Below are 56,129 nucleotides of genomic sequence, written 5' to 3' on the forward strand. Positions count from 1 at the left end.
CCGCGCGGCCCGCCTCGTGCATCGCGCGGATCACGCCCAGGGCCATCTGGTCGTTGGCGGCGAAGACGGCGCTCACCTCGGGGCGCCCGGCCAGGTAGGCGCCGATCAGGTGGCCCGACCCCGCGGTCCAGTCGCCGAAGAGCACCCGGGGGACCTCCCGCCCGGCCCGCTCCAGGGTCCGCCGCCAGGAGGCGTGGCGGTGCCGGGCGGAGTTGGAGTCCTGCGGCCCGGCCACGTGCCAGACGGTCGGGTGGCCGAGGTCGAGCAGGTGCTCGGTGGCCAGGCGCGCGCCGGCCGCCTGGTCGGAGTCGACCACGGGATAGCTGTGGCCGCCGTAGCCGTCGGAGAGCACGACGGGAACACCGGGCGGCAGGCGCAGCGTCCGCATGTCGAGCACCTCGGACTCGATGATCACCACTCCGTCGACCGCCTGGGTGCTGAGCCTGGTGAAGGCGTCCCGGAACTCCTGGTGGGTCGGGGCGGTGATGCCGACGAGGTTGATGGAGAAGCCGGCCGCGCGGGCCGCGGTGGCGATGCCGTCCAGGGTGCGCACGTTCCCGTACCGGCTGAGCGTGAAGCTGATCACCCCGATGGTGCCGAACCTGCCGGTGGCCAGCGCGCGGGCCGCGCTGTTGGGCTGGTACCCCAGCGCCCGCATCGCGCTCAGCACCCGTTCCCGGGTGGCGTCCTCGACGTTGGTGCGGTTGTTGGCCACCCGGGAGACCGTCTGGGGCGACACGCCGGCCAGCCGGGCCACGTCCGCCATGGACGGAGCGCCGTGGCCGCGTCCCCTGCCGGCCCGTGATCCGTCGTCGACCGCCGTCACCCGATCTCCCCTCTCCCCGCAGAAATGGTGCCACGTCGCCGCGGTTCCCGGTCCCCTCGTGGCAGCGCTAACACCCTAGCGCCCCGCAGTTCAGAGGCGGAGAGCGCGCGTTACGGAAATGTTTCCTGCTCACGTCGGCAATCTATTGACGTCGTCGAGGGCGCGCTGTGATGCTCATGCCGTGCGGCCATGGCAGCGCTAACATGGACAAGGAGGGCAGACGTCATATGACAGACACGCCCGTCGGCGCGAGGGTGGCACGACCCCCCACATCCCCGACCTCCGTGGCCTCCCCGCCTCCCCCGGGCTCCCCGGGCTCCCCGGGGTCCCCGGGGAGCCCGCCGTCCAGGAAGCGCCCGCGCACCGGCTCGGCACGGCGGCCCTGGGTGGGCTGGGCCTTCGCCGCCCCGTTCTGCGTCGTCTTCCTGTTCGCGATCGTGACGCCCCTGGCCTACGCGCTCTACCTGAGCCTCTTCCAGGACCGGCTGGTCGGCGGCAACGTCTTCGTCGGCCTGGCGAACTACGCCGCCGCCTTCCAGGACCGGCTGTTCCACACCGGTCTGCTGCGGGTGGGGCTCTTCCTGGCGGTGCAGGTCCCGGTCATGCTCGCGCTCGCCCTGCTGGTGGCGCTCGTACTGGACAGCGGGTGGCTCCGCTTCGCCGGCGCCTACCGTCTCGGTGTCTTCGTGCCGTACGCGGTCCCGAGCGTGGTCGCCGCCTTGATGTGGGGCTACCTCTACGGCGACGAGTTCGGCCTGCTGGGCGGCCAGGCGCTGTCCGGCTCGTGGATCCTGGCCTCGATCGGCAACATCGTCACCTGGGAGTGGACCGGCTACAACGTGCTGATCCTCTACGCCGCGCTGCGGGCGGTCCCCGGCGAGCTGTACGAGGCGGCGGCGATCGACGGCGCCGGTGAGATCCGCAAGGCCGTCAGCATCAAGCTGCCCGCGCTGCGCCCGGCCCTGCTGCTCGCCGCGATCTTCTCCATCATCGGCAGCTTCCAGCTCTTCAACGAGCCCAACGTGCTGACCACGCTGGCCCCGGCGGAGATCACCACGTACTACACGCCCAACATGTACGCCTACAACCTCGCCTTCAACGGCCAGCAGTACAACTACTCCGCCGCGGTCGCCGTGGTGCTCGGCGGCGTGACCATCGTCGTGGCCTACGCCGTGCAGCTGGTCACCGCCCGAAGGGAGCGCCTGTCGTGAAGCGCGCCGTGCTCACGGTCCCGATGCTGGCCATGCTGCTGTACTGCCTGCTCCCGCTGGTCTGGCTGTTCTTCAGCGCGACCAAGACCAACGCCGGGCTGTTCGACAGCTTCGGCCTGTGGTTCGCCGACGACTTCGCCCTCCTCGACAACGTCCGCCAGGTCTTCACCTACCAGGACGGCGTCTACGGCCGCTGGTTCCTCAACACCGTGCTCTACGCGGTCGCCGGGGCGGGCGGCGCCACCGTGATCGCGGCCCTGGGCGGCTACGCCCTGGCCAAGTACGACTTCCCCGGCTCGCGGGTGCTGTTCGCGGTCGTGCTGGGCGCGATCACGGTGCCCACCACCGCGCTCGCCGTGCCGACGTTCCTGCTGTTCACCCGGCTCGGCCTGGTGAACACGCCGTGGGCGGTGCTGATCCCGGCGCTGGCCAGCCCGTTCGGTCTCTACCTGATGCGCGTCTACGCCGCCGACGCGGTGCCGACCTCGATGATGGAGGCGGCCCGCCTGGACGGGGCCGGGGAGCTGCGCATCTTCCTGTCCATCTCGCTGCGCCTGCTGCGGCCGGGCCTGGTGACCGTGCTGCTGTTCACCCTCGTCGCCACCTGGAACAACTACTTCCTGCCGCTGATCGTGCTGAGCGACCCGGCCTGGTATCCGCTGACCGTCGGGCTGAACCAGTGGAACAGCCAGGCGGGCAGCGCCGCGGGCGGCCAGGCCGTCTACAACCTGGTGCTCACCGGGTCGCTCGTCGCGATCGTCCCGCTCGTCGTGTCCTTCCTCCTCCTCCAGCGTTACTGGCAGTCCGGCCTGTCGGCCGGTGCCGTCAAGTAGCACCCCCCACCACCGTCCCCGGAGGTTTCTCATCATGCGTCCTGCCACGCGGGCGGCCTCGGCCGCCGCGCTCTGCCTCTCCCTGCTCACGCTGGCCGCCTGCGGCGGCTCGCCCGTTCCCCCCTCCGGCGCGCCGGCCGCCGGGGCGAGCGCCGGGGCCGCCGACATCGACAAGGCCCTGCAGACCGACACCACGCTGACGTTCTGGTCGTGGGTGCCCAACATCGACAAGACGGTGGCGCTGTTCCAGCAGAAGTACCCCAAGGTCAAGATCAACCTGGTCAACGCCGGGCAGTCCGCCGCCCACTACACCAAGCTCCAGTCCGCGGTGAAGGCCGGCAGCGGGGCGCCGGACGTGGCGCAGCTGGAGTACTTCGCGCTGCCGCAGTTCGCGCTCTCCAAGGCCGTGGTCGACCTCAACGCCTACGGCGCGGCCGAGCTCAAGGAGAAGTTCAGCCCCTCGGCCTGGGACCAGGTCAACGTCAACGGCGGCGTCTACGCGGTCCCGCAGGACACCGGCCCGATGACGATGTTCTACCGCACGGACGTCTTCGAGCGGCTGAAGCTGGAGCCGCCCAAGACCTGGGACGAGTTCGTCACGGTCGCCGAGAAGATCAAGAAGGACGACCCCGGGAACTTCATCACCAGCCTCGACCCCGGTGACGCGGGCGGCGTCGACAGCCTGATCTGGCAGGCGGGCGGGCGGCCGTTCGCCATCGAGAACGCCACCACCACCCGGATCGACTTCCTGGACGAGGGCGGCAGGCGCTGGGCCGAGATGTGGTCGAGGCTGACCAGGGACAAGCTCGTCGACCCGGTGGCGGGCTGGAACGACTCCTGGTGGAAGGACATGGCGAGCGGCAAGTACGCGATGTGGATGGCGGGGGCCTGGGCGCCCGGCGCCATCGAGAGCACGATCCCGCAGAGCAAGGGCAAGTGGCGCGCCGCGCCCATGCCCGCCTGGGACGCCTCCGCACCGTCCAACGCCGAGAACGGCGGCTCGGGCGTGTCCGTGCTCGCGCAGAGCAAGAACCCGCTCGCGGCCGTGGGCTTCGCCCGCTGGCTGAACACCGACCCCGAGGCGATCAGGTCGCTGAACACCGCCTCCGGCCTGTTCCCCGCGACCAGGGAACTGCTGGAGAGCCCGGAGTTCCTCGACGCGAAGATCCCGGTGCTGGGCGACCAGCAGGCCAACAGGGTGTTCGCCGAGGGAGCCGCCCAGGTGGGCAAGGGCTGGCAGTACCTGCCGTTCCAGGTCTACGCCAACAGCGTCTTCAAGGACACCGTGGGCCAGGCGATCGCCTCCGGCACCGACCTGGGCGCGGCCCTGACCGCCTGGCAGCAGCAGATCGCCGGCTACGCCCGGCAGCAGGGCTTCACGGTCTCCGGCTCCTGACCCCCACTCCCGCCCCCGCTCATCACCGGAAATATCACCAGAAGGATGAACATGCCGCAGCGCTGGATCCGCTGGCCCCGGCCCACCGGCCTGGCCTACGGCGCCGACTACAACCCCGAGCAGTGGCCCGAGGAGGTCTGGCACGAGGACGTCCGGCTGATGCGCGAGGCCGGGGTCAACCTGGTCAGCGTGGGGATCTTCTCCTGGGCCCGGCTCCAGCCGGCACCGGACCGCTGGGACTTCGGCTGGCTGGACCGGGTCCTAGACCTGCTCCACGAGGGCGGTGTCGCCGTCGACCTGGCGACCGCCACCGCCTCTCCCCCGCCGTGGCTGACCCACGCCCACCCGGAGATCCTCCCGGTGGACCACGAGGGCCGGCGCCTGCACCACGGCGGGCGCCAGGCCTGGTGTCCCAGCTCCCCGGTCTACCGCGAGCACGCGCTGCGGCTGACCGAGGAGATGGCCGTCCGCTACGGGGGCCACCCCGCCCTGGCCCTGTGGCACGTCTCCAACGAGCTGGGCTGCCACAACGCCCGCTGCCACTGCGACGTCTCCGCGGCGGCGTTCCGGGTCTGGCTGCGCGAGCGGCACAAGACCCTGGACGGTCTCAACGCCGCCTGGAGCACCGACTTCTGGAGTCAGGTCTACTCCGACTGGGAGGAGATCCTGCCCCCGCGGCTGGCCGCGTCGTACGTCAACCCGACCCAGCAGCTCGACTTCGCCCGGTTCTGCTCGGACGCGCTGCGCGACCAGCTCCGCGCCGAGCGCGACGTGCTGCGCCGCGTCACCCCGGACGTCCCGGTGACCACCAACTTCATGATCATGGGTGAGAGCAGGAACATGGACTACGCCTCGTGGGCGGGCGAGGTGGACCTGGTCTCCAACGACCACTACCCCGACGGGGCCAGGGCGCGGCCCGAGATCGAGCTCGCCTTCTCGGCCGACCTGACCCGGGGCGTGGCGGGCGGCGCGCCGTGGCTGCTGATGGAGCACGCGACCGGCGCGGTGAACTGGCAGCCGGTGAACGTCGCCAGGCCGGCCGGGGCGATGCGGCTGGGCAGCCTGGCGCACGTGGCGCGCGGCGCGGACGGCACCTGCTTCTTCCAGTGGCGGGCCTCCCGCGCGGGCGCGGAGAAGTACCACTCGGGCATGGTCCCGCACGCCGGCACCCGGTCCAAGATCTGGCGCGAGGTGGTGGGGCTCGGCCGCGACCTGGGCGCGCTCGCCGAGATCGCCGGTTCCCGGGTGGTCAGCGAGGTGGCCATGGTCTTCGACTGGGAGGCGTGGTGGGCGGCCGAGCTGGACTCCCACCCCAGCGACCGGATCCGCTACCGCGAACTCGCCCTGGGCTGGTACGAGGCCCTGTGGCGGGCGGGCGTGTCCGTCGACGTGGTCCCGCCCGGCACCGTCCTGGACGGCTACCGCCTGGTGCTGGCCCCGACCCTGCACCTGACCACCGACGAGACCAACCGCCGCCTGGCCGACCACGTCGAGGCGGGCGGCCACCTGCTCACGACGTACTTCTCCGGGATCGTCGACGAGAACGACCACGTCCGGCTCGGCGGCTACCCCGGCGCCTTCCGCGACCTGCTGGGCGTGCGAGTGGAGGAGTTCTTCCCGCTGCTGCCCGGCGCCACGGCCACCGTGCACACCGAGGTCGCCGGGCCCGCGTGGACGGCCACCGAGTGGACCGAGCTCCTGGAGACCTCGACCGCCACGGCCGTGGCCCGATACGCCGACGGCCCGCTCGCCGGCGTCCCGGCGGTCACGGTCAACTCCCACGGCGCGGGCCGGGCCTGGTACGTCGCCACCCGGCTCGACCCGGGGGCCGTCGCCGCGCTGCTCGCCCGCGTCCTGGCCGAGGCCGGTGCGGGCCCGGTGGCCGAGGCCACCCCCGGCCTGGAGGTGGTACGGCGCCGCGGCCCCGAGTCCGACTTCCTGTTCGCCCTCAACCACTCCGCCGCCCCGGCGTGGCTGCGCGCGGGCGGCACCGACCTGCTCACCGGCACCGAGCACGCTCCCGGCGGCCGGATCGAGGTGCCCGCGACCGACCTGGTGGTGCTGCGCGTCCCCCGCCCGTGACGCGGTCCGCGCGGGAGGGCCCCCGGGCCGCGTTCCGGTGCGACGCGACCGTCACCCCGGCGGGCGGCGCGCCGGCCGGGGTACCGCGGTCCACCCGGGACGCCGCGCGGGGCCGCGCGGGGCCGGGGGTCAGGCGGTGACGTCCTTGCCGGTGAAGCGGGCCCAGGCGACGGAGCCGAACACGACGGCGTAGACGGCGAAGACCAGCAGTCCCCGCCCGAGGTCGCCGGTGGCCACCGGGTCGCGCAGCACCGCGTCGAAGCCGTCCCACCAGTCGGTGAGCAGGTACGGCCGGATCACGGCGAGCTGCGGGAGGCTCCCCAGCACCTGGGCCACGATGACGATGACCACGGTCCCGGCGATGGCCCCGATGGAGACCTCGGTCAGGGTCGACAGCGCCAGCGCCACGGCGGCCAGGGCCGCCATGCCCGCGGCGACGTACAGCACGACGACGCCGATCCGCAGCAGGCCGTCCAGGAAGGGGATCGTCCCTCCCGACAGCAGCGTGACCGGCCCCACCGGGAACAGCACCAGGCCGCTGAGCAGGGCGGCCAGCGCCACCACGCCGACCGCGGCCAGGCAGAAGACGGCCACGCCGGTGTACTTGACGGCCAGCAGCCTGCTCCGGCCCGCGGGCGCGGTGAGCAGGTAGCGCAGCGTGCCGATGCCCGCCTCCCCGGCGATCGCGTCGCCGGCGACGATCGCGACGACGACCGGCAGGAGCAGCTGCACCAGCAGGAAGAGCGAGGCGAAGGCGAGGAACATCCCGTTCCCGGTGACCTGCCCGAAGATCCCCGGCCCCTCGCCCTCCCCGGGGCCGCCGAACGTCCGCAGCGCCACCCCGAACAGCACCGGGATCACGGCGAGCACCGCGAGCATGGCGAGGTTCCTCGGCCGCCGGAAGATCAGGCCGAGCTCGGAGCCGAGCAGCCGCAGCCACGCCCGGGGGGCGCCCACCGCCCTGACGACGCCCGTGCCCGCGTCAACCGTCGACATCGAATCCCTCCCCGGTCAGGCCCACGAACACGTCCTCCAGGCTCGGCCGCTGGACGACCAGGCCGCGTACGGCGACGCCGTCGGCGACCAGGGCGGCGCACACCCGTTCGGGCGCGGCGGTCCCCAGCACCGCGCCGACCTCCTCGTCCCCGGAGTGGACCTCCGTCAGCCCGAGCCCGGCCAGCACGGCCGCGGCCCGGACGGTGTCGGGGGTCCGCACCCGGATCCGCATCGTCTCCCCGCCCAGCAGCTCGGTGATGGTCCCCTGGACGATCAGCCGTCCCGCCCGCATGATCGCGGCGTGGGAGCAGACCTGCTCCACCTCGGCCAGCAGGTGGGAGGAGACGAACACGGTCGTCCCCTCGGCGGCGATCTCCCTGACCAGGGCCCGTACCTCCCGGGTGCCCTGCGGGTCCAGGCCGTTGGTCGGCTCGTCGAGGACGAGCAGCTCCCTCGGCCCGAGCAGCGCGGCGGCGATGGCCAGCCGCTGGCGCATGCCGAGCGAGTACGCCCGGTAGCGCTTCCCGGCCGCGGAGGCCAGGCCCACCCGCTCCAGCGCGAGCCCGATCCTGGCCGAGACGGTACGCGGGTCGGCCGAGGGGTCGGCGGCGTCGTAGCGGCGCAGGTTGGCCTCGCCCGACAGGTAGGGGTAGAAGGCCGGCCCCTCGACCAGCGCCCCCACCCTGGGCAGCACGCCGTTCATCCCCCCGGGCATCGGCGTGCCCAGCAGCCGCCAGCTTCCGGCCGTCGGCGTCACCAGGCCGAGCAGCATGCGGATGGTGGTGGTCTTGCCCGAGCCGTTGGGGCCCAGGAAACCGAAGACCGATCCGGTGGGCACCGCGAGGTCGAGGGAGTCCACCGCGACCTGGCCGCTCCTGAACCGCTTGGTCAGCCCGGCGGTGACGATGGAGAACCCCTCGCCGTCGTCCGGGCCCCGCACGGCGTCCCCGAGGCCCCCGGCGTCCTTGGCGTCCTCGGCGTTCCCGGTGGCCCTCGCGCCCTGCGCGTCCGTCACGGCGGTCACGGCGCCCCCGTTCCCGTGTCCGTGTCCGTCCGGATGCCGGTGCGAACGCCCTTTCCCGGGCCCGTCCGCGCCCCCGTGCGCGGCCGCGGCCTCGCCGGGTCGTCGTCCCGGGCCCGGCCGGTCCCGGCGTTCTGCGTGATCGGCACTTCTCCCCCATCGCTCGTCGTGCCCGTCGGTCGTCCCGGCGAGGCCGGGCCCCCGGTCCCGGGGAGGGGCACCGGCCGGTGCCCCTCCCCGGCCCGGACTCACTTCTGCCCGGCCGCCTCGGCGAGCTTCTCCGGTGTGACGGCGCCGACCAGCAGGCGGCCGTCGTCGGTCAGCAGCGCGGAGGCCAGCTTGGTCCGGACGACCTGGCCGCTGCCCCACGGCCCGCTGATCGGCGTGGCCGACCTGCGCAGGGCGTCGGCGATCGCGGTCGCGTCCTGCCCGGGGGCGTCGTGCCCCAGGACGTCCTGCCCGCCGGCGTCCTTGGCCGGGGCGTCCTGTCCCGGCTTCACCACGGCCCTGAGGTCCTCGGGCACGGGCAGCACCGCGACCGTGGTCCAGCCGCCGCCGACGACCTTGACCTTCTTGCCGAGCCTCTCGTGGTCCTCGAACCCGTCCCTGCCGGCCCTGCCCTTCTCGGTGAGCTCGCCGAGGGAGGTCTCGTCGACCTTGGCCCCGACGGGCGGGGTGAAGGTGAAGTTCTCGGCGGCCGGCGGCGAGAACGTGACGGAGGTGAACCCCACCTCGAAGGCGGGCTCGGCCGCGCTCTTGGCGTACACCTGGACCCGCAGCGGGACCATCGTCTCCCCGTCCAGGGCCAGTTTGACCTCCCTGATCAGGGAGGAGGGGTCCTTGGGCGCGAACGCGAGCTGGTAGGCGGCGCGGTCGGCCACCTTCTCGGTGCTGCTCACGCCGATCACGGTGTCCCGGCCGACCTGCTGCAGCAGCGTCCGGGCGAGCTGCTGGGGCGTGGTCGCCGGCAGCGCCTCCTGGGCCCGCCGGGAGGGCCCGTGCTCACCGGCCTTCTCGGCGCCGTCGGCCGTGACGCGGGTGGCCTTGTTCACGTCGCTCTGCCAGAGCCAGACCTGGTCGCCGTTGACGATCAGGTCGGTCTCGCTCATCCGGCCCGGCATGGCGAGGCGGACCTTGTCGGCGCCGCCGTACCAGACCTTCAGCTCGTGCGAGCCCGCGAGCAGCGCGGCGGGCGAGGTGCCGCTCATGCCCGTCACGTCGGGAAGTCCCGGCAGCCCGAGCGAGGCGGTCTGCATGACCGTGCCCGACATGGGCTTCGGCTCGGCCGTACCGGCCTGCACGGCGCTCGCGAGCAGCTGCTCGGCGGTGCGCTCGGGCAACACGGGATCCCCCTGGACGGCGGCGATGACCGGGCCCGCCCCGATGGCCCCGGCCACCGCCGCGATCGCGACGACCGGCACGCCCCATCTCATCGCGCGGCCCCGTCTTCCTTGCTCGGACATCTCATTCCTCCACGGTATGCCGTCGATCCCCATCGGTAGCAGCTTGCGTGAACGTCGCTGTGCTGACGCTGAGACAGACTGAGAGGGCTCACAGGATTCTCAGCCGCCTCTCAGCGCGGATGGCCGAGGATGGGCCGTTCCGGGTGACGGCCGCATGATGGCGGGGTGACGTCCCGGTGACGGACGTCCGGGTGACGGAGGGAGAGGGATGCGCATTCTCGTCGTGGAGGACGAACGGCGGATGGCGGCGGCCCTGCAGCGCGGGCTGCAGGCCGAGGGGTTCGCGGTCGACCTCGCGCACGACGGCGAGGACGGGCTGCACCAGGCCAGGCACGGCGAGTACGACGTGGTCGTGCTGGACATCATGCTGCCGAAGATCTCCGGCTACAACGTCTGCAAGCAGCTGCGGGCGGAGGAGAACTGGGTGCCGGTGCTGATGCTCTCGGCCAAGGACGGCGAGTACGACATGGCCGACGGCCTGGACCTGGGGGCCGACGACTACCTGACCAAGCCGTTCTCCTACGTGGTGCTGGTGGCCAGGCTGAGGGCGCTGCTGCGGCGCGGAGCGAACCGGCGCCCGGCCGTGCTGCGGGCCGGGGACCTGGCGCTGGACCCGGCACGGCGGCGCGTCACCCGGGGGGAGACCCCGGTGGAGCTGACGCCCCGGGAGTTCGCGCTGCTGGAGTTCCTGATCCGCCACCACGACGAGGTGGTGTCCAAGACGGAGATCCTGGAGCACGTCTGGGACACCTTCGACACCGATCCCAACGTGGTCGAGGTCTACGTCGGCTACCTGCGGCGCAAGATCGACGTGCCGTTCTCCAGGAACGCGCTGCAGACGGTGCGGGGAGCCGGGTACCGGCTGGCCGGCGACGGCGGATGAGCGCGGTGACAGGACCGGGAACAGGGCCCGGAACGGGACCGGGAACGGGGCCGGGTGCCGGACAGGACGCGGGGCGGGGGACGGGGCAGGACACGGGAGGGGCCGGCCGGGCCGGGGCGCCGGGCCGGGGCGCCGGGCCCGGTGGCACGGGCGCGCAGCAGGGGGGCCGCGCGGCCGGGCTGTGGCGGCGCAGGAGCCTGCGCTTCCGGCTGACGGCCGCCGCCTCGGCCGTGCTCGCGGTCGCTCTGGCGGTCTCGGCGTACGTGATGATCGGCGTGCTCGGCAACGCGCTGATCACCACCATCGACGAGTCGATCTACCAGCGGGCCCGGGACACGGTCTCGCTGGCCGACGCCGGGCGGCTGCCCGACCAGATGACCTCGCCGGACGGCACGCTCCTGCAGGTGCTCGACGCCACCGGGCGGATCACCCACGCCACCCCCGGCACCGACCGGCTGGTCCCCCTGCTGGACGGGCCGGCGCGGGCCGCGGCGATCGGCGCGGGCCGGGCGCGCTTCCTGGACGGCAAGCCGTACGGCGTGCCGCACCTGCTGCGGGTCCGGGTGCTCAGCGCCGACCACGGCCGGACGGTGATCGCGGCCCGGCCCTTCAGCGAGGTGCAGACCAGCCTGGCCACCGCCGGGCACGTGCTGCTGATCGGCACCCCGCTGCTGCTGGTGCTGCTCGCCGGGGCCAGCTGGATGATCATCGGCAGGACGCTGCGGCCGATCGCGGCGCTGCGCCGGGGCGCGGAGGAGATCACCGACACCGCCCGGTCGCGCCGCCTGCCGGTGCCCGAGGCGCGCGACGAGGTGCACAGCCTGGCCACCACGCTCAACGCGATGCTGGCCCGGCTGGAGAAGGCCGACTCCCGGCAGCGGGCCCTGGTCTCGGACGCCGCGCACGAGCTGCGCAGCCCGCTGGCGAGCATCCGGCTGCAGCTGGAGGTGGCGCTGGGCCACCCCGGGGGGCAGGACTGGCGGGAGACGGCCGAGGGCGTGCTGGAGGACACCATGCGCCTGTCCCGGCTGGCCGAGGACCTGCTCGCGCTGGCGCGGCTGGACGAGCGGGGCGGCACGACGGCGCGCAGGGAGCCGGTGGAGCTGGACCGGCTGGTCCCCCAGGCCGTCGAACGCTACGGCGGGGGCGTCACGGTGAGGGTTCCCGACGGGCCGGTCACGGTCGCCGGGGACGCGCTGGACCTGGGACGGGTGCTGGTCAACCTGGTCGACAACGCGCTGCGGCACACCTGCGCCCCGGTGCGGGTCGAGCTGCGGGCCGAGGGTGCCGACGCGGTGCTGACCGTCACCGACGACGGGCCGGGCATCCCCGAGCCCGACCGGGAGCGGGTCTTCGACCGCTTCACCCGGCTGGACAGCGCGCGCAGCCGCGACGAGGGCGGGGCCGGGCTGGGCCTGGCGATCGTGCGCGAGACCGTGCACGCGCACGGCGGCGCGGTCCATCTGGAGGACGCCGCGCCGGGCCTGCGGGCGGTCGTACGGCTTCCCCTATCTTGACCGAGGCTTGTCGATGACCTGCTTGGCCGGTACCCGCAGGGGATCTAGCGTCGCATGCATGACGTCCGGTGACGGTGGCCGCCGAGAGCTGATCCTGCAGGTGGCGACCAGGCTGTTCGCCGCACTGGGGTACGACAGCACGTCCGCGGCCCAGATCGCCGAGGCCGCCGGGCTGAACCCCGAGGCGCTGGGCGAGGAGTTCGGCGGCAAGCGGGAGCTCTACCTGGAGATCATGGAGCGGGAGTACCGGGCCGAGCGGGGGTTCCTGGAGAAGGCCCTGGAGGGCGCCTCCGTCGAGACCCCCGAGCAGACCGCGGTGACCGTGCACCGGATCGTCGACCAGTACCTGGACTTCTGCCTGGCCCACCCGGAGTTCCCCTCCCTGTGGATGCACCGGTGGCTCTCGGACGCCAGCGACGTCACCGAGCTGGAGCGCCGCTACATCCGGCCGCAGATCACGTTCATCTCCAACGTGCTCACCCCCGCGGTCGACGCCGGGCACGTCGGGACGCCCACGGACATGAAGTACACCTTCTGGTCGGTGGTCTGGTGCGTGCACGGTTTCTGCCAGAGCGGGGTGCTGGACCGGGCGGGCGACCGGCAGGGCGTCGACGACCCCGTCGTGCTGGAGCGGTTCCGCGGCTACCTGCACCGGATGGTGCACCGGGTCGCCCTGCTGCCCGGCTCGCCGCCCTGACGCTCACCCCCTCCCGCATATAAGAGAATTTTTCACCTTTCCCGGGAATCCGCGGCGTTCCCCCGCTCACGGCCGGTGCGATCCGTGTGATCCTGGCAGTCCCCCGGCGGTCCCCTGCGGGCCGCGCGTCCCACCGGCCTGTGCGGGCCGTACCCCCGAGGAGACCGATGAGCCTGCCCGACAAGGGCCGCAGCACCTCCGAGCTGCTCGCCGAGATCGCCCGCCTGCGACAGGACGACCTGCCGGTCCGCGGCGGCAAGGTGACCGCGTACGTCTACGACACCGGCCGCCCCGAGGTGCACGAGGCCGCCGCCGGCGCCTACTTCGAGATGCTTGAGGTCAACACCCTGGACCCGACGGCGTTCCCCAGCGTCGTGGAGATGGAGAAGCAGGTGGTCGGCGCGGTCGCCGACCTGCTCGGCGGGGGTTCGGGCATCTTCACCAGCGGTGGGACCGAGTCGATCATGCTGGCGGTGAAGGCGGCGCGCGACGCCCGCCCGACCGCGGGGCGTCCCAGGATGGCGGTCCCGGTGACCGCGCACCCGGCCTTCCACAAGGCCGCGCACTACCTCGGGGTCGTGGTGGACGCCGTCGCGGTGGACCCGGTGACGTACCGGGCCTCGGCCGAGGACGTCGAGGCCGCCGTCACCGACGACACCGTGCTGGTGGTGGCCTCGGCGCCGTCCTACCCGCAGGGCGTGATCGACCCGGTCGCCGAGATCGCCGCCCTCGCCGCCGCGCGCGGCGTGCCGTGCCACGTGGACGCCTGCGTGGGCGGGTGGCTGCTGCCGTGGCTGCGCGAGGCCGGGGCGGACGTGCCGCCCTTCGACCTTTCGGTCCCCGGGGTGACCTCGCTCTCGTGCGACCTGCACAAGTTCGGCTACGCCCCCAAGGGCGCCTCGGTCGTGCTCTTCGCCGACCCGGCGATGCGGCGCAGGGCCTACTTCGCCTCGGCGTCGTGGCCCGGCTACACGGTGATCAACGCCACCGTGCAGAGCTCGAAGTCCGCGGGCCCGCTGGGCGGGGCGTGGGCCACCTTCCAGGCCCTGGGCCGGGAGGGCTACCTGGAGCTGGGCCGCAACACCCTGGCGGCGGCCCGCGCGCTCCGCGAGGGGATCGCCAAGATCCCGGGCCTGCGGGTGCTGGGCGACCCGGACTCGGCGCTGGTCGCCTTCGGCTCCGACGAGGTGGACGTGTTCGTGCTCTCGGACGAGGCCAGGCGGCGCGGATGGTTCCTGCAACCGCAGCTGTCGTACGCGGGCATCCCGGCCAACATCCACGTCACGGTGACCGGGGTGACCCTGCACGGTGTCGAGGCGATGCTGGCAGTGATCGCGGAGGCCGCCGACGCGGCCCGCGAGCGCGGACCGGCACGGCTCCCCGAGGGGCTGGTCGAGCTGATCGCGGACCTGGACCTGGACGCGCTGGACGACGCCGCCTTCGGCGAGCTGGCGGCCTCGGTCGGGGTGGACCTGACGGGCGGGTCCGGGCAGCCGGAGATGGCCGTGGTCAACGCGGTGCTGGACGCCCTGCCCGGCGACCGGCGGGAGGCGATCCTGATCCGCTTCCTGTCCGTCATCTACTCCTGAGTTGACATCCACGGTCGTCTTACTGATTTACTGACCCGAGTCATGATGTCGCGGTAAACGTCAGGCCGAACGGGGACGCCGCACGCAGACCGCCTGAAGGGCGAGGCACCCCTGCCTCGCGACCGGGCCACCCGTCCTCCCGCGGGTGGCCCGATCACCCTCCCGCGCCCTGTCGTACGCCGAGGTCACCGCCGGGCGGGACACGAGCCGGGCGCGGGCCGGACGCGGGCCGGTCCGGGCCGGTGCGGTGCGGTGCGGTGTCAGCGTCGCAGCGCGGTGACGGTGGTCAGCGCGGCGCGGGCCGAGGCGGCGTCGTGGACCCGGAAGACCCGGGCGCCCTGCCAGGCCGAGACCGCCAGCGTGGCCATGCTCCCGGCATGGCGCTCGTCCACCGGCAGGCCGCCGAGGGTCTCGCCGACGAAGTCCTTGTTGGAGACCGCGACGAGCACCGGCCAGCCGGTGGCGACCATCTCGTCCAGGCGGCGGCCGACCTCCAGGGAGTGCCGGGTGTTCTTGCCGAAGTCGTGCGCGGGGTCGATGAGGATCGACTCCCGGGCCACCCCCTGGGCCACCGCGCGCTCGGCGAGGCCGACGGTGTAGCCGACGACGTCGGCGACCACGTCGTCGTAGGCGATGCGGTGCGGGCGGGTGCGCGGGGCGACGCGGCCGGCGTGCGCGCAGACCAGGCCGATGCCGTGCCGGGCGGCGACCCCGGCCAGCTCCGGGTCGACACCGCCCCAGGTGTCGTTGAGCAGGTCCGCCCCGGCCTGGGCGACGACCTCGCCGACCTCGGCGCGCCAGGTGTCGACACTGACGACGAGCCGGGGGTGGCGTCTCCTGACCGCGTCCACCAGGTCGGACACCCGGCGGATCTCCTCGGCGGGGTCGACCTCGTCGCCGGGACCCGCCTTCACGCCGCCGATGTCGACGATGTCCGCTCCGGCGTCCACGGCCCCGTCCACCGCCTCCAGGGCGGCCGTGAAGCCGTACGTTCTTCCCCGGTCGAAGAAGGAGTCGGGGGTGCGGTTGACCACCGCCATGATCGCGAACTCGCCGGGCCGGAACTCACGGCCACGCAGGCGCAGGATAGTCATCGAGACCGAGCCTACATACGGCCCGGTGTCGGAGAGGACGGCGCTCCCACCTGCGCCGAACCTCTGGGGAGAACGGACGAGCCTCGGGTCCTACGCGGCCGACCCACTTTCGGCCACGGACAGGAACTCCTGGGCGAGAGCGGGCAGCCGCCGTCGCGCGTGAACGAGGGCGATCACCCGGCGTACCGAGGGATCGAGGGTGCGGACCACCAGCCCGGCGCGGGCGGCCTGCTCGGCCATCCCCCGGTACCAGAGCATCGAGGCCGTACCCGAACGGACGGTGCTCAGCCAGTTGCCGCGCTCGTCGAGCTGCGTCGCCACCACGGGTGCCACGCCGTGCTTGGCGAAGAGCGCGTCGAACTCCCTGCGCCGGGAACTGCCGGGAGCCGGCAGCACCAGCCGCATGCCGTTGAGTCTCCTCATCGGCACCGGGTCGGGCAGGTCCACGCCGGGCGGGGAGATCAGCACGATCTCCTGGCGCTCCAGCGGGTGGCTGACCAGATCGGTGGGGACGGGCAGGTCCGTGAGGCCGATGTCGGCCCGCTGGTCCCTGATGGCGTTGACCACGCCGTCCCGTCCGTCACAGCGGACGATGTGGATGCGTACCCCCGGATGCTCGGCGGTGTACGCGGGCAGGAGACGGCCCGCCAGCCCCGGTTCGAGGCTGGGGATCGAGGCGATGCGGAGCTCCGCCTCGGACGTCTGGCCGTTGGTGGACAGGGACTCGATCTCGTGGACGGCGTCGAGCGCCTCCCGGGCCAGCTTGACCACCCGGCGTCCCTGCGCCGTGACGACCACGCCACGTCCGGAACGGGCGAACAACGTCATCCCGAGCTCTCGTTCCAGATCCCTGATCGCACGGGAGAGAGCGGGTTGGGCGATGTACAGCGACCTGGCCGCGTCGGTCATGGTGCGATGCTCCGCCGTCGCGACCACATAGCGGAGCTGCTGCAGATTCATGCCTCGAAGCTAGGTCACGGGTGCCGGATCGGTCCGGTACATCGCGGAGATCACCTTGGATGATTTCGGAATGTAATCGAATGCAGCGACATCCGTGACGGATGATAAATCAGTATGCTTACGCCCCAAATTCGGCAAAAGCCCGGTCTAGTACTTCATGCCGGACGCTCGGATTAACGGGGAGACAGCGTGACAGGCAACGGTCATCACCCTCCACCTCGCGGGGAGCCCTATCCGGCACCGCCGCCCGGTGCCGCGGGGAACCAGTCGCCGCAGGGAGGGCCCGCGGGGTGGCGGCCACCTCCGCCGGCGTACCCGCGGCCGCTCCCGGGGCAGGGGCACCCGCCTCAGGGGCCCCCTCAGGGGCACCCTCAGGGGCACGGCCATGGACGCCCGCCTCAGGGATACCCGCCGCAGGGGCCGTCGCGGGGACACCCCCAGCCGCCTCCGCCGCCCCGGCCCATGGGGCACCCGCAGCCCCCGCCTCCCGGATGGGGGCCGCCGCCGCCCCCGCAGGCGCCCTCGTGGCAGCCGGGGCCGGGCCGTCCCGCGCCCCCGCAGTGGGGTCCGGCTCACCCGCAGCGGCCCGGGCCGCCCCGCGGGCAGATGCCGTACGGCCATCAGGCCCCGCCCCCGCCGCCCGACCCGTGGCAGCGGCGGGCCGCCCATCCCCCGCCGCAGTGGCAGCCCCCGCGGCCCCGCTCCGGCGGTGCCGGGGTGGTCGTCGGCGTGGTCTTCGGCATGGTCGCGCTGGTCTTCACCGGGATCGTGGTCATCGGGGCGGTGGCCGCGAACGTCCGCCGCGCCGACACGGTCGCCGTCCCGGCCTTCACCGCGCCCCCGCGGCCCACCTTCCGCCCGGCCGAACCGCGGGACAGGCGCACCTCGGCGCCGGCGCGCACGGCGTCCTCCGGGAACGGCCGGAACACCGGGGACGCCGGAGACACCGGTGACAGCGGGGACGCCGGGAGCACCCGCGACACCGGGGACACGACGAGGACGCGGGTGCTCGACACCAGCCTGGAGGGCAACACGCTCTACCGGGCGGGCGGGCTTCCCCGGGTGCACTGCCCCGCGGGGTCGCCCAGCATCTACAGCCACGCCCAGCTCAAGGCGCTCATCCTCAAGACGTCCAAGTGCCTGGACCGGGGCTGGTCGCGGATCCTGCGCGAGCAGGGCATCCCCTGGCATCCGCCCCGCTACGCCCTCACCGCGACGAGGAGCCGCGGCGCCTGCGGCGACTTCCCCGCGCCGGGAAGCATGGTGCCGTACTACTGCCCGCGCAACGCCACCATCTACGCCTCGACCAGGGCGATGTCGCGCGGGGTGGGCAACTCCCGCGGGTACGGGGCCATCACCGAATGGCACGGCGGGGTCATCAGCATGATGGCGCACGAGTACGGGCACCACGTGCAGCACCTGTCGGGCCTGTCCACCACCTGGTGGCAGAAGTCGCTGCGTTCGAGCGGCCGCAACGGGAGACTCGCGCTGAGCCGGCGGTTCGAGCTCCAGGCGACCTGTCTCGGCGCGATGTTCATGCGCTCGGTGTCGGCCACCTACCCGGTCACCCCGGCGCGGCGCCAGACCCTTTACTACTTCTACTCCCGGGTCGGCGACTGGCCGGGATATCCGCGTGACCACGGCTCGCCGGCGAACAACAACCGCTGGTTCCGCCAGGGCTACGAGAGGAACCGGACGCTCGACTGCAACACCTGGCTGGCCCCCACCTCGTCGACGTCCTAGCCGACGCCATCGCTTAAGCGGCCATTCACCATAGATTGGTCATCTGTCTGTCATGTCCAGGTATGGGGACTAGAATCCTGGCAAATTATGTTCAATCCCGATCCCTGGCCATGTCTGCAGGTGAACCCGGGCAAAACGCAGTAGGAAGCGGTGTGACGATGCGCCTTGGGCAAGACTCGGGGGATCTCGCCGGCGAAAGCGGGAAACGGCGCACCCGGCGTCGCGGCGGGAGTCCCGGCGCACGCCAAGGCGGAACACCGGGCCGGTCCGGGTCCCAGGAGACGCCCCCGGTCCCCGCCCCGCCCCGGGCGCCGGGTCCGGCCGGCGGGCCGCAGCCCCCCCTCGCCCAGGAGGTCTCCAGCCCGCACCCGGCGCGGAACGACCGGCACGCCCCGTCCCCGGAGGCCCACCGCGAGCAGGGCACCCTCCCCCCGCAGGCCGGGCGGCCGTCCCCGGCCGCGCGGGAGGGCCACCCCGAGCAGGGCGTCCTTCCTCCCCGGGAAGGGCTCCCCCTCCCCCCACCGCAGGGACCGGCGGGCCGGGCCACAGGAAAAGGGAACGGCGGCGACGGCGGCGGGGTCCCGAACCCTGCCGTCCCGGCCGGACCGGCCGGGCCCGCCGGGGCGCCACCGGCCGGGGGGCCACCGGCGGGAGGTCCGCCCGCGGAGTCCGCGACGGCGCCCGGGGGACGGCCCCCCCGGTTCGCCAGGCCGCTGACGACCGCCGCCCTCATCGGCTGGACCGCGCTCTCGGCGATCCTGCCCGGCGCGGCGCACCTGCGGGCCGGGAACCGCCGGCTCGGCCTCATCCTGCTCGCGGCCTTCGGCGTGCCGCTGCTGGGCGGTGCGATCACCGCCGTCGTCGTCTACCTCAGCGGCAACACCGGCGTCCTCACCCGCGACGGCATGATGACGACCGGGGTGGTCCTGGCCGTGGTCGGGGCGATCGCCTGGTTCCTGCTGCTGCTCTTCTCCTACGTCACGCTGAGGCCGAACCGGCTCAGCGGCAGGGGGCAGATCGTCTCGGGAATCGTGGTGGGCGTTCTCTGCGTGTCGGTGATGGCGCCGTTCGTGCTGACCGCCAACACCGTGCTGACCTTCAAGCAGACGACCCTCGACATCTTCAAGCCCGCCTCGGCGAACCCGACGGCCGTCCCCGTCAAGCACGAGGACCCGTGGGCCGGCCGCAAGCGGGTGAACTTCCTGCTCGTCGGCGGTGACGGCGCCGGGAACCGGGAGGGCGTGCGGACCGACAGCATGAACGTGGCCAGCGTGCACGTCGCGACCGGCAACACGGTCATGTTCAGCCTCCCGCGCAACCTCCAGCACGTCCACTTCTCGTCCGGCAGCGCGCTCGCCAAGCGGTTCCCCGAGGGCTTCATGCGCGAGCTGCCCAACGGCGGCCTGCTCAACGAGGTCTGGCAGTACGCCGAGGACCACCCGGAGGTCGTACCGGGCAAGAAGGCCGGGGAGCGGGGCCCGGCGGCGCTGATGGACGCGATCGGTCACACGCTCAACCTGAAGATCGACTACTACGCCCTGGTCAACATGTTCGGTTTCGCCAGGATGGTGGACGCCATCGGCGGCCTGAAGATCAGGGTGGAGCGGGACATCCCCTGGGGCGGCCTGTACGGCACCGCCGGGACCATCAAGGCCGGGTACCGCACGCTCTCGGGCGAGGAGGCGCTCTGGTACGGGCGTTCCCGCGTCGGCAGCGACGACTTCTCCCGGATGGCCCGCCAGCGCTGCGTCATCGGCGCCTTCGCCCAGCAGGCCACCCCGTCGGTCGTGCTCGCCAACTTCACCAAGATCGCAGGCGTGGCCAGGAGGATGGCCAAGACCGACATCCCCCGCGAGCTGGTGGAGCACCTCACCGACCTGGCGCTGAAGGTCAAGGACGCCAGGATCACCAGCCTGCAGTTCGTACCGCCGGAGTTCTACACCGGCTCGCCCGACTGGCAGAAGATCCGCACCGCCACCGCCAGGGCGTTGCGCCGCTCGGAGCAGCCCGCCCGCAGGCCGCAGGCCGCGACCGCGACCCCCTCCCCCGGTACGACCGGCGCGACGCCGGCCGCCACGCCCAGCCCGTCCAGGAACACCGCGCTGCGGCCCAGCCGGACGCCCACCCCGAACGGCAAGTCCTCGGGCGAGTCCCTCAGCGAGCTCTGCGGGTTCTGACCGGGGGACCGGCTCCCGAAACCACCCGGGAGCCGGTCCCCCGGGCTCAGGCGACCTTGGCGGTCCTGGGAAGCAGCGCGAAGGCACCCAGGTAGATCAGGCCCGCCACGATCAGCAGCGCCTGGTAGCCGATGACCAGCGCCAGGTACTCCAGGCAGCCGCCGACCATCGCGCCCAGCAGGTTCGCGCCGAAGGACACGGTCGCGTCGGCGGAGTCGGCGAAGCGCTTGGCGAACACCACGTTGGCCGCGAAGATCGGCAGGAACGCCACCACCACGGCCGCCACCGCGCGCAGCGGCAGCGGCAGTCCCAGCAGCCAGGAGTTGGGCACCAGCCAGGCCAGGACCAGCCCGGCCAGCAGCACCCCGTACATGACCGGCAGGGACGGCACCCGGAAGCGGCGGGTCACCTCCACCGCGGCGAGCACGGCGACCAGCACCCCGGCGAACACGATCGCGTTCACCACCCAGGTGGTGCCGAACAGCAGCGCGAAGCCGGTGACGCCCTTGGTCTCCAGCAGCAGGAACGCCACCCCGAGCAGGAACAGGTCCGCGTACGGCCGCATCCTGCGGTACGGACCGGCCACGACCCGGACCGCCAGCAGGCTGACCAGGAGGATCAGCCCGAGCGTGACGATGTAGATCTGCGGGATCGTCCGGTCCTTCAGGTACAGGAAGGGCCGGTCGTCACCGGCGGGCGGCGGGGTCTGGGCGGTCGCTCCCGCCCACTCGGTGCCGCACCGCTGACCCTGGGGGGTGAAGCCCGCGGTGATCACCGCCTGCTGGCCCGTCTGGCTGACGATGTCGACGCACGGCTTGTGCCCGAACGCGGCCTGCATGGTGGCGCCGAGCCGGTCGACCAGCCAGCTCTCCCGGTAGTAGTTGTACATCGAGAAGGCGCCACCGGGTTTGAGGTGGTCCCTGGCCGCCTCCATCGCCTGCTGCGTGAACAGGTAGCTCTCCAGCCGCAGCGAGCTGGCCCCGGAGACCAGGGTGAGCGAGTCGGGCAGCGCGAAGAGGATCAGGTCGTACTTCGACGAGGTCCGTTCCAGGAAGGCGCGGCCGTCGGTGACGTGGGTGGTGACCCGGGGGTCGTCGTAGGGCCGGTCCGGATGGTAGGAGCGGCCGAGTTCCAGCAGCTTGGGGTCGATCTCCACGGCGTCCACGTGCTTGGCGCCCTTGGACAGCGCGATCGACACGTCGGTGCCGCTGCCCGCGCCGACGATCAGCACGTCGTCCAGCCTGCCGGAGGCGGCCCGCTCGTACGGCAGGGCGTACTGGCGCTCCCACTCCAGGCGATTCCTGGCCGGGGTGGCCTGCTGGTGCGGGATGCCGTTGACGTCGATGTTCATCAGCGGCACGCCCTCCCACTGGCCGCGCACGTAGGTCACCTTGTAGTACGGCGACCACAGCGCTCCCGCGGTCAGCGTCTCGGTGGCGAGGGCGCCGACGATGACCAGCGACGGCAGGAGCAGCGCCACGCGGGCCCAGACCCTGCGGGGCCACAGCAGCACCGCGTAGGCAACCGCGGCGATCGTCCCCCACACCACCGGCGGCGCGCTGAGGAACGACAGCGCGGTGAACAGCGCGATGCCGCTGAGGCTGCCGATCAGGTCGTAGCGGTAGGCCTCCAGCCGGTCGAGCTCGGGGAAGCAGCGGCCGACCAGTTCGGCCGGGCCCATCAGCACGATCGCCGCCGCGGCGAAGATCACCGGCAGGATCAGCCAGGGCGGCGGGCCGCTGGTGCTCAGGCTCGTCCAGTACAGGACGCCCTCGGTCTGGCGGTCCACCGTCACGGGGAAGAACAGCACGACCAGGACCAGCACGGCCAGCACGATCGGCGAGTAGTACGGCTGCCGGGTGGTGCGGCCCACCCTCAGGAAGCCGAGCCCGATACCGAGGAACGACCCCAGCAGGACGAAGTTGGTGAAGTAACTCAGGTGGACGATGTTCGACCCGGTCCACCGGATCAGGGCCAGCTCCAGGAAGAGCATGAAGCCGCTGGCCACGATCAGTCTGGGCCGGGTCGGCATCCAGTGAGCGTGCCGGACATCGGGTCGAGGGATTGGCGTCGTCTCCGCCGCTGCGGTCATGTCGCCCAACGTAGTGATCGATTCCGTCGCTGTGAAGGAAATCCACGCCGATCGTTTGCACCGTTTGACGGGCATGAGCGTGGTCCGAGGGGATTTCAACGGCTGGACGCGGCCCGGGTGGATGAAGGAATGTGGTGGGGCCTGTCCCCTCGATCCCCGGTGGTGCGTCATGCGGGTCCTGCTGCAGCTCCGTCCCTCCCCCGACGTCGTCGCGGCCGTGGCCGATCCCACGGTGAGCACGACGGCCGCCGACGTCGCCGACGCGCTTCCCGGAGTGGTGCTGGACCCGTCCTTCGCCCCGGTCGTGGCGCCCCGCCCGGTCCCCGCCGCCGGGGGCGACCCGCTGTCGCTGCACCAGCCGCTGGTGTTCTCCTTCGCCGACGACGAGGCCTCCGTCCTGGTCCGCGGTGAGATCTCCGACGACGAGGCGTCCACCCGGATCACCCTGCTGCCCGCGCTGCGCCGCGAGGTGGTGGGGATCTTCGCCGACCCGGTGATCCAGCCGGGCCTGACCTGCGGCGGCACGCCCCCGGTCGGCGACTGGCACGACGTGGAGCGGCTGCTCGGCGTCGCCGGCCTGGCCGCGGAGGGCCTCGACGGGTCGGGGGTCGCGCTCGCGGTGCTCGACACCGGCGTCAACCGTGCGCACGTCGCCCGCCACCTGGGCCGCGACGTGATCCTCGACGTGGAGCGCAGCTGGAAGCCCGACGGGGTGACGGGCAGGGCGGGCGAGTTCCCCGTCGACCACGGCACGATGTGCGCCTTCGACGCGCTCATCGCGGCCCCGAGGGCGTCGATCATCGACATTCCCGTGCTGCTCTCCCGGCGTCCGGGCGGTTCGGCGCTGGACGGCCTGCTCTCGGACGCGGTGGCGGCCTTCGCCCACCTGCGCACCGTCCTGGAGGCCCAGCCCGCCGCCTCGCGCTCCCTGGTGGTCAGCAACAGCTGGGGGTCCTTCTCCCCGGAGTGGGACTTTCCCGCGGGCCATCCGGGCAACTACTCCGACAACCCGGCCCACCCGTTCAACCTGATCGTCTCCAGCCTGGAGCGCTCCGGCGCGGACGTGCTCTTCGCCGCGGGCAACTGCGGACGCGACTGCCCGGACGGCCGCTGCGCCTACCCGGACCGGCCGATCACGGGCGCCAACTCCCACGGCTCCGTGCTGTCGGTCGCCGGTGTCGACACCCGGGGCGAGCGGGTCGGCTACTCCTCCCAGGGGCCGGGCCGCCTGGTCGCCCGCAAGCCCGACGTGTGCGCCTACACCCACTTCTCGGGCTCGCGGGCGTTCGGCGACGACGAGCCCGACTCGGGCACCTCGGCCGCGTGCCCGGTCGCGGCGGGCCTGGTCGCGGCCGTGCGCACCCGCTGGCCCGCCGCCCGGCTCTCCCCCGCCCAGCTGCGCACCCTGCTGCGCCGTACGGCCGACGACCGCAGCGACGTCGGGTTCGACCACGACCACGGTTACGGGGTCGTCGACCCCTCGGGGGTACTCGCCTCATTGCGGCGCCGGGCGGGGCGCGTACCGTGAGGTGATGGTCCTCATCACGGTGCGGCTCCCCTCCGGCGCGACGCTCACGCAGGCCCTGCGGCACCTGGAGCTGCCGGAGGAGGACGTCGACATCGGGTACGGCCTGGTGCTCATCGACCTCCTCGACCCCGGCCAGGGCCTGTACGGCCTGCGGGTGAGCGAGAGCGCCGCCCACCGCACCGGGCTCGCGGCGGACGGGGGTCCCTACGCCGACCCGCGGATAGAGCCCTACGGTCCCCCGGAGTGAGGACCGGACGGCCCGGACGGGCCGAGTGGGCAGGGCCGGGGCTCAGACGGGCAGCAGCGACCCCGACTGCTTGATGTTGCGGATGATCGGGGCGGTCTCCAGCCTCTGGATGCCGTCGAGGCCCGCGATCCGGTCGGTGAGGTAGGCGTACAGCGCCTCGTCGTCCCGGCAGAGGATGTTGGCCGCGAGATTCGTCGGGCCGGTGGTGGCCGCGGCGAAGGTGACCTCCCGGTGGGTGGCCAGGGCCTCGCCGACGCCGGCCAGATGGGACGGTGACACCGTCATCCAGAGCCAGGCCTGGGTGCGGAACCCGAAGTAGGGACAGTCGACCTCCAGGTCGTAGTAGAGCGCGCCGGACTCGCGGAGCTGGTCGAGCCGGCGCCGGACGGTCGACTCCGACCAGCCCGTGGCGGCGGCGAGGTCGGTGTGCGAGGTCCGGCCGTCCACGGAGAGCCGGGCGAGCAGGAGCCGGTCCTGGTCCGACAGCTCCACCCGGCCACGGGCGGGCGGCCGCGACGGGCGCAGCGCGGCGACCTGCGCCTCGGTGAGGACCTCGAACATCCCGCAGCCGGTCGGGCCTCCGGCGAACATGTGCATCATCGAGTACGCGGTGACCGCGACGACGCGGTCGGTGCGCTGGAGCTTGTCGAGCATCAGGGTGTCGCGCTCCTGGTCCGAGCCGGGATGGGCCGCGCAGAGCACCTCGGTCCCGCCCGACAGCAGTTGCACCCAGGAGGTGTCGGGCCGCTTGGCCAGGGCCGTGGCGATGGCGGTCCCCGCCCCGAGGACGCACCGCAGCCGCAGCCACCAGCGGGTCCCGTCCAGCATCCGGGGGTCGATCAGCCCCACGACCCGCACGGTGCCCCGCGAGCGCAGCCGCCGGTAGCGCCGGGCGACGGTCTGGTCCGAGACGCCGAGGACCTCGGCGATCCGGCTGAACGGGGCCCGCCCGTCCAGTCCCAGCGCGTGCACCAGCTGCCGGTCGAGCGTGTCGGCCCTGACGGATTCCATCACTCACGACTATCAGATGTCGGTATTCGCCGTGATATCGCGGCCCGCTTCTTGTCGTCGTCGTCCACGCCCGATCCTGGTGGCCTACCGAAGGAGGATCATGCGTAAATGGTGGCCGCTGGTGGCGGTCTGCACGGGCGCCTTCATGTTGCTGGTGGACGTCACGATCGTGATGGTCGCGCTGCCCGACATCGCCGGGGACCTCGGCACCTCGTTCTCGGCCCTGCAGTGGGTGATGGACGTCTACGCGCTGGTCCTGGCGGCGCTCCTGCTCGGCGCGGGCTCACTGGCCGACCTGACCGGACGGCGCAGGATCTACGTCGCGGGCCTGGGGCTGTTCGCGCTCGCGTCCCTGGCCTGTGGCCTGGCGCCGAACATCGGCACGCTCATCGCGGCGCGGGGCCTGCAGGGGCTCGGCGCGGCGGCGATGTTCGCGACGACCATGGCCCTGCTGAACACGACCTACCGGGGCAGGGACCGGGGCGTCGCCTTCGGCGTCTGGGGCGCGGTCAACGGCGCGGCCGCGGCCGCGGGACCGATCGCCGGGGGCCTGCTGACCCAGCACTTCGGCTGGCGTTCGATCTTTCTGGTGAACCTGCCGATCAGCGCCGTGGCGATCGTCCTCACGCTGGCGGTCTTCCAGGAGTCCCGCAACCCGCGCGCCCGCGGGCTGGACGTTCCCGGCATGCTGACGTTCACCGCCGCCGCGGCGGCGATCACGTACGCGCTCATCCGGGCCGGTGAGGACGGCTGGGGCTCGGGATCGGTCCTCGGCCTGCTGGCGGCGGGCCTGGTGGCCCTGGCCCTGTTCGTCGCGGTGGAGCTCAGGAGCAAGGACCCGATGCTCGACCTGTCGCTGTTCCGCGACCGTGCGTTCACCGGGATCATGGTCGGCGCGGCCCTGCTCACGGCGGCGGCCTTCGCCGGTCTGGCCTACGTCTCGCTGTGGCTGCAGACGGTCCTGGGGCTGGGCGCGGTCCAGGTGGGCCTGGTGATGCTCCCGATGAGCGTCACCGCCTTCATCGTGGCGAGCGTCGCCGGGCGGTTCCTGCACGACGCCTCGCCCCGCCTGGTCGTCGGCGTCGGCCTGCTGATCATCGGTGCGGGCGCGCTGGCCCAGGCGGTGCTCACGGCCGGTTCCGGGTGGGCCGCCCTCGTCCCCGGCCTGGCGCTCGTGGGCCTGGGCGTGGGGGTGGCGAGCCCGTCCCTGTCGGCGGCGGCGATGGCGTCGGTCCCGCAGGAGCGCGGCGGCATGGCGGCCGGTGCCGTGAACACGTTCCGGCAGCTCGGGTTCGCGTTCGGTGTCGCGCTGCTGGGGGGCGTCTTCCGCACCGGTGTCGAGGGCGGCCTGGACGGCAGGGTGCCGGACGCGGGCTCCGCCGTCGACGCCCTGACCGGCGGCCGGGCGCACGTCCTGACCGGCCAGGGGCACGGCCAGGTCGTCCGGGAGTCCTTCGCGCACGGGCTCAACGTCACCCTGGTGGCCGCGGGCGTCCTGGGCATCGTGGCCGGCCTGATCGTCCTGGTGCTCGTGAGGACCGCGGCCCGGGACTCGGCCGAACCGGAAGGAGCGGCCGTGTCCCGGTGAGCGAGCCGGTCGGGGACGGTGGGCGGGCAGGTCGGGGACGGTCAGGGACTCGGACGGTCAGGGACTCGGACGGTCAGGGACTCGGACGGTCAAGGGGCTCGGACGGTCAAGGGGCTCGGGTGGTCAGGCGTTCTCGCGGTTGAAGACGCGGGTCCCCACCATGACGCAGACCACCGACAGGGCCACGGTCACGGCGACGCCCACCCCCACGGTCCAGGTCGCGTAGTGCCCGGCGAACAGCTCGCGCATGGCCTCCAGCACGTACCGGAACGGGGTGGCGCGCGAGAGCGCGTCCAGCCAGCCGGGCGCCATCGACATCGGCAGGAACGCCCCGGAGAGCAGGAGCAGCGGGACGATCGCCGTGCTCATGACCGGCGCGAACGCGTCGGGGTTCATGGTGAGCGCGATCGCGTTGGAGAGCGCGGCCAGGCTCACCCCGAGCAGGGTCATCATGAGCAGCGCGAGCGCCACGCCGGGAAGCGCGGCGCGCAGCCCGAAGGCGTACCCCACCGCGATCAGCAGGATCGACTGGATCAGCAGGGTGAGCGAGTTGGACAGCACCCGGCCGAGGAGCAGGGAGATCCGGTGCGCCGGGGTGACCCGCAGCCGCTCCAGCACGCCGGACTGGAGGTCGAAGACGATGCCGAACCCGGCCAGGCCCGCGCTGAACAGCCCCACCTGGACCAGCAGGCCGGGGATCAGCGTCTCCCAGGTCCCGATCGTGGCGAACAGCGGGCCGAACAGCACCAGGTAGAGCATGGGCTGCAGGACCCCGAAGACGATCCCGGCCTTCTGCCGCAGGGATATCCGCACGTTGTGCCGGAAGATCAACCAGGTCTCCCTGAGGACGCGCATCGCCCCGCTCACCGCTCCTCACCGGCCACCCGGGCCGCGCGCCGGTCGTCGCCGGCTCCGCCGGCACCGTCCCGTACGCCCGTCGCGCCGGGCCCGTCCGGTTCACCCGGCGGTCCGGCGGACGGATCGTCCCCCGGCGGGTCGTCCCTCATGGAGCGGCCGGTGATGGCGAGGAAGACGTCGTCGAGGGTGCCCCCGGTGCCGCCCTTGAGCTCGGCCGGGGTGCCCTCGGCGACGATGACGCCGTGGTCGATGACGAACAGCCGGTCGGCCAGCAGGTCCGCCTCGTCGAGGTAGTGCGTGGTCAGAAAGACCGTCAGGCCCGCTCCGTCGCGCAGGTTCCTGATGTGGTCCCACAGGCTCGCCCTGGTCTGCGGGTCGAGGCCGGTGGTGGGCTCGTCGAGGAAGAGCAGCGCGGGATCGTGGAGCAGCCCGAACACGAGGTCGAACCGGCGGCGCTGACCGCCGGACAGCGCCCCTCCCGGCCGGTCGCGCAGCGCGGTGAGCCCGAACCGGTCGAGCACCTCGGCGACCCGCTCGCGTGCCCGTGCCGGGCGCATCCCGTACAGCATGGCGTGCAGTTCGAGCTCCTCCCCCACCGGGTTCGCCGGGGCGATCCCGCCTTTCTGGGACACGTAACCGATGTGCCGCCGCACCCCGGCGGGGTCGGTGAGCAGGTCGTGTCCGGCGACCGTGGCACCGCCCCCGGTGGGGCGCAGCAGCGTGGTGAGCATGCGCATCGTGGTCGTCTTCCCCGCCCCGTTGGGGCCGAGGAACCCGACGATCTCCCCTGCCTCCACCGTCAGATCGACCCCCCGGACGGCCTCGACGCCACCGGGAAAGGTCTTGCTCAGAGCTGATGTCTTGATCATTTGATCGCCTCCATTCGTAAAGTAACACCAAATTTGGTGTCACTGCAAAATTTGTCCGACACCTAGAATGTCCTCATGAGCGAAGGCCTGCGGGAGCGCAAGAAACGAGAGACCAGGCAGCGCATCTCCGACATCGCCACGTGGCTCTTCCTGACGAAGGGCTTCGACAACGTGACGGTGGCCGAGGTCGCCAGGACCGCCGACGTGTCGGTCAACACGGTCTTCAACTACTTCCGCACCAAGGAGGACCTGCTCTTCGACCGTCAGGGGGAGGTCGAGGACCTGCCGAGCAGGGTCGTCCGGGAGCGCCGTCCCGGGGAGAGCGCGCTGCAGGCGCTGCGCCGGGACTTCCTGGACGCGATCGACACCCGCCACCACCGCTACGGGTTCCACGAGGGGGGTGACGCCTTCGCGCGCATGCTCATGACGTCCCAGAGCCCCTCGCTCGGCGCGCGGCTGCGGGAGATGAACGACGCGCGGGAGCGGGCCCTGGCCGTGACGCTCGCCGACGAGGTCGACGCCGACCCCGACGACCTCACCCCCGCGCTCGTCGCCGCGCAGGTCAGCGGGGTGCTGAACCGGCTGATGACCCGCGCCGTCGAGCGCATGCTGGCGGGCGAGACCCTGGACGCCATCGCCCCCGACCTGCGCCGGCAGGCCGAACGGGGCTTCGCGATGCTGGAGTCGGGCATCGGCGACTACGCCGTCCGGCACGCCGAGGCCCCGGCGTCGTCGGCCACGGTCTCGACGGCGACCCCGACGACGGCGACGACGGGGGCGGCGGCGACGGGGGCGGCGGCGACGGCGACGGGGGCGGCGAACCCCGGTGACGGCGGACGCGGGTAGCGGACGAGGGCCTTCACCAAGCCGTTATGATCTTGGCTTGTCCTCGGCCATTCCGACCACGGGAGCCTTCGTGCCGGTGCGCGAGCGTCTCCGCGCCGCCCTTGAAACACCCGGTTTCCAGCGGTTCATCGTCACGGTCATCGTGATCAACGCGGCCACGCTGGGAGTGGAGACCTCGGCGGCGGCCGTACAGCGGTACGGCACGGTGCTCACGATCATCGACCACCTGGCGCTCTACGTCTTCGTCGCCGAACTGGGCTGCAAGCTGTACGCGTACGGCCCGCGGTTCTTCCGCAACCCCTGGAACCTGTTCGACACCGCGATCGTGACGGTCTCGCTGCTGCCCACGGCGGGCGGGCTCTCGGTGCTGCGAGCCCTGCGGATCCTGCGGGCACTACGGCTGATCTCGGTGGTGCCGAGCCTGCGCCGGGTGGTGAGCGCGCTGCTGACGGCGGTCCCGGGGATGACCTCGATCGTGCTGCTGCTGGCGCTCGTGCTCTACGTCGCGGCCGTGATGGGCACGAAGCTCTACCACGCCACCGCGCCGGCCTACTTCGGCGACCTGCCCACCTCGCTGTTCACCCTGTTCCAGATGATGACCGGCGACGCCTGGTCCGACATCACCCGCCAGGTGATGAACACCCACCCGTGGGCGTGGGTGTTCTTCGTGGCCTTCATGCTGGTCTGCACCTTCGTGGTGCTGAACCTGTTCATCGCGGTGGTGGTCAGCGCCATGGAGGAGGAGCACGCCGAGGAGTCCGTCCAGGCGACCGAGGACGTGGGCCGGGCCGTGCTCACCGAGCTGGCCGCGCTCCGGGCCGAGGTGCGGGAGCTGCGGGACCGGCTACCGGCGGCGCGGGACGACGGCTCCGCCGCCCAGAGGGCCGCGGGCGCGGGAACCGGCAGCGGCACCCGCACGGGAAACGGCACGGGGCGCGGTGCGGCCGGGAGGACCGGCCGGGACGCGAAGAGCACCGGGGGCGGGAAGAACGCCGGCGGGACGCGGGGGCGTACGGGCTCGGGGGCCGGGAAGCGCCAGTGAGCCCGCCACCGGGGGGGCGGCGGGCCGGCGTCGCGGGTCGGCGGGGGGGTCAGCGCGAGTAGAACTCGACCACCAGCTGCTCGTCCACGGGCACCGCGACCTGCTCGCGCAGCGGGCGGCTGAACAGGGTGAAACGGAGGTCGGCGTGGTCGACGTCGAGGTAGGGGGCGATCCGGTCGTCGGCGTAGGTCCCCTCGGAGGCGGCCACGAAGGGCTGCATCCTGCGTGACTTCTCGCGCACCGCGACGACCTGGCCCGGCCTGACCAGGTAGCTGGGGATGTCGACCTTGCGGCCGTCCACGGTGATGTGCCCGTGGGCGATGTACTGGCGGGCCGCGTAGATGGACGGGGCCAGCCCGGAGCGCAGGACCAGCGAGGCCAGGCGCGTCTCCAGCAGCACCACCAGCTCGGCCCCGGAACGGCCGCTGCTGCGCAGCGCCATGTCCCAGTAGCGGCGCATCTGCCGCTCGGAGACGTCGTAGTACCAGCGGAGCTTCTGCTTCTCCATCAGCCGGAGCCCGTAGTCACCCGTCTGCCGCCGGTTGGTCTTGCGGCCGTGCTCACCCGGCGGGTAGGGGCGCTGCTCGAAGTAGCGGACCGCCTTGCGAGTCAGGGGGATGCCCGCCCTGCGGGACAGACGCACCTTGGGTCCGGTGTAGCGCATGCTCACTCCTGTGTGGTTAGGTTTACCTTAGTTAGGCAAGGCTAATCTTATACAGCAGTATCTGCCCCACCTCAAGGAGAGCCGGTCCATGCAGCCCGTCACCGCTCCGCCCATCCCCGAGCGGGTCCGCACCCTCGCCGCCACCGCCGCTCCCACCCACGTCTCCGTCTCCGGCGCCGAAGGCCCGGCGACGCCCGCCCGCGGCGGGGTCGACGGAGCGGGCCGGCCGGTGCTGCTCGTCCTGCCGGGCGACCCGCTCTACGACGCCCGGGACGAGCCGGTGGTGACCGTGGACCTGACGTCGACGCGCTCCCTGGGCGAGCACGAGCTCTCCCGCGGCCTGCTCAAGGTGCAGGGCTGGGTGCAGGCCGTCCCCGCGGACGAGGTACGGGAGACGGCGGTGGAGATCGCCGAGCGCTGCCCCGACGAGGCGCTGTTCGAGGTGCTGGAGGGGACGCGGGGGCCTCGCCTGCTCCGCGTCGACGTCGGCAGGGTGATCTACCTGACCGGCCCGGAGTCGGGGGTGCTGGACGCCGAGGAGTACCTGGGAGCGACCCCCGACCCGCTGATGGGCGAGGCCGAGCGCATGCTGCACCACGTCAACGGCGCGCACCGCAGGCAGCTGGAGGCCGCCCTGAGCTCGCTGCTGGCCGCCCCGGTGCCCGGGGCCTGGCTCTGGGAGCTCGACCGCTTCGGCGCGACCGTGCGCTGCGGCATCGACGACCCGACGCTGATCCGCCTGCCCTGGCCCTCGCCCATCGGCGACGCCGGGTCCCTCGAACACGCCGTGCGCTGCCTGCTCTGCCACCACTGAGACCGCCGGGACGGCGGCCCGCCCGGGGGTGTCACCCGCCTCGCCACCCGCCTCGTCATCCGCTTCGTCATCCGGTCGCCGCGACCGTCCGGCCGCCCGCGCGATCCGGCCTCCGGCGTCCCCCGCGCCCGGCCCCTGCCCCGGCGGGGGTCCCGTCCGGGCATGTTTACCTCGCCCGATGCAGGACAGGGGTTACCACTGCATGGACGAAGTTCCATCAACGGGAGGAATGACACCATGGGTACCGACGACAAGATCTCCAACAAGGCCGAGGAGCTCGGGGGCAAGCTCAAGGAGGGCGCGGGTCGCGCCACCGGTGACGAGCGTCTCGAGGCCGAGGGCAGGACCGACCAGAGCGAGAGCCACCTCAAGCAGGCCGGGGAGAAGGTCAAGGACGGCGCGGAGAAGGTCAAGGACGCCTTCAAGAGCTGACCTGAGACCAACCCCGTGGTGGGGGGGGGGGGGGGGGGGGCGGGGCCGCCCCCCCCCGCGGGGGGGGGGGGCGCCCCCCCCCCCCCCCCCCCCCCCCACCGCCGTGTTCGGGGGCCGTCGCGCCCCGGACCCCGCGACGAGTCCCGGATCCCGCGAAGGAGGCCGGGGAGGCCGTCCCCGGCACCCGGGTCGAGGCCGTCCGGAACCCGGGCCCCGGAACGCGCGGCGGAGGCCCTGACGGAGACCCTCAGGACGCCGGGCCCACCTCGGGATCGGCCGTCCCGCCGGAGCCGTCGGCGCCGCCGGCCCCCTCGGTGCCCTCGGTGCCCCCGTCCGTGGCCCCCGTACCGTCCCCGTCGCCCTCGTCCGTCCCGCCGGAGCCCTCACCGGCGGAGTCGTCCTCGATCTCGGGGCCGTCCTCTCCCGGGACGCGGCGCGCGTCGTCCGGGTCGGCCAGCAGCGGGCGCGCCGGGAAGGTGGTGTCCGAGCCCGACCGCTCCGCCACGACCCGGCTCTCCCCGTCGGCGCCCCGCGGCCCGGCGGGAGGCTGCGCCTGCTCGGAGGCGTCCGATCCGGGCGTCCCCTGGGGCACGCCGCCGTCCCGGGCCTGGTCCTCCGCCCCGTCGGAAGGGGCCGTCTCTTCGCTGATCTCAGGGTTCTCGGTCATGCCGACCCCCTCCCCCGGCAAACCCTAAATATGTCGCCGCCAGGCATGGGATCGGCCCGTCGGGTTAGGGAACCACCGACGAAGGGAGTGAGGTCATGACGGTCACCCGGTTTCAGGACCTGCCGTTGGCCGACGGCGACAGGGCATGGGACGGCGACGCGGCCGAGAAGCGCGTCCGCTCCTGGGCCGACGCCGAGGAGGAGCCCAACGCCCGCTACCGCGAGGCGCACCTGTGGTACGACGGCGACCAGCCCGAGGAGTTCGGGAGCTACAAGCTGCCCATCGCCGACGTGATCGACGGAAGGCTGAAGGTCGTGCCGCACGCCGTACGGGCGGCCGGGGGCGTCCTGCAGGGGGCGCGCGGGGGCGTGAACGTCCCCGAGGAGGAACTCGGCAGGATCAAGGCGCACCTGGCCAAGTACTACGCCAAGATGGGCGAGACCGCCCCCTGGGAACGCTGACCGCGATGACACGTTTCGCGTTCGACGTCGACCCGGCCTGGCGGACCCCGCTCTCGCTGATCGGGGTCGGCCCCGGCCGGGCCTTCGCCGAGGTGGGCGAGGGCGTGCTCTCGGTCCGTTTCGGCCCCTGGTCGCTGCGGACCCCCGTGGCCAACGTCTCGGGCACCGAGGTGACCGGCCCCTATGCGGCCTGGAAGGTCATCGGGCCGCACCTGTCGCTGGTCGACCGCGGGGTGACGTTCGGGACCAACGCCCGGAGGGGACTGTGCGTCCGGTTCCGTACCCCGGTGCCGGCTCTGGTGCCCGGCGGTTTCCTGACCCACCCGGGCGCAACCCTGACGGTCTCCGCGCCCGAAGAACTGGCCGAGGCCATCGAACGCGCACGCGAGGTGTGAACCGGACACATGAGAGGGGCGCATCCGGGTAAAGGGTGCATTCACGAGCAAGGAGGGGAAAAATGACTTCCGAAGGACAGATGCCGGAGACGACCTCGGCGTCCGGCAAGCCGATGGTCAGGGGTACGCCCCGCGACGTCGCGCACATCCGGTTCGGGTCGTTCGCGCTGGTGGCGGCGATCGCTCTCGGCGTGCTCGGGGTCGTGGCGGGCATCCCCTGGCTGACGATCGTCGCGGGCGTGCTGGCCCTGGTCGTCATCGGGGACATCGTGCTGGCGATGCGCCGCCAGTCGCGCACGCCCTCGGGGAGCACGACCGAGGCCGGTTAGCGGCTCCGGGCGCGTTCCTGCGTCCGGCCGCCCGCCCCCGGCGACGGACACCCCGGTGAAGCGGCCCGGGGTACGAGCCGAGGGGCGGATCGCCCGGCGAGGAGCGCCGCCCGTACGACACGGGGCGTAGACACGTGGCCTTCCCGTGGAGGACGGCCGGGCGCGCGTTCACGGCGACAGTGGAGCGGACAGCACGACGACCGTGTCCGCTCCCACCGCGCCGCCCCGCCCTCCCCGCACCCCGACGACGACGCCTCGTCACACCCCGCGCGTCCGCGGCGAGAGCCGGGCCGCGGCGCGGTACGTGCCCGGAAGGCGACCCCATGCCCGAGCCCGTCCCGCCCCGATCGACCCCCGCGACCCCCGCGAACCCGGTGACCCCGGCGCCTTCGCCCGCCGGGCCCGTCCCGCCCACGGCACCCGGCCCGGTCGCCGGGTCCGTCCCACGCAGGACGGCCGCCCCGGCCCACGAGCCCGTCCCGTCCGGTGAACCCGCCCGGCGCGGCGGGCGCCGTCCCGCCCCGCTCATGCCGCCCGCGCTCCGCAAGACCGTCCTCACCCTGCACGTGGCGGCCTCGGTCGGCTGGCTCGGCCTCGACCTGGGACTGCTCACCCTCGGCGTCACCGCGCTGGTCACCGGCGACCCCGCGCTGGTGCGCGCCTCCTACCTGGCGATGGACGTCCTGGCCGGCACCCTGATCGCCCCGGTGGGCCTGACCGCGGTGCTGAGCGGGCTCCTGCTCTGCCTGTACACGCCCTGGGGCCTCGTCCGCCACCACTGGGTGGTGCTCAAGCTCGTGACCAGCACGGCCGCGCTGATCGCCTCGGTGTTCGCGCTCCGCCCGCAGATCGGGGAGGTCGCCACCGCGGTGTCGGGGACCGGGCCCCTGCCGTCCCTCCTCCCCGGCCGGGACGGGGTCTCCCTGGCCGTCGCGCCGAGCGTCGCCCTGGTCGTCTACCTGCTCAACGTGGTCCTTTCCACGTTCAAGCCGTTCGGCCGGACGCCGTACGGCAGGCGACGGGCGGGCCGTGGCACCGGTGCGGGCACCTTCGGCGGGGCCGCGCGCGCCAAGGGCCCGCGGCTCGCCGCGGGGAGCTGATCGGAGCACTCGGCGATCATGTGATCGACCTCCCGGGACGGGCTTCCGAGGCCCGTCCCGCCACCGTGTTACCAAAGCGTTTCTCAAGGGGGCTGAACTTTTTTCACATCTTACATTATCGTCCGTTGCACCCCCCATCAGGAGGAAGAAATGATCAGGAGAGTCACAGGGGCTGCGGCCGGTATGGCACTGCTCGCCGGACTCGTCGCCTGCGGCGGCGACACCGGGACGGCCTCGGAGGCCACGACACTGACCTACTGGATGTTCCAGGACCGCACCCCCCAGGCGGGGGAGGTCGTCGAGAAACTGCGGGCGGACTTCGAGAAGGCCAACAAGGTCACCGTCAAGATCGTCAAGATCCCCAAGGACGACTACAACACCAAGCTGGGAAGCGCGGTCGCCGCCGGGACCGTCCCCGACGTCGGCATCCTGGACCAGCCCCTGGTGGCCAGGTACGCGCTGGACGGCACCATCAAGGAGGTGCCGGCCGGCACGGTCGACGAGAAGGCGTACTACAAGGGCGCCCTCGACACCAACCGGGTGAACGACAAGCTCTACGGGCTGCCGCTGGACCACACCGCGGTCGCGCTCTTCTACAACAAGAAGCTGATCCCGACGCCGCCCAAGACGTGGGACGAGCTCAAGCAGATGGCCGCGAAGGTCCACCAGGACGACCCGAAGACCGCCGGGATCGTGGTGCCCAAGGGCGACGGCTACGGCGGCTGGATGTGGCCGGGCTTCGTCGCGGGCGCCGGTGGCTCCATGGTCGACGAGAAGAGCAAGAAGATCCTGTTCGACCAGCAGCCCGGGGTGGAGGCGCTCCAGCTCTGGGTGGACCTGCTGCCCTCCTCGCCCAGGGAGATCACCGACTCGGACAAGGCCTTCGAGAACGGCCTGGCCGCGATGACGATCTCCGGGCCGTGGGACGTGGCCAACATCAAGGACCAGTTCCCGGACCTGGAGTTCAGCACCGCACCGCTGCCGTACAAGACCGAGCCCGGTGGCAACATCGGCGGTGAGAACGCGGTGGTCTTCAGCAAGGGCAAGAACGCCGAGCTGGCCTGGAAGTGGCTCGCGCACCTGACCAGCGCCGAGAACAACACCGCGCTGGCGCAGGCGCTCGGCGGCTTCCCGACCAACGTGGCCGCGGCCGAGAGGGACGCCGCGACCTTCGGGCCCGACCAGGCGGCGTTCCTGGAGCAGCTCAAGGTCGCCCAGGCCCGGCCCGCCCTGCCGGAGTGGATCCAGATCAACGACGAGATCATCGCCCCCGCCATCGAGGCGGCGTTGAGCGGCAAGAAGACCTCCCAGGAGGCGCTCACCGAGGCAGCGGCCAAGACGCGCGCGCTCCTCGGCTGGAACGGCTAACCGAAAAGAGGCGAACGTGGCATCTCCGGTGCTGGCCGACCAGCCCACCGTGACGCCTGGTCCCGGGCGGCGTCGCCGCCGCCCGGGTCTCGGGCGGCGCGACCACGTCATCGGGTGGCTTCTGATCGCCCCCGCGATGATCTATTTCGTGATCTTCATGCTCTACCCGGCGCTGGCCGCGCTGTACTACAGCTTCACCGACTGGAACCTGCGGTCGGCGGCCGAGTGGGTGGGCCTGACCAACTACTCCGACCTGCTCTTCAACGACGCGAAGTACCCGCACTTCTGGAAGTCGATCCAGGTCACCCTGCTGTACACGGTGATCGCCGTCCCGCTGACGCTGGTCGCCGCCCTGGGCCAGGCCCTGCTGATCAACGTGATCCGCCGTGGCTCCAACGCCTTCAGGCTGCTGCTGTTCCTGCCGGTGGTGACGGCCGAGGCCGCGGTGGGCGTCATCTGGCGCTGGCTCTACGACCCCCGCTACGGGCTGGTCAACGGCTTCCTGGAGCTGTTCGGCATCCCCGGGCAGAACTGGCTCAACAACCCCGACCTGGTCATCCCGGCGCTGGCGTTCATCGCGGCCTGGCAGTGCGGCATCTCGATGCTCATCTACCTGGCCGGGCTGAAGGGCATCCCGGGCTCGATCCGCGAGGCCGCCATCATCGACGGCGCCGGGCCGGTCCAGCGGTTCTGGAAGGTCGTCGTGCCGATGCTCCGGCCCACCACCTTCTACCTGCTGGTCACCGGGGTGATCGCGGCGCTGCAGGTGTTCGGCCTGGTCTACGTGATCCTGTCGGGCGGTGGCGGCAGGAGCGTCACCGGCGGTCCCGAGCAGTCGGGCCTGACCTACGTGCTGCACCTGTACCTGTACGCGTTCCGCTACGACGCGATGGGCGCGGCCTGCGCGATGTCGTTCATCCTGCTCGTCTTCATCATGATCATCACTGCGCTGCAGTTCAAGTTCGTCAGGCAGGAGGCGTCGTGAAGACGGCGAGGAACGTACGGCTCGCACCCGTCTACATCGCGCTGGTGCTGCTGGCGGCGGTGTCGGTCGTCCCGTTCCTGTGGATGCTGGCGACCTCCTTCAAGCACGGCTCGGACGTCTACACCAAGGTCCCCAGCCTGCTGCCGCTGGACCGCAGGACCGGCGAGTGGTCCCCCACCCTGGAGAACTACTCCTACGTCCTGGAGTACGGCGGGATGGGCCAGGCGTTCGTCAACAGCGTCTGGGTCTGCCTGATCCTGGTCCCGGCCAAGCTGCTGGTGGACGCGCTGGCCGCCTACGCCTTCGCCCGCATCCCCTTCCCGGGACGGGACAAGATCTTCATCCTGCTGCTCGCCGGCATGATGGTCCCCACGATCACGCTCCTGGTCCCGCGCCTGCACGTCACCCAGTCGCTGGGCATGTTCGACTCCGGCTGGGGCCTGATCGTGCCCAACGTGGCCTCGGTGCTGGACATCTTCCTGCTGCGCCAGTTCTTCCTGTCGCTGCCCACCGAGCTGGAGGAGGCCGCGCGCATCGACGGCGCGAGCCGGATGCAGATCTTCTGGCGGATCGTCGTGCCGCTGTCGAAGCCGGTGCTGGCGGTCGTGACGATCACCAGCTTCATCTTCCACTGGAACGACCTGATCTGGCCGCTGGTGGTGCTCAACGACCCCGAGCTCTACACGCTTCCGCTGGCCCTGCAGCAGCTCGCCAGCGGTGAGTCGGGACGGGCCTACTACATGATGGCCGGTGCCGCGCTGGCGGTCGTCCCGGTGATCGTGGTTCTGATGATCTTCCAGCGCCGCATCATGGAGGGGATCGCGTTCACGGGGCTCAAGAGTTGATCCCCGCCGGGGCGGGGAGCGGGGCGCCGCGCGACCGCGAGGACGTGCGCGAGCTGGTGACCGGGCTGGTCGAGCCGCTGGTGCCCCGTCTCAGCCCCGGGCGGGCGCGCCTGCGGCTCGGGGTGAACACGGCCCACTACCCGGACGCGGCGGCCGAGCTGGAGGCGTTCGCCCGGCCGCTGTGGGGGCTGGCGCCGCTGGCCGCCGGCGGCGGGTCCTTCGGCCACTGGGAGCTGTGGCGCGCCGGGCTCGCCGCCGGCACCGACCCCGGGCACGAGGAGTTCTGGGGGCCGGTGACCGACGTCGACCAGCGGCTGGTGGAGACCGCCGCGATCGGCCTGGCGCTGGCGATCGCGCCCGAGCGGGTCTGGGACCCGCTGACCGGGCGCGAACGGGACCGTCTGGCGGCCTGGCTGACCGGCGCGCTGACGGTACGGCCCGCCGACAACAACTGGCACTTCTTCCCCGTGCTGGTGGGGCTCGGCCTGGACCGGGCCGGGGTGCGCTTCGACCCCGCGCCGGTCCGGGCCCGGCTGGAGCGGCTGGAGTCCTTCGCGCTGGGCGGCGGCTGGTACTCCGACGGCCCCACCGCCCAGCGCGACTACTACGTCCCGTTCGCGATGCACTACTACGGCCTGGTCCACGCCGCCCTGGCCGGGGACCGCGACCCCGGCCGCGCCGAGCGGCTGCGCGAGCGGGCGGGGTCCTTCGCGCTGGACTTCCAGCACTGGTTCACCCGCGACGGGGACGCCGTGCCGTTCGGCCGGAGCCTGACCTACCGGTTCGCCCAGGGGGCCTTCTGGGGCGCGCTCGCCTTCGCCGGGGTGGAGGCCCTGCCCTGGGGCGAGGTCAGGGGCCACCTGATGCGGCACCTGCGCCGCTGGCGGGAGCGGCCGATCCTGGACGCGGCGGGTCTGCTCACCGTGGGGTACGGCTACGCCCAGCCCACGCTCGCCGAGCAGTACAACGCCCCCGGTTCCCCGTACTGGGCACTGAAGGCGTTCCTGCCGCTGGCCCTGCCCGCGGAGCACCCCTTCTGGACCGCGGCCGAGGAGCCCGCGCGGCCGCTCGCCGGGGTCCGCGTCCAGCCGCACGCGGGGGCCGCGCTGATGCGGTGCGAACAGGGGCGCCAGGTCGTCATGCTGAGCGCGGGCCAGCACAACACCTGGGTACGGCACGGCGCGGCCAAGTACGCCAAGTTCGCCTACTCGACGCACTTCGGGTTCAGCGTGCCGGGCGGCTCGCACGGCCTGGAGCAGGGGGCCTTCGACAGCACGCTGGCGCTGAGCGACGACGGGACGCACTGGCGGCCCTGCGAGGTGCCCCGGGACTTCTCGGTACGCGACGGGCTGCTGCACGCGCGGTGGTCGCCGTGGCCGGACGTGGAGGTCGACACCTGGCTCCTGCCGCACCCTCCCTGGCACCTTCGGGTGCACCGCCTGCGGACGGGGCGGAGGCTGCTGTCGGCCGAGGGGGCGTTCGCGGTCGACCGCGACCCCGCCGCGCGCCACGCCGCCGCGGGCCCTGGCCACGCCCGCGTCGACTCGCCCGCAGGGCTGTGCGTGATCGAGGACCTGACCGGGGCCAGGACCGGGGAGCTGGTCCACCCCCTGCCGGGCACGAACGTCATGGTCCCGCGCACGGTCATCCCCACGCTCCGCGGCGAGCACGGGCCCGGCGAGCACTGGCCGGCCTGCGCGGTCCTCGGGCTGTCCGGCCTCGCCCCCTCCGAACCCGGACCGCACGAGTCCGGGTGGCACGAGCCCGGACCGCACGAGTCCCCGGCCGGTGGTCTCCGCGGGCCCCGGCCGCCCGGCATCGAGGTCGTCTCGGCCCTCCTTCCGGACGGGCACCCCTTCCAGGTCCCCTGACGTCCCCGGGGCGCCGTCCGCGGCGCCCCGCTCCCCCGCCCGTCCCGGGCGAGCGGGCACGGGCGGCGATCCCCCGCACCCAAAAAGGTGTTGAACCAGGTCAGAGGGGGAATTTTTCTCCCAGAACCACCGTCGCTCCCGGGAGCGCCCCGGTGAGAAGGGCGTCATCACGCCCGGAGGCCGAGCCGGACGCCGCGCCGTCGTCGTGACGCTCGGCGATCGGACCATGACTTTTCGTCATGAGGGTTCCGGGCGCCCCGGCCGGACGGCGGGCGCCGGGGACCCGCGGGAGCGGGCCGGATCCGCGGAGGGCCGCCGGCGGCCCCGGGGACCGGGCGGGTGGATCTGATCACTCATGCCTGTGAAGCCGTAGGGGAATGGCGAGGGGGGACGGGGATGACCGGTCTCGCGACCGAGAACACGCTGGTCCGGGATGTCGCCGACGTGGAGGCCTTCGCGCGGCGCTGCTTCTCCGGCTCACCCGGCGACCTGCTGGGGGTGGAGCTGGAGTTCCTGGTCTTCGACCGTACGGCCCCCGCCCGCCAGGTCCCGATCGCCAGGATCGCCGACGCCCTGCCGCCGCTGCCCGGCGGCAGCGTGGTGACCTTCGAGCCGGGCGGCCAGCTGGAGCTCTCCGGCCCGCCGGGCCCGCTGCCCGGCGCGATCGCCCGTCTCACCTCCGACGTCGAGGCCGTACGCGAGGCGTTGCGGGAGGTGGGCCTGGTGCTGGCCGGGGTGGGGCTCGACCCGCTGCGACCGGCCTGGCGGCAGCTGCGCCTGCCCCGCTACGAGGCCATGGCCGAGTTCCTCGGGGCCCCGTACGGGGCGCTGATGATGTGCTCGACCGCGTCGATCCAGGTCAACCTGGACCTGGGCCCGGACCCGGCGGCGCGCTGGGAGCGCGCGCACCTGCTGGGCCCCGTCCTGGTGGCGGCCTTCGCCTGCTCGCCCCTGAGCGGGAGCCGTCCCTGCGGGTGGATGTCGGGCCGTCAGGCGGTGTGGGAACGGCTCGACCCCACGCGGACGGCCGCCGTCCCCGCGACCGGCGATCCGGCCGCCGCCTGGGCGGAGTACCTGCTCGACGCCCGCCTGATGGCGGTACGCGAGCCTTCGGAAGAGGCCGACGACCACGCGGACGGCGTGCGCTACCGCGCCGTACGGGACGGCTCGACCTTCCGTGACCTGCTGGCCACGTCCCGGCGCCCGCCGACCCTGGAGGACCTGGCCTACCACGCCACCACGCTCTTCCCTCCGGTACGGCCGCGCGGCTGGCTGGAGATCCGCTACCTCGACACCCAGGATCCCGCGGGCTGGCAGGTGTGCGCGGCGGTGACCCACGCCCTGGTGACCGACGACCGCGCGGCCGACGCGGCGCTGGCCGCCGCCGAACCGTGCGCGGGGGGCACGGGGATGTGGCCCCGGGCCGGGCGCCGCGGGCTGGCCGAGCCCCGGCTGAGGGACGCGGCCGACGGCTGTTTCCGTGCCGCGCTCGAGGCGCTGCCCCGGCTGGGGGCGTCACCGGAGCTGGTCCGGGACGTGGCCGCCTTCGCCGACCGCCACGTGTCCCCGGGCCGGTCCCCGGCCGTGGACCTGCTGCAACTGGTGAGAGGGGCGGAGGGACGCCTCCCGGCCTGGCTGGCCGGGGAGGGGCGGGCCTGACGTCCTCACACCCGGACCCGGACCGCGCGGCCCCACGCAGGAGGTATGCCATGAGCGACTTCAAGGAACGGATCGCCGCCGAGCTGACCGCCGCGCGGAGCCGGTCCATCGCCTACACCGACGCCGAGGACGACCTGCTGGTCAGGCAGCACTCACCGCTGATGTCACCGCTGGTGTGGGACCTGGCGCACGTCGGCAACTACGAGGAGCTGTGGGTGCTGCGGCAGGCCGGGGGGATCGCCCCGCTCCGCCCGGAGATCGATGAGATGTACGACGCGTTCCGGCACCCGCGCGCCGACCGCCCGTCCCTGCCCGTCCTGGGGCCCGGCGAGGCGCGCCACTACATCGGGGGCGTGCGCGGCCGGGTGCTGGACGTCCTGGACGAGATCGACCTGCACGGCCCCGACCCCCTGCACCGGGACGGCTTCGTCTTCGGCCTGGTGATCCAGCACGAGCACCAGCACGACGAGACCATGCTGGCGACCCTGCAGCTGTCCGGCCAGGCGGGCCTGGTCCGCGACGGCGACCTGCCGCCCGCCGGGCCGCCGGGCCCCGCCGAGGTGTTCGTCCCGCCGGGCTCCTTCGTGATGGGCACCGGGACCCGGCCGTGGGCCTACGACAACGAGCGCCCCGCCCACCTGGTCGAGCTGCCCGGCTACTGGATCGACAGGCTCCCCGTGGGCAACCGGGCCTACGCCGACTTCGTCGAGGACGGCGGCTACGACGATCCCCGGTGGTGGAGCGGGGAGGGCCTGCACTGGCTGCGGCACGGCCGCGCCTTCGCGCCGCTGTTCTGGAGACGGGACGGCGGCACGTGGTGGCGTACCCGCTTCGGGCGGACCGAGCCCGTGCCCATGGACGAACCCGTCCAGCACGTGTGCTGGTACGAGGCCGAGGCCTACGCCCGGTGGGCGGGCCGGAGGCTGCCGACCGAGGCCGAGTGGGAGAGGGCCTGCGGCTGGGACGCCGAGGCGGAGCGGGCCCTGCTCCATCCCTGGGGGGACGACGCCCCCGGGCCCGGCAGGGCGAACCTCGGCCACCGGGCGGCCCGGCCCGCGCCGCTCGGCGCCTTTCCCGCCGGGGCCTCCCCCTGCGGGGCCGAGCAGATGATCGGGGACGTGTGGGAGTGGACGGACTCCTGGTTCCTGCCGTACCCGGGCTTCCGGAGCTTTCCCTACCCCGAGTACAGCGAGGTCTTCTTCGACTCCCGCCACCGGGTGCTGCGGGGCGGGTCCTGGGCGTCGGACCCGGCGGTGGTCCGCACGACGTTCCGCAACTGGGACCTCCCGGCGCGCAGGCAGATCTTCTCCGGGTTCCGCTGTGCCCGCACGGCCCGGCCGGAGGAGGACTAGATGTGCCGTCACGCGGCGTGGCTGGGCGCCCCGCGCACCCTCGCCTCGCTGGTCCACGAGCCCCGCCACGGCCTGCTCCGGCAGTCCTACGCGCCGCTCCTGCAGCGCCACGGCACGGTCAACGCCGACGGCTTCGGGGTCGGCTGGTACGACGGCGCCCGTGCCGAACCGGTCCGCTACCGGCGCGCGGTCCCCATCTGGACCGACGAGAACCTGCCCGGGATCGCGCGGGCCGCCAGGTCGGGCTGCCTGCTGGCCTCCGTGCGGTCGGCGACCGCGGGGATGCCGGTCGAGGAGAGCGCGACCCCGCCCTTCGCCGACGGGCCGTGGCTGGTCAGCCACAACGGGCGCGTCGCGCGGGAGGTGGTCAGGGAGCTGGCCGACGACGCGGAGAGCACGTGCGACTCGGCCTGGCTCGCGGCCGCGGTGTTCGCGCGACGGCGCGCGGGCGAACCGCTCGGCGAGGCCCTGGCCGAGGTCGTCACCCGCGCCGGGGTGAAGGACCCCGGCGCCCGCCTGAACCTGCTGGCCTGCGACGGCGCCTCGGTGGCCGCGACCGCCTGGGGGGACACGCTCTTCGTCCATCTGGGCGACCACCCGCGCGACGGCGTGCTCGTGGCCAGCGAGCCGCTGGACGGCCGTCCCGGCTGGCGGGCCGTGCCCGAGCGGACCCTCGTCCTGGCCTCGCCCGACGGCGTACGCGTCCGGCCCCTGTGACCGCACACCACGCCCGCACACCACACCCGTCCGCCACGACCGCACACCACACCCGTCCGCCACGACCGGGCACCGCGCCCGGACACCACGACCGGGCACCCGTCCGGACACCGGGACCGGGCACCGGGACCGGACGCCACGACCGAACACCGTGACCCGAACCCCGCGTGACCGGAGGTCCCGCCCAGCACCGTGACCGAACGCTCTGACCGGACGACCCGGCCACCGGCCCGCGAGCGGGAGGTGGCCCACAGACCCGGGAGGCACCGTGTCCATCAGCCAGTCACCCGTACAACTGATCGATCATCTCGGCGGCGAGCACCTGCGCGAGTCCCTGACCCGCGACGTCCGCGCCGGGATGACGGCCACGCCCAAGTGGCTGCCGCCCAAGTGGTTCTACGACGAGGCGGGCAGCGACCTGTTCTCCAGGATCACCCGGCTGCCGGAGTACTACCCCGCCCGCCGGGAGCTGGCCATCCTGCGCAGGCACGCGCTCGACATCGCCGTCCGCAGCGGCGCGGACACCCTGGTCGAGCTCGGCTCGGGGACCGGTGAGAAGACCGTGCTGCTGCTGGACGCCCTCTCGGCCAGGGGCACCCTGCGCGCCTACACGCCGGTGGACGTCGACGCGGTGACCCTGGGCGACGCCGCGCGGCGGTTCGCGTCCCGCTACCGCGGCCTGACCGTGCGGGCGATCTGCGCCGACTTCGAGGCGCACCTGCCCCTGCTGCCCCGGACGGGACGACGCCTGGTGGCCTTCCTCGGCGGCACCGTCGGCAACCTCGTCCCCCAGGCGCGCGAGGTGTTCCTCAAGGAGCTGCGCGCCACGCTCTGCCCGGGCGACACCTTCCTGCTCGGCGCCGACCTGGTCAAGGACCCCGGACGGCTGGTCGCGGCGTACGACGACGCCGCGGGGGTGACCGCGGCCTTCAACCGGAACGTCCTGCGGGTGATCAACAGGGAGCTGGGCGCCGGCTTCGAGCCGGAGGCCTTCGAGCACGTCGCGCTCTACGACGAGCGCCGGGAGTGGATCGAGATGCGGCTGCGCGCGAGCCGCGCCATGCGCGTGCCGATCCCCGGCCTGGACCTGTGGGTCTCCTTCGCGGCCGGGGAGGAGATGCGCACCGAGGTCAGCGCGAAGTTCCGCCTGGGCGGGCTGCGGCGGGAGCTCATGAACGCCGGGTTCCGGGTGGAGCGCCACTACACCGACCCGACCGGCGACTTCACCCTCGTCCTGGCCCGCGTCTGACCGCGCCCGCACCGGCTCGTCCCGGTCCGCCCACGACCGCACCCGCACCGGCGCCGGCCCGTCGTGAGCCGGGTCAGACCGGATGCGTACCGGCGACGGTCCGTCGTGGCCCGTGTCCGGCCGCGTCCGCGGCGGGGCTCAGGCCAGGGAGCGGACCGGCCGGGCCGCCGTCCGCCGCCAGGCCGCGTCGACGGCCTCGGGGGACAGGATGTGGTCCAGGACCATGTGGGCGCACCCGGCGATCCCGGCCTCCGGGCCGAGACGGCTGCGCTCGATGCGCAGGTTGCGGGTGGCCAGGGCGGTCGAGCGGCGGTGGACCACCTCGCGGACCCCCGACACCAGCGGCTGGAAGGTCTCGGCCACGTCGCCGCCCAGGACGACCACGGAGGGGTTGAGCAGGTTGACCGCGCTGGCGACGACCTCCCCGAGCATCCGGGCGGCGTTGCGCACCACGGTCATGGTCTGCGCGTCCCCCGCCCGGACCAGGCCGACCACGTCGTCGAGGGTCTTGACCTCGTACCCCAGGGCGCGCAGGTCGCGCAGGATCGCGGTGCCGCTGGCGACCGAGTCGACGCAGTCGACGTTGCCGCAGCGGCAGAGCACCCCCCCGCCGTCGCGGACCGGGATGTGCCCGATCTCCCCGGCGGCGCCCAGCGCCCCGCGCAGGATCTCGCCCCCGGCGATGACCCCGGAGCCGATCCGGGTGGAGACCTTGATGAACAGCAGGTCGTCGGCCTGGCCCGCGTAGACCTCGCGGTGCTCGCCGATCGCGATGACGTTCACGTCGTTGTCCAGGAAGACCGGGACCGGGAAGCGCTCGGCGATGATCGGCGGGATGGCCACACCGGTCCAGCTCGCCATGATCCGGGTGCTCTCGGTGCGGCCGGCCGCGAACTCCACGGTGGCCGGGACGCCCAGGCCGACGCCACGGACCGGCGTGCCGGGAAGGCCGTCGAGCAGCTCGCTCCAGGTCGCCATGACCAGGGGGAGGACGACGTCCGGGCCCTCCTCCACGTCCACCGCGAGCCCGGCCCCGGCCAGCACCCGGCCGCCGAGGTCGCAGACCGCGATCTGGGCGCGGCTGGCCCCCAGGGAGCCGACCAGCACGACCCCGCCGGAGGCGTTGAAGACCAGGCGGGTCGGCGGGCGGCCCCCGGTGGAGGGGCCCTCGCTGTCCTCCACCACGAGGTTCCGCTCGATCAGCTCGGTCACCCGCAGGGACACGGCGGGCCGGGACAGGCCGGTGACGCGCCCGATGTCGGAGCGCGTGACGGCCTCGCCGGAGCGGATGAGGCGCAGCACCTCACCGCTGGTGGCCAGCGCGGCAGCGGGACTTCGAGGCATCGGCCAAGTGAATCACACCCACTTAGTAAATGAAACCTTCGAACTTTCTTATCTCAAATTACAAAACTCCGCTTGCGGAGAGCGCAAGGTCTGACTACTGTCCGATCTATCCAGATTCCGGTAGATCACCGTGGAGAGCCCGCCCCATGTCCGAGACCCCGCGACCCGCAGACCTGATCGTCTCCGGCCGGCCGGACGCGGCCACAGGCCCGCACGACGACCGACACGATCATCACGACCGCGACGGAGGACATCGGATGCATCCCGTGATCCAGGAGGTCACCGGCCGCCTGACCGAGCGCAGCCGCCCCAGCCGCACCGCGTACCTGGCCAGGCTGCACGCCGAGGCCGAGGCGGCCCGCCGCCGCGGACCGGCCAGGGCGAGCCTGGGATGCGCCAACCTCGCCCACGGCTTCGCCGGGGTCGGCGAGGCCGACAAGCGGGACCTGCGGGCCAACGTGAAGCCGGGTGTGGCGATCGTGTCCAGCTACAACGACATGCTCTCGGCGCACCAGCCGTACGAGACCTACCCGGCGATCCTCAAGGACGCCGTGCGCAGGGCGGGCGGCGTCGCGCAGTTCGCCGGCGGCGTGCCCGCGATGTGCGACGGCATCACCCAGGGCCGGGCCGGCATGGAGCTGTCGCTCTACAGCCGCGAGGTGATCGCGATGTCCACCGCGATCGCGCTCTCCCACGACATGTTCGACGCCTCCCTGCTGCTCGGCGTCTGCGACAAGATCGTCCCCGGCCTGCTGATCGGCGCCCTGCACTTCGGCCACCTGCCCGCGGTGTTCGTGCCGGCCGGGCCGATGACCTCCGGCCTGCCCAACAAGGTCAAGGCCCGCACCCGGCAGCTGTTCGCCGAGGGCAAGGTCGGCAAGGACGAGCTGCTCGACGCCGAGGCGAAGTCCTACCACTCCCCCGGCACCTGCACCTTCTACGGCACCGCCAACTCCAACCAGGTCATGATCGAGGTCATGGGCCTGCACCTGCCGGGCGCCACGTTCGTCAACCCGCGCACCGAGCTGCGCGAGGCCCTGACCCGGGCGGCGGGCAGGCGGGCGGTCGAGCTGACCGCGCACGGCGACGAGTACACCCCGGTCGGCGAGGTCGTCGACGAGAAGGCGATCGTCAACGCCTGCGTGGCGCTGCTGGCCACCGGCGGCTCCACCAACCACACCATGCACATCGTCGCCATCGCCGCCGCGGCCGGCATCGAGCTGCTCTGGGACGACCTGGCCGCCCTGTCGAAGGTCGTGCCGCTGCTGACCCGGATGTACCCCAACGGCCAGGCCGACGTGAACCACTTCCAGGCCGCGGGCGGGATGCAGGTCCTCATCGGCGAGCTGCTGGACGCCGGGCTGCTGCACGGCGACGTGCTGACGATCGCCGGCCGCGGGCTGGACCACTACCGCTCGGCCGTGGAGCTGAAGAACGGCGAACCGGTCTGGCAGGAGCGCACCGAGGGCAGCACCGACCCGGACGTGCTGCGGCCGGTCGCCGACGCGTTCTCCGCCGACGGCGGCATCCACATGCTCGACGGCAACCTCGGCCGCGCGGTCACCAAGGTCTCCGCGGTCAAGGACGAGCACTTGGTCATCGAGGCCCCGGCCAAGGTCTTCGACGACCAGCTGGAGCTGCTGCGCGCCTTCGACGCGGGCGAGCTGGACGGGCAGGACTTCGTGGCGGTCATCCGCTACCAGGGACCCAGCGCCAACGGCATGCCCGAGCTGCACAAGCTCACCCCGCCGATGGCGGTGCTGCTGGACCGCGGGCAGCGGGTGGCGATCGTCACCGACGGCCGCATGTCCGGCGCGTCCGGCAAGGTCCCGGCCGCCATCCACCTCTCGCCCGAGGCCGCCGACGGCGGCCCGATCGCGCGGGTGCTGGACGGCGACCCGATCCGCCTCGACGCCGCCGCGGGCACCCTGGAGCTGCTGGTGCCCGCCGAGAAGCTGGCCGCCCGGCCCGTGCAGGGCGCGCCGCTCAGCGACGCCCGCTGGGTCGGTACCGGCCGCGAGCTGTTCGGCGCCTTCCGCCGCGCCGCCGGACCGGCCGAGCGCGGCGCGAGCGTCTTCGCCCTGAACGGCCGCGCCGAGGCATCGGCGGCCCTCGAGGCCCTGGCCGCCGCCCGCCCCGCGACCGTCCCGGACGCGACCTCATGACCCTCCCCTGGCTCGTCGCCGACATCGGCGGCACCAACGCCCGCTTCGGGCTGGTCACCGAACCCGGTGGCCGTCCCGAGGCGGTGGCCGTGCTCGCGGGCGCGGAACACGACGGCCTACCCGGAGCCGTAGCCGCCTATCTCGCAGATCATGCGGGCGGAGTTCGGCCGGGAGCCGCGTGCGTCGCGATCGCGGGGCCCGTGGAGGGGGACCGTTACCGGCTCACCAACGCCGGATGGACGGGGTCGGTACGCGACCTGGGCATCCCCGACGCCTGGCTGCTCAACGACTTCGAGGCCCTGGCCATGTCCCTGCCGTACCTGGACGGCGAGGACCTGGCCGCTCTGGGCGGCCCGGATCCCGGTGACGGCGTCAAGGCGGTGCTGGGCCCCGGGACGGGACTGGGCGTGGGCGGCCTGGCGCCCTCCGCCGGAGGCTGGGTGCCGATCCCCGGGGAGGGCGGGCACGTCACCGCCCCGGTCCTGGACGAGCGGGACCACGAGATCGTCCGCGCGCTGCGGGCCGACGGCCTGGACCACGTGGTCGCCGAGCACCTGCTGTCCGGTCCGGGCCTGTCGCGGCTGCATCGGGGGCTGGCGCTGGTCCACGGCACGGACGCGCCCAGGCTGCCGGCCGCCGAGATCGTCGCCCGGATGGACGACACGCTCTGCGCCGAGACCGTCGAGGTCTTCTGCGCGATGCTCGGCACCTTCGCCGGGAACGTCGCCCTGACCCTGGGCGCCAGGGGCGGTGTCTATCTGGGCGGCGGGGTGCTGCCGCGTATCGTGGAGCGGGTCCGCTCCAGCGACTTCCGCCGCCGGTTCGAGGCGACCCCCACCCTGAACGACTACCTCTCCGGCATCGCCACGACGCTGATCGTGGCCCCCCAGCCCGCCCTGGTCGGCGCGGCGGCGTGGCTGGACCAACGCCTGTCAGACATGGAGTACGCATGAGCCTGCTGGACATCGCCCCGGTCGTCCCGGTCGTCGTCATCGACGACGTGGAGACCGCGGTCCCCCTGGCGCGCGCCCTGGTGGCGGGCGGCCTGCCGGTCATCGAGGTCACCCTGCGCACCGACGCGGCCCTGGAGGCGATCGGGCGCATCGCCGCCGAGGTCCCCGACGCGGTGATCGGCGCGGGCACGATCCGCGGCGCGGCCGACGTGGCCGCCGCCGTCGCGGCCGGTTCCCGCTTCCTGGTCAGCCCGGGGACCACCCCCGGGCTGGTCGACGCCATGGAGTCGAGCGGGGTGCCGTTCCTGCCGGGCGTGGCGACCGCCTCGGAGGTCATGGCGCTGGCCGACCGGGGGGTCAGCGAGATGAAGTTCTTCCCCGCCGAGGCGGCCGGCGGCCTGCCGTACCTCAAGGCGCTCGGCGGCCCGCTGCCGCAGGTCAGGTTCTGCCCGACGGGCGGCATCAGGCCCGACACCGCCCCGGCCTACCTGGCGCTGCCGAACGTCGGCTGCGTCGGGGGCACCTGGCTCACCCCGGCCGACGCGCTCGCCTCGGGCGACTACGCCCGGATCGAGAAGCTGGCCGTCGAGGCGGCCGCCCTGCGGTAGCCGGCCCCCGCCCTCCCGCCTCCGGCACCGCGCCCGGGCCCCGTCCGCGGCCTCGCGCGCAGGCTCCGGCCCGTGCCGGACCACGATCCCCGCGGGCGTGTCCGTCCTCCCTGGACCCGCCCGCGGCCATGAGGCACCGTGACCCGGTGTGACGTTCATGGATCCGGCCCGCGGCCGCCCCACCCGGCGGTCGCGGGCCGCCTCGTCACGCCCCTCGTCACGCCCTCTCGGCCTCCGCCCGCCACCCGCCGTTCCCGGGCGGGCTGAACCCGGCGCGGGCCCCGCGCGTATCTCGCGGCGAAAGGCACTCCCTCACAGAGGAGCCATGCATGCGAGTACGCATCGTCACGATCTGCGCCACGGTCCTGGTCATGGGGGTCGCCGGTACGGCGTCCGCCGGGACACGACAGGCGCAGGGCGGAGCGAAACAGGTACCGGCCGGAACCGGCCAGACGAAGGCCGGGACGGGCCAGGCGAAGGCCGGGACGGCGCTCACGCGGAGCCGTTTCTCGGTCACCAACCTCGTCTCGGACGTCGGGGGACGGGCCGCGATCACGGACGCGACACTGGTCAACCCGTGGGGCCTGGCGATGGGCAAGACCCTCTGGGTCTCGGCCGCGGGCACCGGCCTGGCCACGGTCTACTCCGGCGGCGCGGGCGGCGTGAAGCAGGAGAAGACCCAGGTCCGCGTCCCGGGCGGCAGACCCACCGGGCAGGTCGTCAACATGGGCGAGGAGTTCGTCGTCAAGGGCCCGGGCGGCTCGGGACCGGCGACCTTCATCTTCGCCAGCCCCAGCGGGGCCATCACCGGCTGGAACGCCGAGGCCGACCCGGACGACGCGATCATCAGCGCGTTCGTCAGGGGGGCCGACTTCAAGGGCCTGGCCCTGGCTTCGACCGACCGCGGGGCGATGCTGCTGGCCGCCGACTTCGCCGGCAACCGGGTCCACGTCTTCGACGGCGACTTCGACCGGATCCCGACGAGCCGGCGGGCGTTCCGCGACCCCGGCCTGCCCGAGGACTACGCCCCGTTCAACGTGGAGGTGGTGGGGCGCTCGATCCTCGTCGCGTACGCCAAGCGCGACCCGCAGACCGGCAAGTCGTTGGCCGGGCAGGGCAAGGGGTTCGTCAGCCAGTTCAACGGCTCGGGCCGGTTCGTCGGCCGCTTCGCCGCGCGCGGGGCCCTGAACGCCCCCTGGGCGATGACGCTGGCCCCGAAGGGCTTCGGCGCCCACTCCGGGGCGCTGCTCGTGGGCAACTTCGGCGACGGCCGGATCAACGCCTACAACCCGCGCAACGGCCGCCCGCTCGGCCCGCTGCGCTCCTCCGACGGCCGGCCCATCACGCTGAGCGGCCTGTGGGACCTGGAGCCGGGCACCGAGGCGGTCGGCGGTACCGACGCGCTCTGGTTCAGCGCGGGCAGCGACGGCGGCACGCACGGCCTGCTCGGCGTGATCAGGCCCGCGGGCGCCGGTGGGTCCTCGTCCTCGCCCAGCGCCTCGCCGTCCCCGAGGTCCTCGCACCCGAGCTCCCACAACTCCGGCAACTCCAACTCCAACAACTCCGGCGGTTCCGGGTACGGCTACTGACCGATCGCGGACGGACCCGAGCGTCCGTGCCCGCCCGTGCCCGCCCGTGCCCGCAGGTCGGCCCGTGGTCCGCTGGCGTCCGGTCCACGGCCCGCCCCCGCTCCGCCCCCGTGTCCTGCCGCGGGCTCCGTTCCCTCTGTTTCCCTGTTTCCCGCGTTCCCGCCGTTCTCCCCGTTTCTGCCGTCCCCCGTTTCCGCCCTGCCCGCGGCCCGTACAGCGGCGCCGGCACTCCCCGTCGAAGGTCCGTCAGGCCGGTCACCGTGCCGGTCGCGGACCGGCACGGGGGCTGCCGGCGCCGCGGCACGTCCACGGCACGTCCACGGCACCTCCCGCGGGCCCCTTCCGCGGGCCCCTTCCGGGCCTCCCGGTGAGCCCTCCCCGGACGCCCCGGGAAGCCCTCCCGAGGCCGGGCGCGGTGGCGCGTTCCCGGGCCGGGAGCCCTCGATGACCACGTCCGCCCTCGGTTTCCTTTAACCTTGAAGCAGCGAGGGGAGTACTTCCCAAGAATCGGCCCGGTCAGTACGGACGTTCTGCAACGTCCCCGGACGGTCGCCCGCGACGATGCGGGTGAAGGAGACCTCGGATGACGAGCGCATTCGAGGTGCGAACATGCCCGCCGACCGTCCCTCCCCGCTTCCGGGTGCCACCCGCCCGGTGCTCCCCCCGGCACGGCGCCGCGCCTCCCGGCGGCGAACTCCTGTCCGCCACTGGAAGGGCGCCCGAAGCGTGACGAGCGACATTCCCCATCTCCGCGAGGTGCACGTGATGGCCACCACACCGGCAGGCCGTCCCCCGGACGGAGAGCTGCGCTACCCGGCGGGGTCGCTGGTCCTGCTCGCGGGCATCCCGGGGGCGGGCAAGAGCACCCTGCTCGACCGGCTGTACGGGCTCAGCGGCGACGAGCGCGATCCGGTGCGCGCGGGCGAGGTGCGGGTCATCGACTCGCGCCAGTCCCGCAACTGGTGGACCCGCTACCTCGGCCCGATCCCGCCGCGGGCCCGCGTCCCGATCGTGCACACCACCCACGTGGTGCGGATCGCCCGCGCCCTGCTCGGCGGGCACGGCGTCGTGGCGCACACCCGGGGCACCTGGCCGCACATCCTGTACGGCTTCGCCTGGCTGGCCCGCAGGGTCGGCAGCGAGGTCCACCTGATCCTGCTGGACGTGGACCCGGCCACGGCCCGGGAGGGGCAGCGCGCCCGTGGCCGGGTCGTCACGGACGCGACCTTCGCCCGGCACTGCCGCCGCTGGCGGATGCTCATGGACCAGGCCCGCGACGGCACGCTCCCCCCGGCCGCCGGTGTGACCGTCCTGGGCCGCCCGGATGCGGATATGCTCCGGGCGATCCGCTTCGACGAGCGGCCCGAAGCACCGCGGAGCCGCTGACTCAACCCATATACGGTTCTGCGCCCCGCCCACCAGGGGCATGTCAGAACGACCGGGAGGAAACAACATGATCGACATAACGGCTCTCGCCGAGGAGCACCTCTCCCTGGCCAGGCAGAGCGCGCACGGCCGCAGCGCGCACACCTACCTGGACGAGGGCACGCTCCGCCAGGCGATCATCGCGTTGACCGCGGGAACCGTCCTGGGCGAGCACGACGCCCCGCCGGCCGCGACGCTGCACGTCCTGTCGGGACGGGTGCGGGTCGTCGACGGTGAGCCCGCCGACGGTTCCGGCACCGGCCAGGGGGCCTCGCTCTCCGCGGGGCAGGCCGCCGCGATCCCGCAGCGGCGGCACTCGCTGGAGGCCGACGAGGACTCCGTGGTCATCCTCACCAGCGTCGTCAACATCACCACCTGAGGGTCGTCCTCCCCCGACGCGGCCTTCCCGCCCGCCGTCAGGCGGGCGGGGACGCGGGACGGGGGCGGGTCCTCGGCGGGCTCGGCCGCCCCGGCGGGAGCACCTCGACCGAGGTCTTGCGGATGTGGTCGTAGACCAGCGAGGTGCGCACGTCGGCGATGTTGCGGTGCCGGGAGACGTGGTCGAGGACGAAGTCGCGCAGGTGCCCGGTGTCGCGCACGGCCACCTGGACGATGAAGTCGTCGCCGCCGGAGACCACGAAGACCGCGAGGGTCTCCGGGAGCGCGGTGACATGGTCGCGGAAGGCCTCGACCGCCTCGCGCACCTTGGGGTGCAGCCGGACGTTGATCAGCGCCTGGACCGGCCGGCCGATGGCGGCCAGGTCGACCTCGGCGTGGAATCCCTGGATCACCCCCCTGGCCCGCAGCGACCGGACCCGCTCCAGGCAGGTCGAGGGCGCGATGCCGATCCGCTCGGCCAGCTCGCGGTTGGTCTGGCGGCCGTCGCGCTGCAGCTCGGCCAGAATGGCCGTGTCACATTCGTCCACGGACCCATCTTCGCAGAAATTCCTGAACTTAATTCGGAATCGCCTCGATCGAGTTGTGAGTCGTACGGAGAGAATGCGACCGTCCACTCACAAGTTCGAAGAGAGGATCGTGGAGATGACCGTGCGGACGACCACCGGGACCGCCCCCGCCGCTCAGGACGCCCCGGCCGGTCAGGCCGGCTGGGCCGGCTGGGCCGCCGGCCTGGAGCGCCGGACCGACCTGCCCACCCGGAGGCTCCCGGTGAAGTGGGTGATCGTGATCGACGGGGACCTGCCGCGCGGCCTGCAGGCCAACGCCGCCGCCTGCCTGGCCGCGTCCGTGGGCGGGGCCGTGCCGGCGATCCTGGGCCCGTCCGGCACCGACGCCTCCGACCGCGCCCACGCCGGCCTGCCGTGGATCGGGTGCACGGTGCTGGCCGCTCCCGGTGAGACGATCCGCCGGGTCCGGGACGACGCGGCCGGCGAGGCCGAGCTGGTCGTCACCGACATGGCGGCCATCGCGCAGCGGACCAACGTCTACGACGAGTACCTGGCCGGGCTGGCCCGTACCGCCGGAGCGGACCTCGCCTACTACGCGGTCAGCCTGCTGGGCCCGCGGGCGGTGGTGGAGCGCCTCACCGGCCGGCTCCCCCTGCTGCGCTAGGAGCCGCCCGGAGTCCGGGTCCCCACCGGCCACGGCCGGCCCGGCACCGGGTCCCGCCCCGGTCAGGATCCCGAACGGCTCTAGTACGTGACCCGGAAGGTGGCGTCCTGCCGGGCGGCCAGGGCGGAGCCGGTGCCGAGCTGGTCGATGCGCAGCACGTGGCCGGAGTGCCGGACGTAGCGGTCCGGGAAGTTGTGCGACCGGAACGAGGCCCACGCGCCGTCGGCCAGGCCGGCGGTGCGGTGGAAGGTGGCGTCGGCCCGGAACGTCGGGGTGTTGTCGTTCGGATCGAGCCTGAGGGCGTAGTTCGAGTGCCGCAGGTAGCGGCCCGGGAGGTTCACCGACTCGAACGACACCCCGGCCGGGTCGGCCAGGCCCGGCACCAGGCGCCACTGCTGGTCGGCCGTCGGGTCCATCGGGAAGGGGTCGATCCGCGCGACGTTGCCCGCGTGCCGCACGTAGTGATCCGGGAGGTTGTACGACTTGAGGCGGTTCCACCGCGGTGCTCCCCAGCGGTTGACCAGCGCGGTCCGCTCGGCCGCGGTGATCGGGGTGACGGTGGCGTGCTTGGCGTTGATCGGCGCGGTGTAGGCGCGCAGGCCGATCGGCGACCAGGCGTTGCCGTTGACGTCGGCCGACTGCCAGGCGTAGAAGACGGCGTTGGCCGGTGAGAAGGAATCGCCCCACAGCCAGAACGTGTTGCTCGTGTTCGACCTGACCAGGATCGGCGCCTCGATCGCGCCGCCCTGCCGCAGGCCGGTGGTGAGCGTGGTGAAGCTGTTCGGCAGGCCCGTGGTGGAGCGTGCCACGTACAGGTTGCCGTCGGCCATGTTCTTGTACGCCAGGTAGAAATTCCCGCCGTCCACCAGGACGTCGCCGTCCAGGACGTTGAAGCCCGGGTCGAAGAACACCTGGGGCGTGCCCATGTTCACGAAGTCGGTGGTCCAGTTGACCATGAACACGTCGCGGGTGCCGTTGTTGGCCGAGTAGATGACCGCG

Annotated in this window: 51 protein-coding genes (2 of these 51 cut by a window edge); 36 read left to right on the top strand and 15 right to left on the bottom strand. The window is 73.1% G+C overall.

Annotated elements, in window-relative coordinates; all coding sequences use genetic code 11:
* A protein-coding gene (locus tag ACIBCT_RS16485) for a LacI family DNA-binding transcriptional regulator (protein ID WP_399189199.1) crosses the window boundary here: on the bottom strand, nucleotides 1-826 show its 5' portion. Its footprint begins 266 nt before the window's first position; only the first 826 of its 1,092 coding nucleotides appear in the window; its start codon is at nucleotides 824-826; the stop codon falls past the left edge of the window.
* 386 nt (nucleotides 827-1,212) lie between these two features.
* Between ACIBCT_RS16485 and ACIBCT_RS16490 the strand changes: the two genes are divergently transcribed.
* From ACIBCT_RS16490 to ACIBCT_RS16505, 4 genes are read left to right on the top strand one after another with little or no spacing between them, the layout of a single operon-like run.
* The gene (locus tag ACIBCT_RS16490) at nucleotides 1,213-2,037 is read left to right on the top strand and encodes a sugar ABC transporter permease (RefSeq protein WP_344908509.1); all 825 of its coding nucleotides are present in this window, start codon (nucleotides 1,213-1,215) and stop codon (nucleotides 2,035-2,037) included.
* On the top strand, nucleotides 2,034-2,870 hold the full coding sequence (locus ACIBCT_RS16495) for a carbohydrate ABC transporter permease (protein WP_399189201.1): 837 nt from the start codon (nucleotides 2,034-2,036) through the stop codon (nucleotides 2,868-2,870). Before ACIBCT_RS16490 ends, ACIBCT_RS16495 begins: the two co-directional genes overlap by 4 nt.
* Before the next feature lie 34 nt (nucleotides 2,871-2,904).
* Nucleotides 2,905-4,266, top strand: coding sequence for an ABC transporter substrate-binding protein (locus ACIBCT_RS16500; RefSeq protein WP_399189203.1), 1,362 nt, complete (start codon nucleotides 2,905-2,907; stop codon nucleotides 4,264-4,266).
* Between the two features lie 45 nt (nucleotides 4,267-4,311).
* Nucleotides 4,312-6,348 carry a beta-galactosidase gene (locus tag ACIBCT_RS16505; protein ID WP_399189205.1) on the top strand — a complete coding sequence of 679 codons (2,037 nt, stop codon included), beginning with the start codon at nucleotides 4,312-4,314 and terminating at the stop codon, nucleotides 6,346-6,348.
* Between the two features lie 129 nt (nucleotides 6,349-6,477).
* Here the strand turns inward: ACIBCT_RS16505 and ACIBCT_RS16510 are convergent, their stop codons facing one another.
* The 3 genes from ACIBCT_RS16510 to ACIBCT_RS16520 form a co-directional block, all read right to left on the bottom strand.
* Entirely contained in the window at nucleotides 6,478-7,344 is an 867-nt protein-coding gene (locus ACIBCT_RS16510) for an ABC transporter permease (RefSeq protein ID WP_399189207.1), read from the bottom strand.
* Nucleotides 7,331-8,368: an ATP-binding cassette domain-containing protein gene (locus ACIBCT_RS16515; RefSeq protein ID WP_399189209.1), complete on the bottom strand. Its 1,038-nt coding sequence runs from the start codon at nucleotides 8,366-8,368 to the stop codon at nucleotides 7,331-7,333. Before ACIBCT_RS16515 ends, ACIBCT_RS16510 begins: the two co-directional genes overlap by 14 nt.
* A gap of 245 nt (nucleotides 8,369-8,613) precedes the next feature.
* Complete coding sequence (locus tag ACIBCT_RS16520; protein WP_399189211.1) at nucleotides 8,614-9,798, bottom strand: outer membrane lipoprotein carrier protein LolA; 1,185 nt, start codon at nucleotides 9,796-9,798, stop codon at nucleotides 8,614-8,616.
* Between the two features lie 238 nt (nucleotides 9,799-10,036).
* Between ACIBCT_RS16520 and ACIBCT_RS16525 the strand changes: the two genes are divergently transcribed.
* The 4 genes from ACIBCT_RS16525 (at nucleotide 10,037) to ACIBCT_RS16540 (ending at nucleotide 14,514) form a co-directional block, all read left to right on the top strand.
* The gene (locus tag ACIBCT_RS16525) at nucleotides 10,037-10,711 is read left to right on the top strand and encodes a response regulator transcription factor (RefSeq protein ID WP_344908490.1); all 675 of its coding nucleotides are present in this window, start codon (nucleotides 10,037-10,039) and stop codon (nucleotides 10,709-10,711) included.
* On the top strand, nucleotides 10,708-12,228 hold the full coding sequence (locus tag ACIBCT_RS16530; protein WP_399189213.1) for a sensor histidine kinase: 1,521 nt from the start codon (nucleotides 10,708-10,710) through the stop codon (nucleotides 12,226-12,228). Before ACIBCT_RS16525 ends, ACIBCT_RS16530 begins: the two co-directional genes overlap by 4 nt.
* Nucleotides 12,229-12,286: 58 nt before the next feature.
* Nucleotides 12,287-12,925 (top strand): TetR/AcrR family transcriptional regulator, encoded by a 639-nt coding sequence (locus ACIBCT_RS16535; protein WP_399189215.1) that lies wholly within the window; start codon nucleotides 12,287-12,289, stop codon nucleotides 12,923-12,925.
* A gap of 167 nt (nucleotides 12,926-13,092) precedes the next feature.
* Nucleotides 13,093-14,514, top strand: a complete 1,422-nt coding sequence (locus ACIBCT_RS16540; protein WP_399189217.1) for a pyridoxal phosphate-dependent decarboxylase family protein — start codon at nucleotides 13,093-13,095, stop codon at nucleotides 14,512-14,514.
* A 260-nt stretch (nucleotides 14,515-14,774) separates the two neighbouring features.
* Here the strand turns inward: ACIBCT_RS16540 and folP are convergent, their stop codons facing one another.
* Both folP and ACIBCT_RS16550 read right to left on the bottom strand, forming a co-directional pair.
* Nucleotides 14,775-15,608, bottom strand: coding sequence for a dihydropteroate synthase (gene folP, locus ACIBCT_RS16545; protein WP_399189219.1), 834 nt, complete (start codon nucleotides 15,606-15,608; stop codon nucleotides 14,775-14,777).
* A 90-nt stretch (nucleotides 15,609-15,698) separates the two neighbouring features.
* Nucleotides 15,699-16,568, bottom strand: coding sequence for a LysR family transcriptional regulator (locus tag ACIBCT_RS16550; RefSeq protein WP_399189221.1), 870 nt, complete (start codon nucleotides 16,566-16,568; stop codon nucleotides 15,699-15,701).
* 606 nt (nucleotides 16,569-17,174) lie between these two features.
* Here ACIBCT_RS16550 and ACIBCT_RS16555 point away from each other — a divergent pair.
* Together ACIBCT_RS16555 and ACIBCT_RS16560 are read left to right on the top strand one after the other, a co-directional pair.
* Complete coding sequence (locus tag ACIBCT_RS16555; protein WP_399189223.1) at nucleotides 17,175-18,311, top strand: neutral zinc metallopeptidase; 1,137 nt, start codon at nucleotides 17,175-17,177, stop codon at nucleotides 18,309-18,311.
* 158 nt (nucleotides 18,312-18,469) lie between these two features.
* Nucleotides 18,470-20,488: an LCP family protein gene (locus ACIBCT_RS16560; protein WP_399189445.1), complete on the top strand. Its 2,019-nt coding sequence runs from the start codon at nucleotides 18,470-18,472 to the stop codon at nucleotides 20,486-20,488.
* 46 nt (nucleotides 20,489-20,534) lie between these two features.
* Here ACIBCT_RS16560 and ACIBCT_RS16565 read toward each other — a convergent pair whose 3' ends face one another.
* Nucleotides 20,535-22,520, bottom strand: a complete 1,986-nt coding sequence (locus ACIBCT_RS16565) for a spermidine synthase (RefSeq protein WP_399189224.1) — start codon at nucleotides 22,518-22,520, stop codon at nucleotides 20,535-20,537.
* A gap of 229 nt (nucleotides 22,521-22,749) precedes the next feature.
* On the opposite strand from ACIBCT_RS16565, the gene ACIBCT_RS16570 reads away from it, so the two are divergent.
* Together ACIBCT_RS16570 and ACIBCT_RS16575 are read left to right on the top strand one after the other, a co-directional pair.
* The gene (locus ACIBCT_RS16570; protein ID WP_399189226.1) at nucleotides 22,750-24,108 is read left to right on the top strand and encodes a S8 family peptidase; all 1,359 of its coding nucleotides are present in this window, start codon (nucleotides 22,750-22,752) and stop codon (nucleotides 24,106-24,108) included.
* 4 nt (nucleotides 24,109-24,112) lie between these two features.
* Nucleotides 24,113-24,355, top strand: coding sequence for a hypothetical protein (locus ACIBCT_RS16575; RefSeq protein ID WP_399189228.1), 243 nt, complete (start codon nucleotides 24,113-24,115; stop codon nucleotides 24,353-24,355).
* Nucleotides 24,356-24,397: 42 nt separating this feature from the next.
* Here ACIBCT_RS16575 and ACIBCT_RS16580 read toward each other — a convergent pair whose 3' ends face one another.
* Nucleotides 24,398-25,366, bottom strand: coding sequence for an Lrp/AsnC family transcriptional regulator (locus ACIBCT_RS16580; protein WP_399189230.1), 969 nt, complete (start codon nucleotides 25,364-25,366; stop codon nucleotides 24,398-24,400).
* Nucleotides 25,367-25,466: 100 nt separating this feature from the next.
* On the opposite strand from ACIBCT_RS16580, the gene ACIBCT_RS16585 reads away from it, so the two are divergent.
* Nucleotides 25,467-26,954 carry an MFS transporter gene (locus ACIBCT_RS16585; protein WP_399189232.1) on the top strand — a complete coding sequence of 496 codons (1,488 nt, stop codon included), beginning with the start codon at nucleotides 25,467-25,469 and terminating at the stop codon, nucleotides 26,952-26,954.
* Nucleotides 26,955-27,077: 123 nt separating this feature from the next.
* Here ACIBCT_RS16585 and ACIBCT_RS16590 read toward each other — a convergent pair whose 3' ends face one another.
* Nucleotides 27,078-27,821: an ABC transporter permease gene (locus ACIBCT_RS16590; protein WP_399189234.1), complete on the bottom strand. Its 744-nt coding sequence runs from the start codon at nucleotides 27,819-27,821 to the stop codon at nucleotides 27,078-27,080.
* Nucleotides 27,818-28,681: an ABC transporter ATP-binding protein gene (locus tag ACIBCT_RS16595; RefSeq protein WP_399189236.1), complete on the bottom strand. Its 864-nt coding sequence runs from the start codon at nucleotides 28,679-28,681 to the stop codon at nucleotides 27,818-27,820. Before ACIBCT_RS16595 ends, ACIBCT_RS16590 begins: the two co-directional genes overlap by 4 nt.
* 75 nt (nucleotides 28,682-28,756) lie before the next feature.
* Here ACIBCT_RS16595 and ACIBCT_RS16600 point away from each other — a divergent pair, with 75 nt between their 5' ends.
* Complete coding sequence (locus tag ACIBCT_RS16600) at nucleotides 28,757-29,527, top strand: TetR/AcrR family transcriptional regulator (protein ID WP_399189238.1); 771 nt, start codon at nucleotides 28,757-28,759, stop codon at nucleotides 29,525-29,527.
* Between the two features lie 37 nt (nucleotides 29,528-29,564).
* Nucleotides 29,565-30,569 carry an ion transporter gene (locus ACIBCT_RS16605; RefSeq protein ID WP_399189240.1) on the top strand — a complete coding sequence of 335 codons (1,005 nt, stop codon included), beginning with the start codon at nucleotides 29,565-29,567 and terminating at the stop codon, nucleotides 30,567-30,569.
* A 49-nt stretch (nucleotides 30,570-30,618) separates the two neighbouring features.
* Here the strand turns inward: ACIBCT_RS16605 and rpsD are convergent, their stop codons facing one another.
* Nucleotides 30,619-31,233 (bottom strand): 30S ribosomal protein S4, encoded by a 615-nt coding sequence (gene rpsD / locus ACIBCT_RS16610; RefSeq protein ID WP_344908422.1) that lies wholly within the window; start codon nucleotides 31,231-31,233, stop codon nucleotides 30,619-30,621.
* Between the two features lie 88 nt (nucleotides 31,234-31,321).
* Between rpsD and ACIBCT_RS16615 the strand changes: the two genes are divergently transcribed.
* Both ACIBCT_RS16615 and ACIBCT_RS16620 read left to right on the top strand, forming a co-directional pair.
* Nucleotides 31,322-32,047 (top strand): DUF2470 domain-containing protein, encoded by a 726-nt coding sequence (locus ACIBCT_RS16615; RefSeq protein ID WP_399189242.1) that lies wholly within the window; start codon nucleotides 31,322-31,324, stop codon nucleotides 32,045-32,047.
* A 237-nt stretch (nucleotides 32,048-32,284) separates the two neighbouring features.
* Nucleotides 32,285-32,479 (top strand): CsbD family protein, encoded by a 195-nt coding sequence (locus ACIBCT_RS16620; protein ID WP_399189244.1) that lies wholly within the window; start codon nucleotides 32,285-32,287, stop codon nucleotides 32,477-32,479.
* A gap of 247 nt (nucleotides 32,480-32,726) precedes the next feature.
* Here the strand turns inward: ACIBCT_RS16620 and ACIBCT_RS16625 are convergent, their stop codons facing one another.
* Complete coding sequence (locus ACIBCT_RS16625) at nucleotides 32,727-33,146, bottom strand: hypothetical protein (RefSeq protein WP_399189246.1); 420 nt, start codon at nucleotides 33,144-33,146, stop codon at nucleotides 32,727-32,729.
* 95 nt (nucleotides 33,147-33,241) lie between these two features.
* On the opposite strand from ACIBCT_RS16625, the gene ACIBCT_RS16630 reads away from it, so the two are divergent.
* The 12 genes from ACIBCT_RS16630 to egtD all read left to right on the top strand — a co-directional run bounded on the left by ACIBCT_RS16630 (nucleotide 33,242) and on the right by egtD (nucleotide 45,477).
* Entirely contained in the window at nucleotides 33,242-33,607 is a 366-nt protein-coding gene (locus tag ACIBCT_RS16630; protein WP_399189248.1) for a hypothetical protein, read from the top strand.
* A 5-nt stretch (nucleotides 33,608-33,612) separates the two neighbouring features.
* Nucleotides 33,613-34,002 (top strand): hypothetical protein, encoded by a 390-nt coding sequence (locus ACIBCT_RS16635; RefSeq protein WP_399189250.1) that lies wholly within the window; start codon nucleotides 33,613-33,615, stop codon nucleotides 34,000-34,002.
* A 62-nt stretch (nucleotides 34,003-34,064) separates the two neighbouring features.
* Nucleotides 34,065-34,331 carry a hypothetical protein gene (locus tag ACIBCT_RS16640; RefSeq protein WP_344908403.1) on the top strand — a complete coding sequence of 89 codons (267 nt, stop codon included), beginning with the start codon at nucleotides 34,065-34,067 and terminating at the stop codon, nucleotides 34,329-34,331.
* A 323-nt stretch (nucleotides 34,332-34,654) separates the two neighbouring features.
* Nucleotides 34,655-35,431, top strand: a complete 777-nt coding sequence (locus ACIBCT_RS16645; protein WP_399189252.1) for a hypothetical protein — start codon at nucleotides 34,655-34,657, stop codon at nucleotides 35,429-35,431.
* Nucleotides 35,432-35,581: 150 nt separating this feature from the next.
* Entirely contained in the window at nucleotides 35,582-36,799 is a 1,218-nt protein-coding gene (locus ACIBCT_RS16650; RefSeq protein WP_399189254.1) for an ABC transporter substrate-binding protein, read from the top strand.
* Between the two features lie 16 nt (nucleotides 36,800-36,815).
* Nucleotides 36,816-37,784, top strand: coding sequence for a carbohydrate ABC transporter permease (locus tag ACIBCT_RS16655; RefSeq protein ID WP_399189256.1), 969 nt, complete (start codon nucleotides 36,816-36,818; stop codon nucleotides 37,782-37,784).
* Nucleotides 37,781-38,629: a carbohydrate ABC transporter permease gene (locus ACIBCT_RS16660; RefSeq protein WP_399189258.1), complete on the top strand. Its 849-nt coding sequence runs from the start codon at nucleotides 37,781-37,783 to the stop codon at nucleotides 38,627-38,629. Before ACIBCT_RS16655 ends, ACIBCT_RS16660 begins: the two co-directional genes overlap by 4 nt.
* A gap of 44 nt (nucleotides 38,630-38,673) precedes the next feature.
* The gene (locus ACIBCT_RS16665) at nucleotides 38,674-40,500 is read left to right on the top strand and encodes a DUF2264 domain-containing protein (protein WP_399189261.1); all 1,827 of its coding nucleotides are present in this window, start codon (nucleotides 38,674-38,676) and stop codon (nucleotides 40,498-40,500) included.
* Nucleotides 40,501-40,896: 396 nt separating this feature from the next.
* Nucleotides 40,897-42,159 (top strand): glutamate-cysteine ligase family protein, encoded by a 1,263-nt coding sequence (locus ACIBCT_RS16670; protein ID WP_399189263.1) that lies wholly within the window; start codon nucleotides 40,897-40,899, stop codon nucleotides 42,157-42,159.
* A gap of 50 nt (nucleotides 42,160-42,209) precedes the next feature.
* Complete coding sequence (egtB, locus tag ACIBCT_RS16675) at nucleotides 42,210-43,511, top strand: ergothioneine biosynthesis protein EgtB (protein WP_399189265.1); 1,302 nt, start codon at nucleotides 42,210-42,212, stop codon at nucleotides 43,509-43,511.
* Entirely contained in the window at nucleotides 43,512-44,228 is a 717-nt protein-coding gene (gene egtC, locus ACIBCT_RS16680) for an ergothioneine biosynthesis protein EgtC (RefSeq protein ID WP_399189267.1), read from the top strand.
* 268 nt (nucleotides 44,229-44,496) lie between these two features.
* A complete protein-coding gene (gene egtD / locus ACIBCT_RS16685; RefSeq protein ID WP_399189269.1) occupies nucleotides 44,497-45,477 on the top strand; it encodes an L-histidine N(alpha)-methyltransferase in 981 nt (326 codons plus the stop codon).
* A gap of 138 nt (nucleotides 45,478-45,615) precedes the next feature.
* Here egtD and ACIBCT_RS16690 read toward each other — a convergent pair whose 3' ends face one another.
* Nucleotides 45,616-46,821 (bottom strand): ROK family protein, encoded by a 1,206-nt coding sequence (locus ACIBCT_RS16690; protein ID WP_399189271.1) that lies wholly within the window; start codon nucleotides 46,819-46,821, stop codon nucleotides 45,616-45,618.
* Nucleotides 46,822-47,078: 257 nt separating this feature from the next.
* Between ACIBCT_RS16690 and edd the strand changes: the two genes are divergently transcribed.
* From edd to ACIBCT_RS16720, 6 genes are all read left to right on the top strand, one after another.
* Nucleotides 47,079-48,986, top strand: a complete 1,908-nt coding sequence (edd, locus tag ACIBCT_RS16695; RefSeq protein WP_399189272.1) for a phosphogluconate dehydratase — start codon at nucleotides 47,079-47,081, stop codon at nucleotides 48,984-48,986.
* Entirely contained in the window at nucleotides 48,983-49,939 is a 957-nt protein-coding gene (locus ACIBCT_RS16700) for a glucokinase (RefSeq protein ID WP_399189274.1), read from the top strand. Before edd ends, ACIBCT_RS16700 begins: the two co-directional genes overlap by 4 nt.
* Entirely contained in the window at nucleotides 49,936-50,547 is a 612-nt protein-coding gene (eda, locus tag ACIBCT_RS16705; RefSeq protein ID WP_399189276.1) for a bifunctional 4-hydroxy-2-oxoglutarate aldolase/2-dehydro-3-deoxy-phosphogluconate aldolase, read from the top strand. Before ACIBCT_RS16700 ends, eda begins: the two co-directional genes overlap by 4 nt.
* Before the next feature lie 329 nt (nucleotides 50,548-50,876).
* On the top strand, nucleotides 50,877-52,136 hold the full coding sequence (locus tag ACIBCT_RS16710; protein WP_399189278.1) for a TIGR03118 family protein: 1,260 nt from the start codon (nucleotides 50,877-50,879) through the stop codon (nucleotides 52,134-52,136).
* A gap of 726 nt (nucleotides 52,137-52,862) precedes the next feature.
* On the top strand, nucleotides 52,863-53,522 hold the full coding sequence (locus tag ACIBCT_RS16715; RefSeq protein ID WP_399189280.1) for an AAA family ATPase: 660 nt from the start codon (nucleotides 52,863-52,865) through the stop codon (nucleotides 53,520-53,522).
* Nucleotides 53,523-53,589: 67 nt separating this feature from the next.
* Nucleotides 53,590-53,940: a cupin gene (locus ACIBCT_RS16720; protein ID WP_399189282.1), complete on the top strand. Its 351-nt coding sequence runs from the start codon at nucleotides 53,590-53,592 to the stop codon at nucleotides 53,938-53,940.
* A 37-nt stretch (nucleotides 53,941-53,977) separates the two neighbouring features.
* On the opposite strand, the gene ACIBCT_RS16725 is transcribed toward ACIBCT_RS16720, so the two are convergent.
* Nucleotides 53,978-54,487, bottom strand: a complete 510-nt coding sequence (locus ACIBCT_RS16725; RefSeq protein ID WP_399189284.1) for an Lrp/AsnC family transcriptional regulator — start codon at nucleotides 54,485-54,487, stop codon at nucleotides 53,978-53,980.
* Nucleotides 54,488-54,602: 115 nt separating this feature from the next.
* Here ACIBCT_RS16725 and ACIBCT_RS16730 point away from each other — a divergent pair, with 115 nt between their 5' ends.
* Complete coding sequence (locus tag ACIBCT_RS16730; protein ID WP_399189286.1) at nucleotides 54,603-55,130, top strand: DUF2000 domain-containing protein; 528 nt, start codon at nucleotides 54,603-54,605, stop codon at nucleotides 55,128-55,130.
* Nucleotides 55,131-55,210: 80 nt separating this feature from the next.
* Here ACIBCT_RS16730 and ACIBCT_RS16735 read toward each other — a convergent pair whose 3' ends face one another.
* A protein-coding gene (locus ACIBCT_RS16735) for a glycoside hydrolase family 43 protein (RefSeq protein ID WP_399189288.1) crosses the window boundary here: on the bottom strand, nucleotides 55,211-56,129 show its 3' portion. 494 nt of this gene lie beyond the right edge of the window; only the last 919 of its 1,413 coding nucleotides appear in the window; the start codon falls outside the window, past its right edge; its stop codon occupies nucleotides 55,211-55,213.

Source organism: Streptosporangium sp. NPDC050855, assembly GCF_044456585.1.
Taxonomy (GTDB): Bacteria; Actinomycetota; Actinomycetes; order Streptosporangiales; family Streptosporangiaceae; genus Streptosporangium; species Streptosporangium longisporum.

Bases quoted from the DNA above. Each gene is read 5' to 3' on its own strand.
- ACIBCT_RS16500 (WP_399189203.1), top strand. From the start codon at position 2,905: ATGCGTCCTGCCACGCGGGCGGCCTCGGCCGCCGCGCTCTGCCTCTCC.
- ACIBCT_RS16505 (WP_399189205.1), top strand. From the start codon at position 4,312: ATGAACATGCCGCAGCGCTGGATCCGCTGGCCCCGGCCCACCGGCCTG.
- ACIBCT_RS16510 (WP_399189207.1), bottom strand. From the start codon at position 7,344: ATGTCGACGGTTGACGCGGGCACGGGCGTCGTCAGGGCGGTGGGCGCC.
- ACIBCT_RS16520 (WP_399189211.1), bottom strand. From the start codon at position 9,798: ATGAGATGGGGCGTGCCGGTCGTCGCGATCGCGGCGGTGGCCGGGGCC.
- ACIBCT_RS16525 (WP_344908490.1), top strand. From the start codon at position 10,037: ATGCGCATTCTCGTCGTGGAGGACGAACGGCGGATGGCGGCGGCCCTG.
- ACIBCT_RS16530 (WP_399189213.1), top strand. From the start codon at position 10,708: ATGAGCGCGGTGACAGGACCGGGAACAGGGCCCGGAACGGGACCGGGA.
- ACIBCT_RS16535 (WP_399189215.1), top strand. From the start codon at position 12,287: ATGACGTCCGGTGACGGTGGCCGCCGAGAGCTGATCCTGCAGGTGGCG.
- ACIBCT_RS16540 (WP_399189217.1), top strand. From the start codon at position 13,093: ATGAGCCTGCCCGACAAGGGCCGCAGCACCTCCGAGCTGCTCGCCGAG.
- folP (WP_399189219.1), bottom strand. From the start codon at position 15,608: ATGACTATCCTGCGCCTGCGTGGCCGTGAGTTCCGGCCCGGCGAGTTC.
- ACIBCT_RS16550 (WP_399189221.1), bottom strand. From the start codon at position 16,568: ATGAATCTGCAGCAGCTCCGCTATGTGGTCGCGACGGCGGAGCATCGC.
- ACIBCT_RS16555 (WP_399189223.1), top strand. From the start codon at position 17,175: ATGCCGTACGGCCATCAGGCCCCGCCCCCGCCGCCCGACCCGTGGCAG.
- ACIBCT_RS16560 (WP_399189445.1), top strand. From the start codon at position 18,470: ATGCGCCTTGGGCAAGACTCGGGGGATCTCGCCGGCGAAAGCGGGAAA.
- ACIBCT_RS16565 (WP_399189224.1), bottom strand. From the start codon at position 22,520: ATGCCGACCCGGCCCAGACTGATCGTGGCCAGCGGCTTCATGCTCTTC.
- ACIBCT_RS16570 (WP_399189226.1), top strand. From the start codon at position 22,750: ATGCGGGTCCTGCTGCAGCTCCGTCCCTCCCCCGACGTCGTCGCGGCC.
- ACIBCT_RS16575 (WP_399189228.1), top strand. From the start codon at position 24,113: ATGGTCCTCATCACGGTGCGGCTCCCCTCCGGCGCGACGCTCACGCAG.
- ACIBCT_RS16580 (WP_399189230.1), bottom strand. From the start codon at position 25,366: ATGGAATCCGTCAGGGCCGACACGCTCGACCGGCAGCTGGTGCACGCG.
- ACIBCT_RS16585 (WP_399189232.1), top strand. From the start codon at position 25,467: ATGCGTAAATGGTGGCCGCTGGTGGCGGTCTGCACGGGCGCCTTCATG.
- ACIBCT_RS16595 (WP_399189236.1), bottom strand. From the start codon at position 28,681: ATGATCAAGACATCAGCTCTGAGCAAGACCTTTCCCGGTGGCGTCGAG.
- ACIBCT_RS16600 (WP_399189238.1), top strand. From the start codon at position 28,757: ATGAGCGAAGGCCTGCGGGAGCGCAAGAAACGAGAGACCAGGCAGCGC.
- rpsD (WP_344908422.1), bottom strand. From the start codon at position 31,233: ATGCGCTACACCGGACCCAAGGTGCGTCTGTCCCGCAGGGCGGGCATC.
- ACIBCT_RS16615 (WP_399189242.1), top strand. From the start codon at position 31,322: ATGCAGCCCGTCACCGCTCCGCCCATCCCCGAGCGGGTCCGCACCCTC.
- ACIBCT_RS16620 (WP_399189244.1), top strand. From the start codon at position 32,285: ATGGGTACCGACGACAAGATCTCCAACAAGGCCGAGGAGCTCGGGGGC.
- ACIBCT_RS16625 (WP_399189246.1), bottom strand. From the start codon at position 33,146: ATGACCGAGAACCCTGAGATCAGCGAAGAGACGGCCCCTTCCGACGGG.
- ACIBCT_RS16630 (WP_399189248.1), top strand. From the start codon at position 33,242: ATGACGGTCACCCGGTTTCAGGACCTGCCGTTGGCCGACGGCGACAGG.
- ACIBCT_RS16635 (WP_399189250.1), top strand. From the start codon at position 33,613: ATGACACGTTTCGCGTTCGACGTCGACCCGGCCTGGCGGACCCCGCTC.
- ACIBCT_RS16640 (WP_344908403.1), top strand. From the start codon at position 34,065: ATGACTTCCGAAGGACAGATGCCGGAGACGACCTCGGCGTCCGGCAAG.
- ACIBCT_RS16645 (WP_399189252.1), top strand. From the start codon at position 34,655: ATGCCCGAGCCCGTCCCGCCCCGATCGACCCCCGCGACCCCCGCGAAC.
- ACIBCT_RS16650 (WP_399189254.1), top strand. From the start codon at position 35,582: ATGATCAGGAGAGTCACAGGGGCTGCGGCCGGTATGGCACTGCTCGCC.
- ACIBCT_RS16670 (WP_399189263.1), top strand. From the start codon at position 40,897: ATGACCGGTCTCGCGACCGAGAACACGCTGGTCCGGGATGTCGCCGAC.
- egtB (WP_399189265.1), top strand. From the start codon at position 42,210: ATGAGCGACTTCAAGGAACGGATCGCCGCCGAGCTGACCGCCGCGCGG.
- egtC (WP_399189267.1), top strand. From the start codon at position 43,512: ATGTGCCGTCACGCGGCGTGGCTGGGCGCCCCGCGCACCCTCGCCTCG.
- ACIBCT_RS16690 (WP_399189271.1), bottom strand. From the start codon at position 46,821: ATGCCTCGAAGTCCCGCTGCCGCGCTGGCCACCAGCGGTGAGGTGCTG.
- edd (WP_399189272.1), top strand. From the start codon at position 47,079: ATGCATCCCGTGATCCAGGAGGTCACCGGCCGCCTGACCGAGCGCAGC.
- ACIBCT_RS16700 (WP_399189274.1), top strand. From the start codon at position 48,983: ATGACCCTCCCCTGGCTCGTCGCCGACATCGGCGGCACCAACGCCCGC.
- eda (WP_399189276.1), top strand. From the start codon at position 49,936: ATGAGCCTGCTGGACATCGCCCCGGTCGTCCCGGTCGTCGTCATCGAC.
- ACIBCT_RS16710 (WP_399189278.1), top strand. From the start codon at position 50,877: ATGCGAGTACGCATCGTCACGATCTGCGCCACGGTCCTGGTCATGGGG.
- ACIBCT_RS16720 (WP_399189282.1), top strand. From the start codon at position 53,590: ATGATCGACATAACGGCTCTCGCCGAGGAGCACCTCTCCCTGGCCAGG.
- ACIBCT_RS16730 (WP_399189286.1), top strand. From the start codon at position 54,603: ATGACCGTGCGGACGACCACCGGGACCGCCCCCGCCGCTCAGGACGCC.